This window comes from Pseudomonas farris, assembly GCF_019145235.1.
Taxonomy (GTDB): Bacteria; Pseudomonadota; Gammaproteobacteria; order Pseudomonadales; family Pseudomonadaceae; genus Aquipseudomonas; species Aquipseudomonas farris.
The window spans coordinates 57,672-114,987 of sequence record NZ_JAHSTV010000013.1; the positions used below are offsets into that span (position 1 = coordinate 57,672).

A 57,316-nucleotide genomic window follows, 5' to 3' on the forward strand; every position below is an offset into this window, starting at 1 on the left:
CAGGTGCTCAAGCACCGTCTTGCGGAAATGGCCACGGCGCTGGAGGTGTCACGGGAGTTCACCTATCGCCAGGCGGCGAAAATGGCCGCGGGGCAGAGCGTGATCAAGGAGATTTCCATGGCCAAGAATTTCGCCACCGACACGGCTGATCGCATTACGACCGATGCGGTGCAGATTCTGGGCGGTCTGGGTTACATGCGTGAAAGTCTGGTGGAGCGGCTGTATAGGGATAACCGGATTCTGTCGATCGGCGGCGGGACGCGGGAAGTGATGAACGAGATCATCAGTAAGCAGATGGGGCTTTGAAATAGGCGGTGTTGCGGCTGACGCTTTCGCGAGCAAGCCCGCTCCCACACTGGGCTACTGTCGGACATAAGATTGGTGTACGCAGGAGATCTAATGTGGGAGCGGGCTTGCTCGCGAAGGCGTCGGTGCAGACGCCGCCTTACTTATCGCTTAACGCAAACTGCGTCAGGCAAAACGTCGGAATCCCCATGTCTTCCAGCCGCTGGGAACCACCCAGCTCCGGCAAGTCTATGATCGCCGCCGCTTCATGCACCCGCGCGCCCATGCGCCGAATCAGGTTCGCCGCCGCGATCAGCGTGCCGCCAGTGGCGATCAGGTCATCGAACATCACCACCGCATCACCCTCACACAGGCTATCGGCATGGACTTCGAGAAAGGCTTCGCCGTACTCGGTCTGATAACCCTCGGCCAGCACGTCGGCCGGCAGTTTGCCCTGCTTGCGGAACAGCACCAGCGGTTTGTTCAGCTGATAGGCCAGGATCGAACCGATCAGAAAGCCACGGGCATCCATGGCGCCGATGTGGGTGAAGTCGGCTTCGACGTAACGATGGGCAAAGCTGTCCATCACTAGGCGCAGGGCCGTGGGTGACTGGAACAACGGAGTGATGTCGCGAAAGATCACGCCCGGCTTGGGGAAGTCGATCACGGGGCGGATCAGGGATTTGATGTCGAAGGAGTCGAAGACCATCGTCGAGGTGTCCTGGCGGGCTGCAAACGTCGCAGTATAACGGCGGCTGAACCGTTTCGCTCAGCCGCCGTCGCCACGATCAGCCGTCGAGCGAGCCGCCGGCCAGGGCGCAGAGCTGGATCGGGTCGAGGATGTGGATTTCCTTGCCTTCCGCGGCGATCAGTTCGTTTTGCTGGAAACGGGTGAACACCCGGGACACGGTTTCCACCGCCAGGCCCAGATAATTGCCGATTTCGTTGCGCGACATGCTCAACCGGAACTGGTTGGCCGAGAAGCCCCTGGCGCGGAAACGGGCCGACAGGTTGACCAGGAAAGTGGCGATGCGCTCGTCGGCGGTTTTCTTCGACAGCAGCAACATCATCTGCTGATCGTCGCGAATCTCGCGGCTCATCACCCGCATCAACTGACGGCGCAGTTGTGGCAGTTGCAGGGCCAGTTCGTCGAGGCGATCGAAAGGAATTTCGCACACCGAGGTGGTTTCCAGGGCTTGCGCCGAGACCGGGTGCTTTTCAGTGTCCATGCCCGACAGGCCGACCAGTTCACTCGGCAAATGGAAACCGGTGAGCTGCTCTTCGCCGCCATCGCTCAGGCTGAAAGTCTTCAGGGCGCCGGAGCGTACTGCATAAACGGAATCGAACGTGTCGCCCTGGCGAAACAGGAACTCGCCTTTCTTCAGCGGGCGACCACGTTTGACGATATCGTCCAGCGCATCCATGTCTTCCAGATTCAGAGAAAGTGGCAGGCAGAGGGGGGCCAGGCTGCAATCCTTGCAATGGGCCTGGCTATGAGCGCGCAGCTTTACTGGCTCGGACATTTCTTTAATCCTTGTGGGAAAACACACATAAGCTGTAAGGGTAACCCACGGGAGGACATTCAGGCACGCGGCGATTTTGTCGCAGGGTCGTAAAATCAGCGTTTCGCAGACCGGCCATGAACTAATGGCTAGATAACCCGTGAAAAACGCTGGCGATTTTGCTGTTCCAGGTACGCGTCGAACACCATGCACACCGAACGCACCAGCAATCGTCCGGCGGGCAGTACGGTAATCCGTTCGTTATCAAGTTCGATCAGTCCGTCGTCGGCCATTTCCTGCAACTGTGGCCAGAGTTCACCGAAGTAGCCCTGAAAGTCGATGTTGAAGGCTTGTTCGATCTGGGCGAATTCCAGGCCGAAAGTGCAGATCAGTTGTTGGATGACCGCACGTCGCAGTCGGTCATCGGCGTTGCACAGCAGACCACGGCTGGTGGCCAGTTGTGCGCTGGCCAACGCATTCTGGTACTGGTTCAGATCACTGCTGTTCTGGCAGTACAAATCGCCGATCTGGCTGATCGCCGATACCCCCAGACCGATCAAATCGCAATGACCGTGGGTGGTATAGCCCTGGAAGTTACGTTGCAGGGTCGATTCTTCCTGAGCAATCGCCAGTTCATCGTCGGGCAGCGCAAAGTGGTCCATGCCGATATATCGATAACCGGCCTTGGTCAGCTGCTCGATGGTTCCTTGGAGCATTTCAAGTTTTTGCGCCGGGGTCGGCAGTTCGTCGCTGTTGATCCGTCGTTGCGGCATGAAGCGTTCTGGCAGATGGGCGTAGTTGAACACCGAGAGCCGATCCGGTTGCAGGCTGATGACTTCGTCGACGGTGCGGGCGAAGTTCTCGGGCGTCTGCTTCGGCAGGCCGTAGATCAGATCGATGTTGATCGAGCGAAATTGCAGGGTTCGGGCGGCATCGATCACCGCGCGGGTTTCTTCCAGGCTTTGCAGGCGATTGACCGCCCGTTGTACCGCCGGATCGAGGTCTTGCAGGCCGATACTGACCCGGTTGAAGCCCAGTTCCCGGAGCAGGCCCATGGTCGACCAATCAGCCTCGCGTGGGTCGATCTCGATGCCGTAGTCGCCGGAATCGTCGTCCAGCAAATTGAAATGCTTGCGCAGTTGAGCCATCAACTGGCGCAGTTCGTCATGGCTGAGAAAGGTCGGCGTGCCGCCGCCGAAATGCAGTTGCTCGACTTTCTGCGAGGGGTCGAGATGACAGGCAATTAACTGGATTTCCTGTTCCAGGCGCTGCAAATAGGGCAGGGCCCGGCCACGGTCCTTGGTGATGACTTTGTTGCAGGCGCAGTAGTAGCAAATGTTCGCGCAGAAGGGCACGTGCACATACAGCGACAGCGGCCGCAGAGCTTTACGGCTGTCGCGCAGGGCATGAAACAGGTCGAAGGTGCCGACCTGGCTGTCGAATTGCACGGCGGTCGGGTACGAGGTGTAGCGCGGTCCCGCCAGGTCATAACGGCGGATCAGATCTGTGTCCCAACGAATGGCGTCGAGCATGCGGGCATTCCCCCGGATAGGCTGGCAGTGTCGGCGAGTCTAGGGAGAAGTGCGCAAAGGCATCTTGATTTGCATCAAGGGTCGGGATTTGTGGTGTCAGTGAGGGCCTCTTCGCGGGCAAGCCTCGCTCCTACAAGGGATCGCTTGTCTGCGATGGGGCCACTGCCGATCTAATGCCCCATGAGCCAATGTTGATGCGGCCCCGGCAAGGTCCAGATGCCGAACACCATCACCAGCAAGCCACCGGTCATGCGGACGCTGCGTTTGCGCAACAACGCTGTGACGCGCTCGGCCGCCAGCCCTGTGGCGAGCAGCACCGGCCAGGTGCCCAGCCCGAATGCCAGCATCAGCAACGCACTGTCCAGCGCATTGCCCTGGCTCGCCGACCACAGCAATGTGCTGTAAACCAACCCGCACGGCAGCCAGCCCCAGAGTGCGCCCAGCAGCAGGGCGCGGGGCAGGTTCGACACGGGCAATAGTGTGTTGGCCACCGGCTGGATATGCCGCCACAGGCCGCGGCCGAGGCTTTCGATGCGGGTCAGGCCGCTCCACCAGCCAGCCAGGTACAGGCCCATGGCGATCAGCAGCAATCCGGCGAGGATGCGCATGAACATCGCCGCCGGGCTATTGGCCACAGCCCAGCCGGCCAGGCCGATCAGCAGGCCGGCCGCGGCGTAGCTGAGAATTCGCCCCAGGTTGTAGGCCAGCAATAGTCGAAAGCGTCGGCTGCGTTGTTCCTTGGGGATCGCCAGGGTCAACGCGCCCATCAATCCGCCGCACATGCCCAGACAATGCCCGCCACCGAGCAGGCCGAGGATCAGCGCAGACACCAGCAGTGGCACCAACTCAAGCATGGGGCGGCGCCTTGTCGTCCGGTTTGGCCGGATGGCCGCTGGCCTCGTCGACCGCTGCCTTGTGGTTCGGGTCCTGATCGTCGAACAGGATGCTGTGGGCCGGGCCATCGAGGTCGTCGTACTGACCGCTGTCGACTGCCCAGAAGAAGATATAGATAGCGATGGCCACGATCAGCAGCGCGGCCGGGATCATCACGTAGAGAGCTGGCATCTGGACTCCATGCCCGCGCGGTTCAGGCCGGCAGCGGGCGGGTTTCTGGCGTGGTGCTGACGGCCGGCGCGCTCGGCAAGCGAGTCAGGCGCAGGGCATTCAACACCACGGTCAACGAACTGATCGACATGCCGACCGCAGCCCATACCGGAGTGATCCAGCCGAGGGCGGCGAACGGCAACATAAGGCCATTGTACAGCGCCGCCCACAGCAAGTTCTCGATGATGACCCGACGGGTGCGACGGGCCAGGCTGAAGGCTTGCACCAGCGCGTCGAGACGGTTCGACAGCAGCACCGCGTCGGCACTGGTTTTCGCCAGATCGGTGGCCGAACCCATCGCCACGCTGATGTCGGCGGCGGCCAGCACCGGTACATCGTTGACCCCGTCACCGAGCATCAACACCTTGCGACCTTCCTTGTGCAGCTGTTGCAGCACCTGCAGTTTATCATCCGGACGCAAACCGCCACGGGCCTCGTCGATGCCCAGTTCGGCAGCGACGCTGGCGACCATCGGCGAGCTGTCGCCGGACAGCAGCAGCGTGCGCCAGCCACGAGCCTTGCACGCTGCGAGCAGGGCGGGCGCGTCGGCGCGCAAACGGTCATCGAGTACGAACCACGCCAGCGGCCCTTGACTGTCGCCGAGCAACAGCCATTGGCCGGGCTCATCGGGCATTACTGGCGTTTGAGCGCCGCTGAGGTCACAGACAAACCTTGGCTGGCCAATGCGCAGGCGTTGTGCGCCGACCAACCCCTCAAGGCCCAGGCCCGGCGTGCTGTGAACTTCTTCGGCGGCCAGCGGTGCACGGCCAAAAGCCCGGGCAATCGGGTGCTCGGAGCGGTTTTCCAACGCGGCGGCGAGGCTCAGGCATTGATCGCTGGTCAGCGCCCCAAGCGGCCGGATCGAACGCAAGGCCAGGCGGCCTTCGGTGAGAGTGCCGGTCTTGTCGAAAATCACCGTGTCGATCTGGTTCAGGCCTTCCAGTACATGGCCGCGTGTCAACAAAAGACCGAGCTGGTGCAACGTGCCGGTGGCGGCGGTGAGGGCGGTTGGCGTGGCCAGCGACAAGGCGCACGGGCACGTCGCAACCAGCATCGCCAGGACAATCCAGAAGGCTCGCGAAGAATCCAGCTCCCACCACAGCAGGCCGATGGCGGCCACCGCGATAAGTGACAACAGCAAAAACCATTGGGCGGCGCGGTCGGCGATTTCCGCCAGTCGTGGCTTTTCGGCCTGGGCGCGATCCAGCAGGCGGACGATGGCCGACAGTCGGGTGTCCTGACCCAGCGCCAGGACTTCTACGGTCAGCGCACCTTCAACGTTCAAGGTGCCGGCGGTGACGGCATCGCCTGGGGTCCGTGGCTGTGGCAGGTATTCGCCGGTCAGCAGGGATTCGTCGATGCTCGACTGACCGTCGAGGATTTTTCCATCGGCCGGCAGAATTGCTCCGGGATGCACCAGCACCTGATCGCCCACGCGCAACTCACTGAGCAGAATCCGTTCGCTCTGACCGTCAGCGCTCAGCCGCAGGCAGGAGGCAGGCAACAGATTGACCAGCTGTGCGGTCGCGGCGGCGGTGCGTTCCCGGGCGCGGCGTTCCAGATAACGTCCGGCCAGCAGGAATAGCGCGAACATTCCCACCGCATCGAAATACAGCTCGCCCACCCCGGTGATCGAGGTCCAGATCCCGGCAATATAGGCGCTGCCGATCGCCAGCGACACTGAAACGTCCATGGTCAGGTGACGGGTGCGCAGATCGCGCATCGCGCCCTTGAAGAACGGCGCGCAGCTGTAGAACACGATCGGTGTGGTCAGAAACAGCGCGACCCAGCGCAGGATAGTGTGCAGTTCGGGGCTGAGGTCGATGTTGAATTCCGGCCAGGTGGCCATGGTCGCCATCATCGCCTGGAACCACAGCAGCCCGGCGACACCGAGTTGACGTAGGGCCAGGCGGTTTTCGCTGGCCAGTTGTTCGCTGGCGCGGTCGGCCTGATAAGGGTGGGCGGCGTAGCCGATGTGGCGCAATTCGCTGAGCACTTGGCTTAATGGCAATTGCGCGTCGGCCCAGCGTACATGCAGGCGATGGTTGGACAGATTCAGGCGTGCTTCGGCCACTGCTGGCAATGCGCGCAGGTGTTTCTCGATCAGCCAGCCGCAGGCGGCGCAACTGATGCCTTCCATCAACAGCGTGGTTTCGGCGAGTTCGCCGTCGTGGCGGACAAAGGGTTGCTGCACGTCGGCGCGATCGTAGAGCTCCAGCTCATCCACCAACTGTACCGGCAAGGCTTCGGGGTTGGCCGAGGCTTCGCTGCGATGCTGGTAATAGCTTTCCAGCCCACCGGCCACAATGGCCTCGGCCACTGCCTGGCAACCCGGGCAGCAGAACTCGCGAGTATCCCCGAGGACGGCGGCCGTGAAGCGGCTGCCGGCCGGGACGGGCAGGGCGCAGTGGTAGCAGGGGGTTGGAGTACTCATGAGCTGGAATCTATATCGTCCGGGAGGGCCTTATCGCGAGCAGGCTCGCTCCCACATTTGATCGATGTCATGTACAAAATTCATGTACACCGCAGATCCACTGTGGGAGCGAGCCAGCTCGCGATGCGCGAAGCGCGACTTTATTTTTTCAGGTCTTCCGCACCCTGCAGCGGCTCATCGCCCAGCAGCAGGTCCTTGGCATGGCTGACCTGTTCTTCTTCGAACATGCGCCAGATCTTGTCATCCTGCACGCCCAGCAATTCGACGAAGCGACGACCTTCAATCTTGTCGCTCAACTGGCCGATGTAGCGGCCCTGTTCGGTTTCGCTGCGGGCCAGGGTGATCTTGCGATCTTTCTCCGGCTGGGTTGGCGAAATCAGGTTCAGCTCAAGGGTTTTCGGCTGGCTGTTGCCGCTCAGGCGCAGATCGACTTCGCCGGTCACGTCATCCAGATGCACGCTGGCACGCAGTTGCAGGGTCTGGGCCAGCAGTTCGCGGTCCAACGAACGGTTAATGCCCTTGCCGGCCTCGTAATAGTTGTCGTTGACCAGGTTGTCCGGGTTGTTCACCGCGATGGTCACCATCGACAGGGTCAAGGTCACTGAGCAGGCCAGGATGGCGATGATGATCCACGGCCAAAGGTGCTTGTACCAGGGACTTGCGGCAGTTGCTGCGGACATGATCACTTCTCTCAACGAATTTGTGGGCCGATGAATCGGCTCTTGGCTTCAACGTGGATGTTGGCATCATCGGCATCCTTGAGGATGAATTTCACCTCGTTGGTGCTCGACGGCAGTTGTTCCGGTGCGCTGGACAGTTCAACCGGCTGACTGAAAATCTCCCCGGCGGCGACTTTGATCTCGCGCTTGCCTTGCAGCTTGAGATCCGGCAGGCCGGTGGCTTCCAGCACGTACGTGTGGTCGCGCTGGTCCTTGTTCATGATCTTCAGGCTGTAGACGTTTTCGATCCGGCCTTCGGCGTTCTCGCGGTACAACACGCGGTCTTTGCTGACGTCGAAACCGACCAGCGAACGCATGAAGAACGCGGTCATCAGCAGCGCGATCATCGCCAGCAGCACCGTGGCATAGCCGATCAGGCGCGGACGCAGTTTATTGGTTTTTTGCCCCGACAGGTTGTGCTCGGTGGTGTAGCTGATCAGGCCGCGCGGGTAATCCATCTTGTCCATGATGCTATCGCAGGCGTCGATACACGCCGCGCAGCCGATGCATTCAACTTGAAGGCCGTCGCGAATGTCGATGCCGGTGGGGCAGACCTGGACGCACATGGTGCAATCGATGCAATCGCCCAGGCCCTGAGCCTTGTAGTCGATGCCTTTCTTGCGCGGACCACGGCTTTCGCCACGGCGCGGGTCGTAAGAGACGATCAGCGTGTCCTTGTCGAACATCACGCTCTGGAAGCGGGCGTACGGGCACATGTAAATGCACACCTGCTCGCGTAACCAACCAGCGTTGCCGTAGGTGGCGAGGGTGAAGAAGCCGACCCAGAAATACGACCAGCCATCGGCCTGGCCGGTGAAAAAATCGATCACCAGTTCGCGAATCGGCGAGAAGTAACCGACGAAGGTCATGCCGGTCACGAAACCGATCAACAGCCACATCGTGTGCTTGCTGAGTTTACGCAAGAACTTGTTGGCGCCCATCGGCGCCTTGTCGAGCTTGATGCGCTGGTTACGGTCGCCTTCGGTGACTTTTTCGCACCACATGAAGATCCAGGTCCAGACGCTTTGCGGGCAGGTGTAGCCGCACCAGACACGACCGGCATACACGGTGATGAAGAACAGGCCGAAGGCACTGACGATCAAAATACCCGAGAGCAGGATGAAGTCCTGAGGCCAGAAGGTCGCGCCAAAAATGAAGAATTTACGCTCCGGCAGGTTCCACCAGACGGCCTGATGGCCGCCCCAGCTCAGCCACACCGTGCCGAAATACAGTAGAAACAGCCCGGCACCGCCGATCATCCGCAGATTGCGGAACAGGCCGGTGAAGGCGCGGGTGTAGATCTTTTCTCGAGAGGCGTAGAGGTCGACGCTGTTGTTCGCGTTTTTGGCAGGCGGAGTGACGTCGTGTACCGGAATCTGATTGCTCATCATTGCATCCCACGGCAGTGGAAAAATGCCTCGGTCAGTACATGCCGACCGCGGTCAAAAAGAGTTGTTGCAGTGGCGCAATGATACGCCTGTAGCTCTAGTCCAAGGGTGCGACCTTTGGTCGCGTTGGGGGAAATCAAATGATGGTGTAATGACTTGAATCAATTGACTTGTGAATTATGGACGGTTTTGCAGGCGCAGCGAACTCATTCGACCCATGGATTGATCAGTGCCACACCGCTGGATTGAAAATCGCTGATGTTTCGGGTGACCACCGTAAGGCCATGAACCAGTGCAGTTGCTGCGATCAGGGCGTCGCTTTCATTGGCACAATCCGGAACATGCAAGCTGGCACAGCGCAGTGCCACGGCAGCATCGACCGGCAAGATTCTGGCATCGAAGGCCGGTATCACATGGCGCTTCAGCCAGGTGCGCAATACCTTTCCCTGAACGGGGTCACGACGCTCCATTCGAAGAACCCCTGTCTCCAGTTCCTTCAAAGTAATGGCCGAAATAAACAGGCGTGGTGCAATAACACTTTTGGCCCAGGCGACGACATTCGCGTCAGCCTGAGGTTTGCGCAGTTCAGAAATCACGTTGGTGTCGAGTAGAAACATCAGGACAGATCCACGGGTCGATGAGTGATGACGGCACGCTCGGTTTCAAATTCGATGTCTGCCGCTTCTGGCATCACCAACAGGTCGACGATGTTGGCGTTTATGCCGGTCAGTTTTTGGTACTCCTCAATGCTTAGCAGTACGTGAGCAGGCTTGCCACGGTCGGTGATGATAACCGGCCCATGACGGGTGGCTTTTTTGGCACTACTTGTGTCCTGGTTGAATTCACGACTGGAAATGGTGGTGATGGCCATCATGCGTAGGCTCCTGCAAAAGCATCGATGTAGGAACGTTACTACTTGACTGTGGGGCTCGCAACCTTGTTGGGGGACCGTCGGTCGCAGCGGTGCATCTGGCTATCTCCGATAGCGCACTAATGAGCTCGCGGGAAACATCAACTATTGATATTGAAGCGATAGACATTTGTTTTGATTTCTAAGTTGTCATAACTTGCTCGGGCAAGACGGTGTGTCTTGTATCTAACTTCAATAGAGATGGATTTCTATGCTTCTTGATAAGAAAGTCAATGCGCTATTAGGCGCTTTGTTATGTGTCGCTACGTTTGGTGCGCATTCGGCAGATAATAACCTGCCCCGGCATTTAGTGTTTACCTCGGATCCTCAGTATCCATGGACTGAAAGTTCCGACCATGGGTGGGATGAAACAACCTCGGAGAAGGAACAGCGTTCAAAGTGGCTGATTGAGACCCAATATTCCGATGTCGCCAGCTTCAGGCGTAATCATTCTGTTGACCCGGCACACATTCCGGTCATGGTAAACGGCGATATGACCGCTTTCGGGCACGGCTACCAGCGCGACATGACCCGGTCGATACTGGATAAGCAACTGGGGGGTGTTTATGACTATGGCCTGGGGAATCATGATTATGAAAACAACGTCGATGATTGTTTTTTGAATAACTGTGCGGCCGGTAGTATTGTTGATTTCAAGAATCGTTACTTGGGTAAGTTGGCGGCGTTGGATATGCGAGTATCGGATGAAGGTGCTGTCAAAAAAGGTATTTTCGGTAGCCTTGCTTATTCCAAGGACTTTGGTGATGTACATATTGTTCAATTACATAATGAGCCCACCTATACCGCCGGGTTTACCGCCTGGGATTGGGGAGTGCCCACGGGTTACCAAATTTCCGAGTCTCTGGATTGGCTGGAGGAAGATCTGAAACGCGCACGTGAGAGCGCAAAGATCATTCTTCTGAATATGCACAAGCCGGATCGCTGGAAGGGCAGTACCGAACAGATTGCCCGGTTCAAGGCCATAATCGAGCGATACAAGGTAACGGCGGTGTTTGCCGGGCATTTGCATACCGAAGCCGGGAGTTACTACGGATGGAACAAACGGGATTACTTCGGGGATGTGCCGGTATTCTTGAGCGGTGGGGCGTCGAACCAGACCTACCTGATCGCCGATATGTCCGCGGATCGCAAAACGTTGAAGGTGTTTCAGGTCAACCAGAATAACTGGCCAAGCCGCAAAGAAATCCAGACGGTTGAGGTTCGATAATCTGCGATTATCCAGTTGAAACGAAAACGGCCCCGTCATCTGACGGGGCCGTTTTTTGTTGCGTCAAGCGCTTGCCTTACTGGGCGTCTGCTTGCGGTGCTTTTTCACCGTGAGAGAGGCTGTAGACGTAAGCGGCCAGCAGGTGAACCTTGTCGTTGCCTTGCAGCTGTTCTTGCGCAGGCATCTGACCCTGACGACCGTAACGGATGGTCTGCTGCAGTTGAGCGAAGCTCGAACCGTAGATGAAGCCGGTCGGGTGGGTCAGGTCAGGGGCGCCCATTGCTGGCGTGCCTTTACCTTGCGGGCCATGGCACGCCACGCAGTTGGCGGCGAACAGTTTCTGGCCGGCAACCGGATCGGCCTTGGTGCCTTCCGGCAGCTTGCGGCCATCGAGGTTGGTCAGCACGAACGCGGCAACGTCTGCAACGCCTTGCTCGCCGATCACTTCAGCCCAAGCCGGCATCACAGCGTGACGACCGCCCATGATGGTGGTCTTGATGGTTTCTGCTTCACCGCCCCAGCGCCAGTCGGCGTCGGTCAGGTTAGGGAAGCCATAGGCACCTTTGGCGTCGGAACCGTGGCAGACCGAGCAGTTGGAGGCGAACAGGCGGCCACCCATCTTCAGGGCTTGCGGGTCTTTGGCGACTTCTTCGATCGGCATGGAAGCGAATTTTGCGAAGATCGGGCCGAACTTGGCGTCCGACCTGAGCATTTCCTTTTCCCATTCGTGAACGCCGGTCCAGCCGGTCTGGCCGTTGGCGAACGCGGTCTTATTCTCGTTATCGAGGTAGTTGTAACCCGGCAACAGGCCTTTCCAGTTACCCAGGCCCGGGTACAGCACCAGGTAGCCGAGGGCGAAGATGATGGTGCCCACGAACAGCATGAACCACCATTTCGGCAGCGGGTTGTCATACTCCTCGATCCCGTCGAAGGAGTGGCCGACCGTTTCATCGGTGGATTCGCTGCGCTGGCCCTTGCGGGTGGACAGCAGCAGCCAGGTCAGGGCGAAGATGGTGCCGAGACTGAGGACTGTGACGTACAGACTCCAGAACGTAGTCATTCTTTGTTACTCCTAGAAGCTTGCTCGACGTGCTTGATGGCTTCGGGATCATCCGCGAAAGGCAGCAAGGTCGCGTCTTCAAACTCCGACTTGCGCTTGGGGCTGAACACCCACAGCGCCAGACCGATGAAGGCCACCATCACAACAACGGTGCCCAGGCCACGAATCATCCCGATATCCATCTAAATCACCGTTTGCTTTTGATGATGGTGCCCAGGCCTTGCAGATAGGCCACCAGCGCGTCCATTTCGGTTTTGCCCTTCACAGCATCCTTGGCACCGGCGATGTCTTCGTCGGTGTAAGGGACGCCGAGCGTGCGCAAGACTTCCATTTTCTTGGCGGTGTCTTTGCCGTCGAGCTTGTTTTCCACGAGGAACGGGTAAGCCGGCATTTTCGACTCAGGCACTACGTTGCGCGGGTTGTACAAGTGCGCACGCTGCCAGTCATCGGAGTAACGACCGCCGACACGGGCCAGGTCCGGACCGGTACGCTTGGAACCCCACAGGAACGGGTGGTCCCAAACGCTTTCACCGGCGACCGAGTAGTGGCCGTAACGTTCGGTTTCAGCACGGAACGGGCGGATCATCTGCGAGTGGCAGCCGACACAACCGTTGGCGATGTACACGTCGCGGCCTTCCAGCTCAAGGGCGGTGCGAGGCTTCATGCCCTCGACCGGCTTGTTGGTGACGTCCTGGAAAAACAGCGGAACGATTTGAGTCAGGCCGCCGATGCTGACGGCGATAACCATGAAGAAGGCCAGCAGGCCAATGTTCTTCTCGACTGCTTCATGCTTCATCAGTGAGCTCCAACTACAGCAATCTGTTCAGCAGCTTTGGCTTCAGCCGGGTTCGAGGCACGTACGGTACGCCATACGTTGTAGGCCATGAACAGCATGCCGCTGGCAAAGAACGCACCGCCCAAGGCGCGAACAATGAAACCTGGATGGCTGGCTTGCAGCGCTTCAACGAACGAGTAGGTGAGGGTGCCGTCGTCGTTGATTGCACGCCACATCAGACCCTGGGTGATGCCGTTGACCCACATCGAAGCGATGTACAGAACGGTACCGATGGTCGCGAGCCAGAAGTGCGTGTTGATCAGGCCGATGCTGTGCATCTGCGTACGACCGAACAGTTTCGGGATCATGTGGTAGATCGCGCCGATCGAAATCATCGCTACCCAGCCCAAAGCGCCGGCGTGTACGTGGCCGATGGTCCAGTCGGTGTAGTGCGACAGCGAGTTGACGGTCTTGATGGCCATCATCGGGCCTTCGAAGGTCGACATGCCGTAGAACGCCAGCGATACCACGAGGAAACGCAGGATCGGGTCGGTGCGCAGCTTATGCCAGGCGCCCGACAGGGTCATCATGCCGTTGATCATGCCGCCCCAGCTTGGGGCCAGGAGGATGATCGACATCGCCATGCCCAGGGACTGAGCCCAGTCCGGCAATGCGGTGTAGTGCAGGTGGTGCGGACCGGCCCAGATGTACAGGGTGATCAACGCCCAGAAGTGCACGATCGACAGACGATAGGAGTAGATCGGACGCTCGGCCTGCTTCGGAACGAAGTAGTACATCATCCCCAGGAAGCCGGTGGTCAGGAAGAAACCTACCGCGTTGTGGCCGTACCACCACTGGATCATCGCATCAGTCGCACCCGAATAAGCCGAGTAGGACTTGAAGAAGCTGACCGGCAGGGACGCGTGGTTGACGATGTGCAGCATCGCGGTCACGACGATGAAGGCACCGTAGAACCAGTTACCGACATAGATGTGCTTGGTCTTGCGCTTGACGATGGTGCCGAAGAACACCAGACCGTAGGTGACCCAGACAATGGCCAGCAGAATAGCCAGAGGCCATTCCAGTTCCGCGTATTCCTTGGTGGTAGTGAAACCCATCGGCAAGGTAACGATCGCGCCGACGATCACCGCTTGCCAACCCCAGAAGGTGAAGGCCGCGAGGCTGTCGGAAATCAGTCGCGTTTGGCAGGTTCGCTGCACGACGTAATAGGAAGTGGCAAACAGCGCACAACCACCGAAGGCGAAAATCACCAGGTTGGTGTGCAGCGGGCGCAGGCGTCCAAAGCTCGTCCATGCCAGACCGAAGTTCAACTCCGGCCAGACCAGTTGCGAGGCGATGAAGACACCGAGCCCCATGCCAAGGATCCCCCAGACCACCGTCATGATGGCGAACTGGCGGACTACCTTATAGTTATAAGCAGTCGGACTGATTGCTGTGCTCATTCTAAGGTTCCACGGTTTGGGTGTTTTATTAGGAGTAAAAATCGGCCGCAAGTATGTAGAAAGCGGGGGGTCATTGCAACGCGCCATGACGTGGGTCAATGCTTTCAAAAGCTGATTCTGCGGCCTTTCCATGCGCTGCGTAAGGACAAAATTGCCCTCGGACAAAATGTCGCAACGGATGAAAGAGGCGAGGGGTTCAGGTCAGTTGTAACGGGGTATGTTCAAACACGACGATCGGGTAACAGAGGGCAACGGGGACGATAGCCGGTGTCTACCAGCCTTTGCGGCCTGTCATCGAGCAAATTCGTCGAACACATCGGGTTGAATCGACCTGGAACCGGCGCTGGCCAGTCCGCATCGCTGGGAAGCTTAGACCTGAATCCGGCGAACCGAAAGGAAGACCAAGGGAGGGTGCGACAATGCGTCGCAAAGGGGCAGGGAACTGCCGCATCCGGGTGAATGCGGCGTTGCGCGGACGAGATTTATTCGCTTTTGCCTTCAGCCTGTAAACGCTCGGTGCTCAGGCCTTGAGACAGGCTGTACACGTAAGCGGCCAGCAATTGCACCTTGTCGTTGCCGAGCAGTTCGTTCTGCGCCGGCATATGGCCCTGGCGGCCATGACGAATGGTTTGTTGCAGTTGCGCCAGGCTTGTACCGTAGATAAATCCGGCCGGTTGCGTCAGCTTCGGCGCTCCCATGGCTTCAGTGCCCTGGCCGTTTGCCCCATGACAGGCTACGCAGGTGGTGCTGAACGCTTGCTGTCCAGCGCGCAGATCGGCTGTGCTGCCTTCCGGCAAGGGTAGGCCGGCCAGTTCATGACGCACGTAAGCGGCGACGTTCCTCACGCCGGCGTCGCCGAGGATTTCTCCCCAGGCCGGCATCGAGGCCATGCGACCGCCCATGATTGTCGTTTTGATCATTTCGGCATCGCCGCCCCAGCGCCAGTTGCTGTCGGCCAGGTTAGGGAAGCCGAACGCGCCCTTGGCATCCGAGCCGTGGCACACCGAGCAATTGGACGCAAACAGGCGACCGCCCATTTTCAGTGCTAGCGGGTCCTTGGCTACTTCTTCGATGGGCATGGCAGCAAATTTGGCGAAGATCGGCCCGAACTTCGCGTCAGCCTTGTTCATCTCCTTTTCCCATTCGTGGACACCGGTCCAGCCGTCCTCATAACCGGGCAATATGCCTTTCCAGTTGCCCAGGCCCGGGTAAAGCACCAGATAACCGACGGCAAACACCAACGTGCCGGCGAACAGCATGAACCACCACTGCGGCAGCGGGTTGTCGTACTCCTCGATGCCGTCGAAGCTGTGGCCCATGGTCTGGTCGGTGCTGCCCTTGGTTTCCCCTCGGCGCGTACCGATCAGCAGCCAGGTCAGGCCGATCAGGCTGCCGATGGTCAGTACGCAGATCCACGTACTCCAGAAGGTGGTCATGGCCGGATACTCCTAGTGGCGGATTCTTGTTGGGTGCTGTTTTCGGGTTGCGGTTCGTCGGCGAACGGCAGCAGGCGCGTTTCGGCGAATTCCGGATTGCGCTTGCTGTTGAACACCCACAGCGTCAGGCCAACGAAGGCCACGAACACCACGACCGTGCCCAGGCCGCGGATCATTCCACTGCTCATCTCGCTGATTATTTCAAAGGGCATGGCCATGGCTCACCTCTTGCTCTTGATGGCAGTGCCGAGCACTTGCAGGTAGGCGACCAGCGCGTCCATTTCGGTTTTGCCCTGGAGCGAGGCAACGCTGCCGGCGATGTCGTCGTCGGTGTACGGCACGCCGAGGGTGCGCATGGCGCGGATCTTGGTTTCGGTGTGGCTGCTATCGACCTTGTTGTCGACCAGCCACGGGTAGGCCGGCATTTTCGACTCAGGCACTACGTTGCGCGGGTTGTACAAGTGCGCGCGGTGCCAGTCTTCGGAGTAGCGACCGCCGACGCGCGCCAGGTCCGGTCCGGTCCGTTTCGAACCCCAGAGGAACGGATGATCCCAGACACTTTCCCCTGCCACCGAGTAGTGGCCATAGCGCTCGGTTTCGGCGCGGAACGGGCGGATCATCTGCGAATGGCAACCGACGCAGCCTTCGCGGATGTAGATGTCGCGACCTTCCAGTTGCAGCGCGGTGTAGGGCTTCATGCCTTCCACCGGTTTATTGGTCACGTCCTGAAAGAACAGCGGGACGATCTGGGTCAGGCCGCCAATGCTCACGGCAAGCACCATCAGCAACATCAGCAGGCCGACGTTTTTCTCGATTGTTTCGTGTTTCATGGCGGACTCCTCAGGCTATCTGCGCGGCAGCGGCGGCTTCGGCAGGCTGCGAGGCCCGCACGGTGCGCCAGGTGTTGTAAGCCATCAGGAACATGCCACTGAGGAAGATCGCGCCGCCTACCAGTCGCACGACGAAGCCTGGGTGGCTGGCCACCAGGGTTTCGACGAAGGAATAGGTCAGCGTGCCGTCCTCGTTGACGGCGCGCCACATCAGGCCCTGGGCGATGCCGTTGACCCACATCGACGCGATGTACAGCACGGTGCCGATGGTCGCGAGCCAGAAGTGCGCGTTGATCAGGCCGATGCTGTGCATCTGCGTGCGGCCGAAGATTTTCGGAATCATGTGGTACAGCGCACCAATGGAAATCATCGCCACCCAGCCGAGCGCGCCGGCGTGAACGTGGCCAATGGTCCAGTCGGTGTAGTGAGAGAGGGCGTTGACCGTCTTGATCGCCATCATCGGCCCTTCGAAGGTCGACATGCCGTAGAACGCCAGCGACACCACGAGGAAGCGCAGGATGGGGTCGCTGCGCAACTTATGCCAGGCGCCCGAGAGCGTCATCATCCCGTTGATCATCCCGCCCCAGCTTGGCGCCAGCAGGATCAGCGACATCACCATGCCCAACGACTGCGCCCAGTCCGGCAGCGCGGTGTAGTGCAAGTGGTGCGGGCCGGCCCAGATGTACAGGGTGATCAGCGCCCAGAAGTGCACGATGGACAGGCGATAGGAATACACCGGGCGCTCGGCCTGTTTCGGCACGAAGTAGTACATCATCCCGAGGAAGCCGGCGGTGAGGAAAAAGCCTACGGCGTTGTGTCCATACCACCACTGCACCATGGCATCGGTCGCACCGGCGTACACCGAGTAGGACTTGGTGAAACTCACCGGCAGCTCAAGGTTGTTGACGATGTGCAGGATCGCCACGGTGATGATGAATGCACCGAAGAACCAGTTGCCAACATAGATGTGTTTGGTCTTGCGTTGCATGATCGTGCCGAAGAACACGACGGCATAGGCCACCCAGACGATGGTGATCAGAATGTCGATCGGCCATTCCAGCTCGGCGTATTCCTTGGAGCTGGTGTAACCCAGTGGCAGGCTGATGGCCGCCAGCAGGATCACAAGCTGCCAGCCCCAGAAGCAGAACGCCGCAATTGCGGGAGCAAACAAACGGGTCTGGCAAGTACGTTGCACCGAATAGAAAGAACTGGCGAACAAGGCACAACCGCCGAAGGCAAAGATCACCGCGTTAGTGTGCAGCGGGCGCAGACGGCCGAAGCTGGTCCACGGCAGGTTGAAGTTGAGTTCAGGCCAGACCAATTGGGCGGCGAGAAAAACCCCGAGCCCCATGCCGACGATGCCCCACACCACCGTCATAATGGCGAATTGGCGGACCACCTTGTAGTTGTAGGCGGTACTGATAGAAGTGTTCATGGTTCCCCATCCACGGTTCAGCCGAAGTGAGGGCCTGTCTTTGCGAGTAAGCCGCATGGCAGACGCTCCCTTCGCCTGGAGTTATAGGCAGACTAAAAGCGAGGCAAGCATGGACAAAGAGCACAAGGCCAGTATTGACGGGGATCAATGGGCGCAGTGTGTGCGGGATCATGGATGGTTGTGGAATGCCGCCACAGCGCCGGCCTCGGCAACGCTGATTCTCGCCCACGGTGCCGGTGCGCCGATGGACAGTGGCTGGATGAGCGACATGGCTGCGCGCCTTGCTGCGCATGGGGTCAACGTGCTGCGTTTCGAGTTTCCTTACATGGCGCAACGGCGTATCGATGGCGGTAAACGTCCCCCGAACCCAGCACCCAAATTGCAGGAATGCTGGCGTGAGGTGTATGCCGTGGTGCGACGCCATGTCGCTGGGCGCCTGGCCATCGGTGGCAAGTCCATGGGCGGGCGGATGGCGAGTTTGTTGGCCGATGAGTTGGGCGCGGATGCGCTGGTGTGCCTGGGATATCCGTTTTATGCGGTGGGCAAACCGGAGAAGCCGCGGGTCGAGCATTTGGCGGCGCTGAAGACCCGGACGTTGATCGTGCAGGGTGAACGGGATGCGTTGGGTAGTCGGGCGGCCGTCGAGGCTTACACGTTGGCGCCGAGTATCGAGGTGTTCTGGCTGGAGGCGGCGGACCATGACTTGAAGCCATTGAAGGCTTCGGGGTTTACGCATGAACAGCATTTGGCGGCTGCGGCGGGGAAGGTGTCCGAGTTTCTCCAGTGAGATTTGCAGTGGTCGTCAGGGCCTCTTCGCGAGCAAGCCCGCTCCCACATTTGATCGTAGGCGTACGCAAATGCCGTGAACGACTGAGATCCACTGTGGGAGCGGGCTTGCTCGCGAAAGCGGTCTACCGGACAACATCACTTTCTACTTGGCAATAAAAAAAACCGGAGGTTTTCCCGTCCGGGTTTTTGTCTTTCCAATCAATCAGCGATTAAACCGCTCCACCAACGAATACTGGGTATTCGCGGTCTTGGTCAGTTCTTCGCTCAACAGCGCCGAGTGCTGTGCCTGTTCCGAGGTCTGGTCAGCCAGTTGTGAGATGTTGCTGATGTTGCGGCTGATTTCTTCGGCCACTGCGCTTTGCTCTTCGGTGGCGGCAGCGATCTGGGTGGTCATGTCGGTGATGTTGGCCACCGCTTCGCTGATGCCCACCAGCGCCTGATCCGCTTCCAGTACCCGCGCCACACCTTCTTCGGCCTGGCGATGCCCGGCTTCCATGGTTTGCACTGCGGTGCTGGCGGTTTGCTGCAGCTTGGCGATCAGGGCGTGAATCTGCCCGGTGGATTCGCTGGTACGTTGCGCCAGTTGGCGAACTTCGTCGGCTACTACCGCAAACCCGCGACCCATCTCACCAGCACGGGCCGCTTCGATAGCCGCGTTCAACGCCAGCAGGTTGGTCTGGTCGGCAATGCCCTTGATCACATCGACCACGCCGCCGATTTCGTCGCTGTCCTTGGCCAGTTGCGTCACGGTCAGGCCGGTTTCACCGACTACAACCGACAGGCGCTGAATGGCTTCGCGGGTTTCCCCGGCGATGTCGCGACCACGACCGGTCAGGCGATTGGCTTCCTGAGTGGCATCGGCGGTGCGCTGCACGTGGCTGGCGACTTCCTGAGTGGTGGCCGCCATCTGATTCACAGCGGTCGCCACTTGCTCGGTTTCGACGCGTTGACGTTCCAGGCCAGTGGAGCTGTTGTGGGCCAGGGTGTCGGACTGTTTCGCTTGTTCGGTCAGATGTTCGGCAGTGTCCTGCAAACGGGTCAGGCAGGTTTTCAGGCGTGCTTCCTAGCTGAGGATCGACATCTCCAGGCGTGCCTGGGCGCCACGACTGTCGGTGTACATCTGCGCGATCAGCGGGTCGGACGTGGTCTGTTCGGCCAGGCGCAGCAAACGCTTGATACCGCGCTGTTGCCAGCTCAAGCCCATCAAGCCCAACGGCACCGAAAGGCCCGCGGCTAGGGCGAAGCCCCATTGGGACGTCAGGGTGGCGCCGATCATGAAGCTCAACTGGCTGACCAGAATGAATGGCAGCCAGTCCTGAAGCACCGGCAGCCATTTATCTGTAGAGGGAATTGCAGACTTGCCCTGGTTGATGCGTTGGTAGAGCGCTTCGGCACGGCGGATTTGTTCGGCGGTGGGTTTGACCCGCACTGACTCGTAACCGATCACCTGATTGCCGTCGAACACCGGTGTGACATAGGCGTTAACCCAGTAGTGGTCACCGGTCTTACAGCGATTCTTGACAATGCCCATCCATGGCAAGCCTTGTTTCAATGTGCCCCACATATGCGCGAACACCGCAGCCGGGACGTCGGGGTGACGGACCAGGTTATGCGGCGCACGGAGCAGTTCCTCACGAGAAAACCCGCTGATTTCGACGAAAGCATCGTTGCAGTAGGTGATCACGCCTTTGGCATCGGTGGTGGAAATCAACCGTTGCTGAGCCGGGAAGGTCCGTTCGCGTTGTGTAATAGGCTGGTTGTTACGCATGGCTTTTTCAATCCGCAAGGCTTTGAGAGGTTGTCGGCAATGTCAGGCATTTATTGAAATGTTTTTTTCAATAATCAGTGACGTGTCGCAAAACGACCGTTGCGTCAGCCAGCGAGCATCGGATAAGTGAACAGCCCGAAATGCAGCAGATTCAAACCAAAGTGGGTGGCGATGGCCGCGCCCAATCCGCCGAAACGGTAGGCCAGGCCATAACCGACCCCCGCGAGGCCCGCCAACAACACCCATTGCCAGCCAGCGCCCAGATGAACGAGGCCGAACAGCATTGAGGCGAGCAACAACGCGAGATTTTCGCCATAAGGCAGGTGTTTGAACTGCCGGCTCAGGCCACCCTGGATGTAACCGCGAAACAATGCTTCTTCCACCAGCGTCACCAGCAACAAATTGTTCAGCACCCACAACCAGGCTTGATCCGGCCACTTCGGTGCCCAACTGATCACGCCCAGCAACAGTGCGCCACCCAAGGCCAGCACGGCGCTTACGGTCAGGGCGAGGGCGGTGGCATAAACGGACAGCTTCAACGAACGCCGGCCGACAATCCATGGACAAACCAGCAACAGCCAGAAACCGATTAGCGGTTTGTCCTGATTCAGGTACATGGCGAACGGCACAGCATCATCGGTGAAACGCTGGGGGGCGATGACGCGACCGTTGTAGAAGCCGGGAAGCCAGTGCATTGCCAGCGCCACCGCCAGGAAGATGAACAAACCGTGGCCGAGGTAGCGGCCAATGAGAATCTGTTGTTGGCGAACGGCGAAACCGGCAAACAGCAGCAGCGCGAAGGAGATAGCGGCGAGCCAGCCGAGATGACCGTAGATCAAAGCCAGGCCGTAGCCAATGGAGAGAAGTGCCAGATAGGTCCATGGCAGAGCGATCATGTTGAGTCCTTGTTTCAGAGATTCTGCAATGTGCCTCGGTCCCCCTGTGGGAGCGGGCTTGCTCGCGAAGAGGCCATCACATCCAACATCAATGTTGACTGCTACACCGCTTTCGCGAGCAAGCCCGCTCCCACAAGGGATCTCGGCCGGACACAAAAAGGGTGAACGACGGGGCGATTATAGAGACGCACACCGCGTAAACAAAAACACCGCCCGAAGGCGGTGTCGTTGTCAGCAGGCTGTTACGAGGCAATCAATTGCCGCAACACGTAATGCAAAATCCCTCCGGCCTTGAAGTACTCCACTTCATTGAGGGTATCGATCCGGCACAACACCTCGATCTTTTCCTTGCTGCCGTCTTCGCGGGTGATGACCAGTGTCAGGTTCATGCGCGGAGTCAGTTCGACGCCCGTCAAGCCAAGAATGTCCACGGTTTCCTTGCCGGTGAGGTTCAGGCTTTTGCGGTTCTGATCCAGCTTGAACTGCAACGGCAATACGCCCATGCCCACCAGATTGGAACGGTGGATCCGCTCGAAGCTCTCGGCGATGACTGCTTTTACCCCCAGCAGATTGGTGCCCTTGGCCGCCCAGTCGCGGCTCGAGCCAGTGCCGTATTCTTGCCCGGCGATTACCACCAGCGGCGTGCCTGATGCTTGGTAACGCATGGCCGCGTCGTAGATCGGCAGCTTCTCCCCGGTCGGAATATAAATCGTGTTGCCGCCTTCTTCGCCGCCGAGCATCTCGTTGCGAATCCGGATGTTGGCGAAGGTGCCCCGCATCATCACTTGATGGTTGCCGCGACGGGAGCCATAGGAGTTAAAGTCTCGCGGCTCCACACCTTGCTCGCGCAGGTAACGACCGGCAGGGCTGTCAGCCTTGATGTTGCCGGCCGGGGAGATGTGGTCGGTGGTCACCGAGTCACCGAGCAGCGCGAGGACTTTCGCCCCTTCGACATCTTTGACCACCGGTGCAGGGCCGCCAATGTCATCGAAGAATGGCGGATGCTGGATATACGTCGAATCGTTGTTCCAGACATAAGTCGCCGCCTGCGGCACTTCGATCGCCTGCCACTGCTCGTCGCCGGCAAATACTTCGGCGTACTCCTTGTGGAACATCGCGGTGTTTACCTGAGTCACCGCATCGGCGATCTCTTTAGTGCTCGGCCAAATGTCTCGCAGATAAACCGGCTGGCCGTCCTTGTCGTTACCCAATGACTCGCTGCTGATGTCGATGCGCACCGTGCCGGCCAATGCATAGGCCACGACCAATGGCGGGGAGGCCAGCCAGTTGGTTTTCACCAGCGGATGCACGCGACCTTCAAAGTTGCGGTTGCCCGAGAGCACCGAGGCAACCGTCAGGTCGGCTTTCTGAATGGCTTTTTCGATCGGCTCCGGCAACGGCCCGGAGTTGCCAATGCAGGTGGTGCAGCCATAACCGACCAGCGCAAAACCGAGTTCATCAAGATATTGGGTCAGGCCCGCTGCCTTGTAGTAGTCGGTGACCACTTTCGAACCGGGGGCCAGTGAACTCTTGACCCAGGGTTTGCGCTTGAGGCCTTTCTCTATGGCTTTCTTCGCCACCAGACCCGCGGCCATCATCACGCTGGGGTTGGAGGTGTTGGTGCAAGAGGTGATCGCGGCGATCACCACCGCGCCGTTTTTCAGCCGATACGTGCGGCCTTCGTGGTCGTAGTCCGTTTCGCCGACCAGATCGGCGTTGCCCACCGCGACGCCACCGCCACCCTCACTTTCGAGGCGACCTTCTTCCTTGCTGGAGGGTTTGAATTGCAGGCCGAGAAAGTCAGTGAACGCTTGCGCGACATTCGGCAACGAGACGCGGTCCTGCGGGCGTTTCGGCCCGGCGAGGCTGGCCTCGACGCTGCCCATGTCCAAGGCCAGGCTGTCGGTGAACACCGGCTCTTTGCCGGGCAGGCGCCACAGACCCTGGATCTTGCTGTAGGCCTCCACCAGTTTCACGGTTTCCGGTGTACGGCCGGACAGGCGCAAGTACTCCAGTGTCACCTCGTCCACCGGGAAGAAACCGCATGTGGCGCCATATTCCGGGGCCATGTTGGCGATGGTCGCGCGATCGGCCAACGGCAGGTCGGCGAGGCCGTCGCCGTAGAACTCGACGAATTTGCCGACTACACCTTTCTTGCGCAGCATCTGGGTCACCGTCAGCACCAGGTCGGTGGCGGTGATGCCTTCCTTGAGCTTGCCGGTGAGTTTGAAACCGATCACTTCCGGGATCAGCATCGACACCGGTTGGCCGAGCATCGCTGCTTCCGCTTCGATCCCGCCCACACCCCAGCCGAGCACGCCGAGGCCGTTGATCATGGTGGTGTGGGAGTCAGTGCCAACCAAGGTGTCCGGGAAGGCATAGGTGCGCCCGTCCTCGTCCTTGGTCCAGACCGTGCGGCCCAGGTACTCAAGGTTGACCTGGTGGCAGATGCCGGTGCCCGGTGGCACCACGCTGAAGTTATCGAAGGCGCTCTGGCCCCAGCGCAGGAAGGCGTAACGCTCGTGGTTGCGCTGCATTTCGATGTCGACGTTCTGTTCGAAGGCGCTTGAACTGGCGTACTTGTCGACCATTACCGAGTGGTCGATCACCAGATCCACCGGCGACAGCGGATTGATTCGCTGCGGGTCGCCACCGGCCTTGGCCATGGCGGCGCGCATGGCGGCCAGGTCGACCACGGCGGGGACGCCGGTAAAGTCCTGCATTAATACCCGCGCGGGCCGGTACTGGATTTCGCGATCGGAGCGACGCTCCTTGAGCCAGGCGGCAATCGCCTTGAGGTCGGCGCCGGTAACGGTTTTCTCGTCCTCCCAGCGCAGCAGGTTTTCCAGCAGCACTTTCAACGACATCGGCAGCTTGTCGAGATCGCCCAGGCTTTTGGCGGCTTCGGGCAGGCTGAAATAGTGGTAGGTCTTGTCGTCGACTTGTAAGGTTTTAAGGGTTTTCAGGCTATCGAGGGACGGCATTGAAATATCTCCTTTGGGTCCGCACGGCTACGGACTGGCGGGACAGACAGAGCTCTTAACCTAGCCCTGTTTAGACGTTAAGGCTAATAACTGGACCCTATGGGCAAGTCCAAGGTTCCGATCTCGGCTATCATGCGCCGGTTTTCGTGACAGGCTTTGCTTCAACGCAAGTCTGGGCATCGCGCAGTGGCTGAATTCTTCGCCAACTGCCCAGGAGTAAGAATGAACACCCTCTTTATGCATTGCCGGCCGGGCTTCGAAAGCGAAGTCTGTTCCGAGATTTCCGAACATGCCGCGCGGCTGAACGTGGCCGGTTATGCCAAGGCCAAGACCGCCAGCGCCTGCGCCGAATTTATCTGTACCGAAGAAGACGGCGCCGAGCGCTTGATGCGTGGTCAGCGTTTCGCCGATCTGATCTTTCCGCGCCAGTGGGCTCGCGGGATCTTCATCGATCTGCCGGAAACCGACCGCATCAGCGTGATCCTCGCGCACATGGCGGACTTCCCGCTGTGCGGCAGCCTGTGGCTGGAAATGGTCGACACCAACGATGGCAAAGAGCTGTCGAACTTTTGCAAGAAGTTCGAAGGCCACCTGCGCAAAGCGCTGATGGCGGCCGGCAAACTGGTGGAAGACGCCCACAAACCACGGCTGCTGCTGACCTTCAAGAGCGGTCGCGAAGTGTTCATGGGCCTGGCGGAGCCGAACAATTCGGCGATGTGGCCGATGGGCATTCCACGCCTGAAATTCCCGCGTGAAGCGCCGAGCCGTTCGACCCTCAAACTGGAGGAGGCCTGGCACCATTTCATCCCCCGGGACCAGTGGGACGAGCGGCTGCACAGCGACATGACGGGTGTCGACCTGGGCGCTGCACCCGGTGGCTGGACCTGGCAACTGGTCAACCGCGGCATGTTGGTGACCGCCATCGACAACGGCCCGATGGCCGAAAGCCTGATGGACACCGGTTTGGTGCAGCATTTGATGGCTGACGGTTTCACCTTCAAGCCCAAGCAACCGGTGGACTGGATGGTCTGCGACATCGTCGAGAAACCGGCGCGCAATGCGGCGATGCTGGAAGAATGGATTGGCGAGGGGCATTGCCGGGAAGCGGTGGTCAACCTCAAGCTGCCGATGAAACAGCGTTATGCCGAAGTGAAACGCTTGCTGGAACGTATTGCCGACGGGTTCAAGGCACGTGGCATTCGAGTAGAGATCGGCTGCAAGCAGCTGTATCACGATCGTGAGGAAGTGACCTGCCATCTGCGTCGATTGGACGTGAAGAAACCCAAGTCCCGCTGATTCACACGGACCCATGTGGGAGCGGGCTTGCTCGCGAAAGCGGTGGCTCAGTCGACATCAATGTTGAATGTCAGTCCGCATTCGCGAGCAAGCCCGCTCCCACAGGTGACCGAACACCCGGCAATGCGCGACAATGCCGGTAAGTTTCAGGAGTAAATCATGAGTGAAATGATCGATACGCCGGTAGACGGCACCCTCGACGCCACCGGCCTCAATTGCCCGGAACCGGTGATGATGCTGCACCAGCACATCCGTGACCTGGTGCCCGGCGGCCTGCTGAAGGTGATCGCCACCGACCCGTCGACCCGTCGCGACATCCCCAAGTTTTGCGTGTTTCTCGACCACGAACTGGTCGCGCAGCACGAAGAGGCAGGCACCTACCTCTACTGGATCCGCAAGAAACTCGCTTAACCCGCCGAACGACTGATGCGGATCCGCTTGCGTGCACTGCGCGTCAGGCGGATCGACAGCATCAGCGCCGCGCAACTCAAGCCCACGATCAAACCCTGCCACAGCCCGCTCGGGCCGCTCGGCGCACCGAGCCAGTCGGTCAGGCCCAGGGCGTAACCCACCGGTAAACCAATCCCCCAATAAGCGAACAGTGTCAGGATCATCGTCACCCGAGTGTCCTGATAACCCCGTAGTGCGCCGGCCGCCGTCACCTGGATCGCATCGGAAAACTGGAACAGCGCCGAATACACGATCAGCATCGCGGCCACCTGAATCACCGTCGGGTCGGCGGTGTAAATCGCAGCGATGGGTTCACGCAGCAACAACATCATGCTCGCCGACAGACACGCATACGCCAGGGCGGTGCCCATGCCGACACCGGCGGCGAAGCGGGCTTCGCGCGGTTCCTCACGACCGAGCGCCTGGCCGACTCGCACGGTCACGGCCATACCGAGGGAGTAGGGGATCATGAACACCAGCGAGCTGAAGTTCAGCGCGATCTGGTGCCCGGCGACCACGGTGGCGCCGAGGCTGCCGATCAGCAGGGCGATCACGGCGAAGATACTCGACTCGGCGAATACCGCGATGCCGATCGGCAGGCCGATGCCCAGCAAACGCTTGATCACTGACCACTGCGGCCAGTCGAAACGGCTGAACAATTCACTCGACTGATAGGCCGGCGCCCAGCGTTCCCAGCCGGCCATGCCCAACGCCATCACCCACATCACGATTGCCGTGGCCCAGCCGCAGCCGACCCCACCCATGGCCGGCACACCAAAGTGGCCATAGATGAAGATGTAATTGAGCGGAATATTCAGTGCCAACCCGCACAGGCCAAGGACCATGGCCGGGCGGGTGCGACCCAGGCCGTCACTGAAGCAGCGCAGCACGTGATAGAACGCGACGGCAGGCAGGCCGCTGGCGATACCGTGCAGATACTGCATGCATGGGCCGATCAATTCGGGGTCGACCTTCATGATGTGCAGGATCGGTTCGGCGCTGAACAGGATGCTGGTCGCCATCAAACCCACCACTAGCGCCAGCCACAACGCCTGACGCACGATCGGGCCAATCTCGCTGTGCGTGCCGGCGCCGAAGCGCTGGGCGACTTTCGGCGTGGTGGCCAGCAGTGTGCCGGTCATCAGCAGAAACACCGGCACCCAGATCGAGTTGCCCAGCGCGACGGCCGCCAGATCTCGAGGCCCGACACGACCCGCCATCACCGCATCGACGAAGCCCATGGCAGTGGTCGCCAGTTGCGCGATCATGATCGGCAACGCCAGGCCGAGCAGGTTTTTCAGCTCCAGGCGAACCCGGGCCGGGCGGTTGAGGGAAATAGCAGCGGGGCGGTCAGTCACGGTATTCAAGGCGAAACGTCCAAAAGGGTTTTGATGCGCAGGCGGCGCATTCTACGCCTTGACGCAGTGGTCAGGAAAAGTCCTGTGTTGCGGATTTGTAAATGGTTTTCGGACGTTGCGATATTCCCTGTGGGAGCGGGCTTGCTCGCGAAGGGGGAGTGTCAGCTGACATTAATGTTGCCTGACACACCGCTTTCGCGAGCAAGCCCGCTCCCACAGGATGAGTGGTCCCTTCACATTTAAGGTGAACAATGCCTGCTGGCCCATCACGGTCATCTCCGCCTACACTGCCGATCCGCCAAAGGAGCCTGCCATGCTGATTGTTGCCGACGAAAATATCCCGCTGCTCGATGCCTTCTTCGCAGGTTTCGGTGAAATCCGCCGGGTGCCTGGACGTGCCATCGACCGCGCCACTGTCGAGCAGGCCGATGTGCTATTGGTGCGCTCGGTGACCAACGTCAACCGCGAATTGCTCGAAGGCAGCAAGGTGCGCTTTGTCGGCACCTGCACCATCGGCACCGATCACCTGGATCTGGATTACTTTCAACAGACCGGCATCACCTGGTCCAGCGCGCCAGGCTGCAATGCCCGGGGTGTGGTCGATTACGTGCTGGGCAGCCTGCTGACCCTGGCTGAAATCGAAGGCGCTGACCTGACTCAGCGCACCTACGGTGTGGTCGGTGCCGGCGAAGTGGGCGGGCGGCTGGTCAAGGTTCTGCAAGGTCTGGGGTGGAACGTGCTGGTCTGCGATCCCCCACGGCAAGCCGCTGAAGGGGGCGATTACGTCAGCCTCGAGCAGATCATCGAGCAATGCGACGTCATCAGTCTGCACACCCCGCTGGACAAGCAAGGCCCTCAGGCGACCTGGCATCTGTTCGATAAAAACCGCTTGAACCAGCTCAAGCCTGGCGCCTGGCTGATCAACGCCAGTCGTGGCCCGGTCATCGACAACGCCGCCCTGCGCCAGGTGTTGCTGGAGCGTGAAGACCTGCAAGCGGTGCTGGATGTCTGGGAGGCTGAGCCTGAGGTCGATGTGGCACTGGCCGAGTTGTGTGTGCTGGCGACGCCGCACATTGCCGGTTATAGCCTGGACGGCAAACAGCGCGGGACGGCGCAGATTTACCAGGCGTTTTGCCAATTCCTCGACCAGCCGGAGCAGGTCCACCTGAGCGACTTGCTGCCAGCCCCTTGGCTGTCGGCAGTGACGCTGAACGCCGACAGCGATCCGGCCTGGGTGCTAGCGATGTTGTGCCGTGGCGTGTACGACCCGCGCCGTGACGACGCGGATTTCCGTCGCAGCCTTGTAGGTAATGTGAGCGAGCAGCGTGCGGCGTTCGATGCGCTACGCAAGCATTACCCGCTGCGGCGTGAGATCGATGGGTTGAAGGTGCGGATCGAGGGGGATTCGCCGGCGTTGCAGCGGATCGTGGCGGCACTTGGTGCTGCGGTCCTTTAAGAGACGGAGTTGGCCCTTTCGCGAGCAAGCCCGCTCCCACATTGATCTTCGGTGAACACAGGTGTTGTGTACGACAGAGATCAAATGTGGGAGCGGGCTTGCTCGCGAATGGCGACACCGCAATTCTTCGATAAGCACCCATAAAAAACCCGGCTAAAAGAGCCGGGTCAAGAAGACGGTGGCTATATCACTCTTGTTCGGCAGGCTTGACCAATCGCTTTTCCAGTTCGCGGCAAGCGTCCTGGATCATGTTTTCAGTGATCGGTACTTCGTGCCCATCCTTATCAATAATCGAGCAACCCAGAGACTGGTCTGGCTGCGTGCGGATCACTGGAATCTTGTCATCGCTGCTGTTTTGCAAGGACATGGCCTGTCTCCTCATCAGGTTGTGTGCTTACTGTAGAACCGCCAGGTGACCGGGCTGTGACAACTCCCTGCGATCTTCAGGTCGGCATCCTCAGTCCATCAGAAATACCCTGACGTTTCCACCCGGACTTTAGACCAATAATCTCTAGCCACTAGTCTTGGCGGTCATAATTAACCTGACTCATTATGATTTACAGCGTTCAATCCCATTGACCGGTGTAGGCTTGGCCGGGTCTAAGCCATTGGTTGCGCCATCGGATGATCTTCATGCTCTCTTCCCGTCACCGCCGAGCCATTCGTCTGGCCAGCCGTTTCCTCGCGCCTTATCGCTGGCCGGCCTTAGGCGCTTTGTTGGCGTTGATCGTCACTGCCGGCATCACTTTGTCCATGGGGCAGGGTATTCGCCTGTTGGTGGACGAGGGTTTCATGACCCAGTCGCCGCATTTGCTCAACCGATCCATCGGCGTGTTCATGCTGTTGGTGGTTGGTCTGGCGATTGGCACCTTTGCACGGTTTTACCTGGTGTCGTGGATCGGCGAGCGCGTTGTCGCCGACATCCGTCGTCGAGTGTTCAACCATCTGGTTTACCTGCATCCGGGCTTCTATGAAGACAACCGCAGCTCCGAGATCCAATCGCGATTGACGGCCGACACCACGCTGCTGCAATCGGTAATCGGCTCTTCGCTGTCGCTGTTCTTGCGTAACGGGCTGATGGTGATCGGCGGGATTGTCTTGCTGTTTATCACCAACCCCAAACTCACCAGCATCGTGGTGGTCGCGTTGCCGCTGGTGGTCGCGCCGATCCTGATTTTTGGTCGCCGGGTGCGCACCCTGTCGCGTCTGAGCCAGGACCGGATTGCCGATATTGGCAGCTATGTCTCCGAAACCCTGAGCCAGATCAAAACCGTGCAGGCCTATAACCATCAGGTTCAGGACGAGCAGCGTTTTGCCACGACTGTGGAAGAGGCTTTCAACACTGCCCGCAAGCGCATTTTCCAGCGGGCCTGGTTGATTACTCTGGTGATCCTGCTGGTGTTGGGCGCGGTCGGGGTGATGCTCTGGGTCGGCGGCATGGACGTCATCGCCGGGCGGATTTCCGCGGGTGAGCTGGCAGCGTTCGTCTTTTACAGCCTGATCGTCGGTGGTGCCTTCGGCACGTTGAGTGAAGTTATAGGCGAACTGCAGCGAGCAGCGGGGGCGGCGGAGCGGATTGCCGAGTTATTGCGTTCGGAAAACATCATCCAGCCACCGACCCAGGGCCTGGTGACGTTGCCTGAACGGGTGAAGGGCGATCTGGTACTGCAAGATGTGCGTTTTTCCTACCCGTCGCGTCCGCAAAGCTATGCCGTCGATGGTCTGAATCTGACCATCAACGCCGGCGAAACCCTTGCATTGGTCGGGCCCTCGGGTGCCGGCAAGTCAACGGTGTATGACCTGCTGTTGCGCTTTTACGACCCCGCCGAAGGACGCATCCTGCTCGATGGTGTGCCGCTGACTCAACTCGATCCTCTGGACCTGCGTCGCTGCTTCGCCCTCGTCTCGCAATCCCCGGCGCTGTTCTTCGGCAGCATCGAAGAGAACATTCGCTACGGTCGCCCGACGGCGACTTTGGCTCAGGTCCAGGAAGCCGCGAAAATCGCCTATGCCCACGACTTCATCGAGCAAATGCCCAACGGCTACCAGACACACCTCGGCGACGCTGGTCTCGGTTTATCCGGCGGGCAACGTCAGCGCCTGGCCATCGCCCGGGCGTTGCTGGTGGACGCGCCGATCCTGCTGCTGGACGAAGCCACCAGCGCCCTCGACGCCCAAAGCGAGCACCTGATTCAGCAAGCCCTGCCCAGCCTGATGAAAAATCGCACCACACTGGTCATCGCCCACCGATTGGCCACAGTGAAAAACGCCGACAGGATCGCAGTGATGGACCAAGGGAAACTGGTGGCGGTGGGGACGCATCAGGAGTTGATTGCGAGTAATGCGCTGTATGCACGGCTGGCGGCGTTGCAGTTCAATGACGGCAAAGCCGAAACCGATCTGCGAGTTTAGGCGCTATTGGTGTAGACGATCTTTTCAGTTCCCATCAAAGAGGAGCGACCAAGTAACCGACCAAGTAGCGAAATTGCGTCGGGCTTTCGAAGGGACCGGTCCGGTGAAAATCAGTGAGTGCTTTGAGCTGCAAACAAAAATGCCCGCCTCGAAAGAGGCGGGCATTTTTTACAGTTGCGGAAAAGATCGCAGCCTGCGGCAGCGCCTACAGATCATTGATCGTCGAAATACCGCTCATGCCAATCCACCAACGGTTGTGGTGAGTTGAGCTTCTGGCCGTAGATTACCGAGTACGACAGCACGTTTTGCACGTACTGGCGGGTTTCGTCGAACGGGATGCTTTCCACCCACACATCGAAGCTCAGGTGATCGGCGCCACGCAGCCATTGACGTACGCGGCCGGGGCCGGCGTTGTAAGCGGCGGAGGCGAGGACGCGGTTGCCGTTGAACTGGCTGTGGACCTGGCTCAGGTAAGCGGCACCGAGCTGGATGTTCTTGTCCGGATCGAACACTTGCTGCGGCGAAGCGAGCGGGATGCTGAACTTGCGCGCGGTTTCCTTGGCAGTGCCGGGCATCAGTTGCATCAGGCCGCTGGCACCGACGCCGGAGCGCGCGTCGGCCATGAACGCGCTTTCCTGGCGGGTGATGGCGAATACCCAGCTCGAGTGCAGGCCACGGACCTTGGCTTCACGGACCAGGGTTTCTCGGTGGGCCATCGGGAAGCGGATATCCAGGTCGTCCCAGTACTTCGCCTGACTGATGGTGCGGATCGCCGGGAAATACCATTTCAGGTCGTAAGCCAGTTTCGCCTGGGCAACCATTTCGTCACGGCTGAAGTGCCGGCTGACGTGGTACCACTCGCGACGACCGTCGACGATCTGCCCGCGTGCATGGAATTCCAGGGCGCGTCGTATGCCGGGGGTGTTGCGCACCTTGTTGATCAGCGCCTGACTGAGCACCAGCGGTTTGTTGTTCAGCGAATAGGGGGATTGCGAGCGATCGGCCGCCAGGAAACCGTAGAAATCGCGCTCACGAGCCAAGCCCTTGTAAAGCGTCTGTGCTTCCGGATTCTGTGGCTGTGCCAGTTCCAGGCTGCGAGCCTGCCAGTAACGCCAGCGGTTGGTGGTAGCCAGATCCTGAGGCAGGCGGCGGGTCAACTGATAGGCATCGTCCCAGCGGGCCAGACGCAATAGCAGGCGCAAGCGCCATTCGGAAACGGTGTTGTCCCGCAGCTCCGGGTCGTATTTGGTCATCACGTCCAGCGCGCGGCTGTCGAAACGTCGTGCGAGGGTCAGCCCGATTTCCCGGGCAATCGCGACTTTCTCGTCACGGGAGAAGTGCATGCTGTTGGCGTAACCGTCGAGCAGGGCCATGGCCCTGTCCGGATCCTGACGGGCCAGACGGCGCAGGCCAAGGCTGACGATGTCGGACATGGGTTCGTCGGCGGGGATGAAGCGCGACGGCTGATTGAGCAGCTCGGGTTTCTGCGCCACATCCACCAGCAGGCGACCGCGGGGGGCGAGTGTCGTCAGGCCATTGATCAGGCTGTTGGCCAGCGGATAGTTGCGCGCCTGGGCGGCGAGCTTGGTGCGTTCCCAGCGTTTCTGTTCAGTCAGTTGGCCCTCGGCGGCCCACATGCCGAACACGCCATCGCAAGCATCGGGTTGGGTTTTGCCGGTCAGCCAGAGTTTATCGGCGTTGGCGTAGCCTTCGGCCTTGCGGTTATGGCTGATCTGATACTGCGCGTTCAGGCAGTCCAGTTCGGTGAAATTGAGTTTGGGGTCATAATATTTGACGAAGGTTGCCCAATCGCCGCGTTCGGCCAGCCAGCGCAGCCAGCGCAACTTCATCCAGTTGGCTTGCGGCAGGTCACCGTGTTCGGCGAGGAATTTCTCGATTTCGGCGTTGCTCGCGGTTTTCAGACGCGCGGTCAATTCGTCATAAGCCAGATAGGGCTCCAGCGGGTAATCGCTCAGAGCCTGGCTGTAACGGAAATAAGGGCCGGAATCGCCTTTGGCCAAGGCACGCTTGGCTTCATCGTAATACTGGCGTTGGGTGGACAGGTCCACCGCCTGGGCGGATTGAACGGCAGCGGCTGTAAGAAGCAAACACGAAAAAAGATTGAAAAGGCGACTGCGCATGAGACGTCCGGGCAGAGAAATCATGACAAGTGCCGGCGAGAGCGGCACTGAATTATCTGTAGCTTAGCCTTTTGCCAGCAGCGGGCGAAAGCTTTGCCGAGCTGTCAGCACAAGTTCGCAACAATTGTTGTGCAGAGTGCTTCGACGTTGAAATTGCCGGCCTTCTGAAGCCTCAAGTCAGGTAGAATGCGCGCCCGGTTTTTGGAGAAGCTCATGACCCTGCTCAAATTCAGCGATGTGTCCCTTGCTTTCGGCGCTATGCCGTTGTTGGACAAGGTGTCCTGGCAGATCGCCCGTGGTGAGCGGGTGTGCATCATCGGCCGCAACGGCACTGGCAAGTCCAGCATGATGAAGCTCGTCAAGGGCGACCAGAAGCCTGATGAGGGCTCTGTTTGGCGCGCACCTGGCCTAAAGATTGGCGAATTGCCGCAAGAATTGCCGGTAGCCGACGAGCGGACCGTGTTCGACGTGGTTGCCGAAGGCCTGGACGGTGTCGGCGAGCTGCTCGCGCAGTACCACCACCTGAGCCAGAACATTGTCACCGACGCCGATCTGGACAAGCTGATGCATGTCCAGCACGACCTCGAAGCCCGCGACGGCTGGCGTTTGCAGCAACTGGTCGACAGCACCTTGAGCCGTCTGCAGTTGCCGGCCGACAAGACCCTCGCCGAATTATCCGGCGGCTGGCGTCGCCGCGTCCTGCTGGCTCAGGCCCTGGTTTCCGAACCGGATCTGCTGCTGCTCGACGAACCGACCAACCACCTGGACATCGGCGCCATTGCCTGGCTTGAAGAAGCGCTGAAGGATTTCCAGGGCGCCGTGCTGTTCATCACGCACGACCGTTCATTCCTGCAGAACCTCGCTACCCGCATTCTGGAACTGGATCGCGGTGGCCTGATCGACTGGAACGGCGATTACGCGAGTTTCCTCGTGCACAAAGAGGCGACGCTGGCGGCTGAAGAAACCGCCAACGCGCTGTTCGACAAGAAACTGGCCCAGGAAGAAGTCTGGATCCGCCAGGGCATCAAGGCGCGTCGCACCCGTAACGAAGGCCGTGTTCGCGCATTGAAAGCATTGCGCGTTGAGCGTAGCGAGCGTCGTGAGCGCACCGGCAAGGCCAATATTCAGCTGGATACCGCCGACAAGTCCGGCAAGCAGGTCATGGTCCTCGAGAACGTGAGCTTCGCTCACCCGGGTGGCCCGTTCCTGATCAAGGATTTCTCAATGGTCCTGACGCGCGGCGACCGTATCGGTTTGCTTGGCGCCAACGGTACCGGCAAGACCACGCTGCTGAAACTGATGCTCAGCGGTCTGCAACCGACCAGCGGCAAAGTGGAAGAGGGGACGCGCATCGACGTGGCCTACTTCGACCAGTTGCGCCATCAGTTGGACCTGGAAAAGACCGTGATCGACAACGTGGCCGAAGGTCGCGACTTTATCGATATCGATGGTCAGAGCCGCCATGTGCTGAGCTACCTCGGCGACTTCCTGTTCAGCCCGCAGCGTGCCCGCACGCCGGTCAAGGCGCTGTCCGGTGGTGAGCGTGCCCGTCTGTTGCTGGCCAAACTGTTCAGCAAACCGGCGAACCTGCTGGTACTCGACGAACCGACCAACGATCTGGACGTGGAAACCCTCGAACTGCTGGAAGAGGTCTTGCTGACCTTCAACGGCACCGTGCTGATGGTCAGTCACGACCGGGCATTCCTCGACAACGTGGTCACCAGCACCCTGGTTTTCGAAGGCGAAGGCAAGGTTCGCGAATACGTCGGTGGTTATCAGGACTGGCTGCGTCAGGGCGGCTCGCCGCGCCTGTTGGGCGTGACCGAAAGCAAGTCCGGCAAGGCCGACCTGAACTCGGCTGTCGTCACTGCTGAACCAGTGCCAGTCGCTGCGGCAGTAGAGGCGCCGGTGGCAAAGAAAAAGCTCAGCTACAAGTTGCAGCGTGAGCTGGAAATGTTGCCGAGTCAGATCGAAGCCATGGAACAGCAGATCGTGGTGGTTGAAGCGCAGATGGCGGATGTCGGCTTCTACCAGCGTCCTGCTGCCGAAACGGCTGCGGTGATCGCTCAGCTGGAGCAGTTGCAGGCTGAACTCGACGTGATGGTCGAGCGCTGGGCCGAGCTGGATGCCTGATTGATCCGGCGATAAAAAAGCCCGGCGTTCAGTGATGAGCGCCGGGCTTTTCGTATGGTATGCGATCTACTGGCCGACATGGCTTCACTGTGGGAGCGGCGGTGCGACGATTCGACTTGCTCGCGAAGAGGGACTTACATTCAACATCAATGCTGACTGAATGTCCGCTCTTCGCGAGCAAGCCCGCTCCCACATTGTTCCGTGTTATCAGCTTTTGATCAGGCGCACCGCCAGCACATCGCAAGGCGCGCCGTGCAGTACGTCATTGGCAGTGGAGCCGAGCAACAGGGCCAGACCGTGTCGGCCATGACTACCCACCACGATCAGGTCGCACGTTTGTTCCTTGGCGAGGTGGTGAATCTCCTGGCGCGGCTGGCCGTAGGTCAAGTGACTGTATTCCTTGGAGAGTTCCGGGTATTTCACGATCAGCCGATCAAGACGCTCTTTGGCCTGATCGAACTGTTGCTGTTGCAACTGGGAGAGGTCCATCGGCACGTCGCCGCCAAAGGCCATGGCCATCGGTTCGACGATATGCACCAGGGACAGCTTCGCGCCATTGCTCACCGAGAGTTCGCGAGCTCGGTGGATTACAGGATCGCACTCTTCGGTTAGATCTACAGCGACCAGAATATGGTGGTAGGGCATGAGGTGCTCCTCCTGAGGATTGCAATATTGGTAAGTATGGCTGGTTTCAAGCGCATTGGTTTCAAAGTGACTCAATGGGCTCATCAAGAATCGGGAGTACACATATGACGGTCTGGATAGTGGTGTCAATCCTGCTGGTGGTCTTGAGCCCGCTGGCCTGGTTGCGACCCTCTCGTGCCCAGAGCGGGCGCATAGCCCTGCGCATGGAGGCGCGGCGCATTGGCCTTGCCATGCAGCTGGCGCCCCAGGAATGGCCACATTGGCTGAGCCAGGAGCCGCCTAGCCCTTGCGCCCAGTACCATCGGCCGCGCCGTGGCACGCGACCGGCGTGCTGGAGTTACTGGCAGAAGGCGCCGGGCGTGTGGGTCAATCAGTGGCAGGAGGTCTGTGAGGATGGAATGCTGCTGAATCATTTCGAAAAATTGCCTGCCAACGTCTACAAGGTCGAGGCAGACAAGCAAATGATTGCCCTGTATTGGGGCGAGAAGGGCGAGCCCGAGGTTCTGCAACAGATCGATGCCACACTCAAAGCACTCGCCTGAAACCCGATCTGTAGCAGGTGGAGCCTGCTACAGAAGGCATTAAAAAGCCCGACATCATCATCGGGCTGAGGTTGGCCAGGCAGGCCGGTAATTCTTTGTGCGCTGATCTTACGCTGGGCATTCGTCAAAGCGTTCAAATTTTTTCTTCAGGGTCCCGCCAGCGTAGCTTGTTAAACACAGGCTGCCGCTAATTAGGGCGACTTTTCTAACTATTGATTCTATGAATGGCCTCACATGCATCAGCGTGTTGCAGGGCTTCGTGGTACGGAAGTGACCGGAAAGTCGCGTTTCAACCAGTATTTTGGGCGATTGACAATTGCCGGAAATTCCGTGAAGGTGACATACCCAAATCAAACGGGCGTATGAATTGAGCGTTTGTATTACAGAACGCTCCTACAGAATCCCGACTATCGCGTTGGCGGGTGTGCCGGGTGAATTGGCGTAGCATCGACGATAAACGTCCTTGCCGAGCCAGTCGCCTGCGTCCGACGTGTACTGTTCAGCTTCCATATCGTGGAGATCAGTTGATGATTTACGAAGGTAAAGCCATCACGGTTAAGGCTCTTGAAAGTGGCATCGTCGAATTGAAATTCGACCTCAAGGGTGAGTCCGTCAACAAGTTCAACCGTCTTACCCTGAACGAACTGCGTCAGGCTGTAGACACCATCAAGGCAGATGCTTCGATCAAGGGTGTGATCGTCAGCAGTGGCAAGGACGTGTTCATCGTCGGCGCCGACATCACCGAATTCGTCGACAACTTCAAGCTGCCGGATGCAGAGCTTGTTGCTGGTAACCTCGAAGCCAACAAGATTTTCAGCGATTTCGAAGACCTCAACGTCCCGACTGTCGCCGCGATCAATGGCATCGCACTGGGTGGCGGTCTGGAAATGTGCCTGGCGGCAGATTTCCGCGTCATGGCCAATACCGCCAAAATCGGTCTGCCGGAAGTCAAGCTGGGCATCTACCCGGGCTTCGGCGGTACTGTGCGTCTGCCGCGCATCATCGGTGCCGACAACGCCATCGAGTGGATTGCCGCCGGTAAGGAAAACCGCGCTGAAGACGCGCTGAAAGTCGGTGCCGTCGACGCCGTGGTCGCACCAGAGAAATTGCAGGAAGCGGCTCTGAACCTGGTCAAGGACGCCATCTCCGGTGAGTTTGACTACAAGGCCAAGCGTCAGCCGAAGCTCGAGAAGCTCAAGCTCAACGCCATCGAACAAATGATGTCGTTCGAAACCGCCAAAGGTTTCGTGGCCGGTCAAGCGGGCCCGAACTACCCGGCACCGGTTGAAGCGATCAAGACTATCCAGAAAGCTGCGAACTTCGGTCGCGACAAGGCGCTGGAAGTCGAAGCCACCGGTTTCGTCAAACTGGCCAAGACCTCTGCCGCGCAGAGCTTGATCGGTCTGTTCCTGAACGATCAGGAACTGAAGAAAAAGGCCAAGGCCTACGACGAAATCGCCAAAGACGTGAAGCAGGCCGCCGTATTGGGCGCTGGCATCATGGGTGGTGGTATTGCTTATCAGTCGGCCTCCAAAGGTACGCCGATCCTGATGAAGGACATCAACGAGCACGGCATCGAGCAAGGTCTGGCCGAAGCCGCCAAGCTGCTGGTGGGCCGCGTTGATAAAGGTCGCATGACCCCGGCGAAAATGGCCGAAGTGCTCAACGGCATTCGTCCGACCCTGTCCTACGGTGATTTCGGTCACGTCGACCTGGTCGTCGAAGCCGTTGTCGAGAACCCGAAGGTCAAGCAAGCCGTTCTGGCCGAAGTTGAAGACAAGGTCAAAGAGGACACCATCCTCGCGTCCAACACTTCGACCATTTCCATCACCTTGCTGGCCAAAGCCCTCAAGCGTCCGGAAAACTTCGTCGGCATGCACTTTTTCAACCCGGTGCACATGATGCCGCTGGTTGAAGTGATCCGTGGCGAGAAGTCCAGCGAAGTGGCCGTTGCCACCACCGTTGCCTACGCCAAGAAAATGGGCAAGAACCCGATCGTCGTCAACGACTGCCCGGGCTTCCTGGTCAACCGGGTGCTATTCCCGTACTTCGGCGGTTTCGCCAAACTGGTCAGCGCCGGCGTGGACTTCGTCCGCATCGACAAGGTCATGGAAAAGTTTGGCTGGCCAATGGGCCCCGCATACCTGATGGATGTGGTCGGCATCGACACCGGTCACCACGGTCGCGATGTAATGGCTGAAGGCTTCCCGGATCGCATGAAGGACGATCGCCGTTCAGCCGTCGACGTGCTCTACGAAGCCAAGCGCCTGGGCCAGAAGAATGGCAAAGGCTTCTACGCCTACGAGACCGACAAGCGCGGCAAGCAGAAGAAAGTCGCCGATCCTTCGGTACTGGAAGTGCTCAAGCCAATCGTGTTCGAACAGCGCGAAGTCACTGACGAAGACATCATCAACTGGATGATGATCCCGTTGTGCCTGGAAACCGTGCGTTGCCTGGAAGACGGCATCGTCGAAACCGCCGCCGAAGCCGACATGGGTCTGGTCTACGGTATTGGTTTCCCTCCATTCCGTGGCGGTGCGCTGCGCTACATCGACTCGATCGGTGTTGCAGAGTTCGTTGCCCTGGCTGACCAGTACGCTGATTTGGGCGCGCTGTACCACCCGACCGCGAAGCTGCGTGAAATGGCCAAAAACGGTCAGAGCTTCTTCGGTTAAGCGCCCACACTAGAGCGAGAGTGAAAGTATATGAGCTTGAATCCTAGAGACGTCGTGATTGTCGACTTCGGTCGTACGCCGATGGGCCGCTCCAAGGGCGGCATGCACCGCAACACCCGCGCCGAAGACATGTCGGCGCACCTGATCAGCAAATTGCTGGAACGCAACGTCAAGGTCGACCCGAGCGAAGTTGAAGACGTGATCTGGGGCTGTGTGAACCAGACCCTGGAGCAGGGCTGGAACATCGCCCGCATGGCATCCCTGATGACGCAGATCCCGCACACCGCGGCCGGCCAGACCGTCAGTCGTCTGTGTGGCTCGTCGATGAGTGCTCTGCACACCGCTGCGCAAGCGATCATGACCGGTAACGGTGACGTGTTCGTGGTTGGCGGCGTCGAGCATATGGGTCACGTGAGCATGATGCACGGTGTCGATCCGAACCCGCACATGTCCCTGTACGCGGCGAAAGCCTCGGGCATGATGGGCCTGACCGCGGAAATGCTCGGCAAAATGCACGGCATTACTCGCGAACAACAGGACGCTTTTGGCGTGCGCTCCCACCAGCTCGCCCACAAGGCGACTCTGGAAGGCAAGTTCAAAGACGAAATCATCCCGATGCAGGGCTACGACGAGAACGGTTTCCTGAAACTGTTCGACTACGACGAAACCATTCGTCCGGAAACCACCCTGGAAAGCCTGGCGGCCCTGAAGCCAGCGTTTAACCCGAAGGGCGGCACCGTGACAGCCGGTACTTCGTCGCAGATCACCGACGGTGCTTCGTGCATGATCGTGATGTCGGCGCAGCGTGCCCAGGATCTGGGCATCCAGCCGATGGCGGTGATTCGTTCGATGGCAGTGGCAGGTGTGGATCCGGCGATCATGGGCTATGGTCCAGTACCGGCAACACAAAAAGCATTGAAGCGCGCGGGCCTTGGCATCAACGATATTGACTTCTTCGAGCTCAACGAAGCTTTCGCCGCACAGGCGCTGCCAGTGCTGAAAGATTTGAAAGTGCTCGACAAGATGAACGAGAAGGTTAACCTGCACGGCGGCGCGATCGCCCTGGGTCACCCGTTCGGTTGTTCCGGTGCCCGTATCTCCGGCACTTTGCTGAACGTGATGAAGCAGAATGGCGGCACCTTCGGGGTGGCTACCATGTGCATTGGTCTCGGCCAAGGCATCTCCACCGTCTTCGAACGCGTTTAAGCGTTTCGTTGATGGAAGCCGGGGCCAAGTGCCCCGGTTTTTGTTTTTCCGGATTTATTTTGTTTTTATTTTGAAAAAATTTCAGTGAGGGCCAAAGCATGCCGATACAACCTGGGCTCTACGAACATTACAAAGGTCCGCAGTACCGCGTATTCGCTGTTGCGCGGCATTCGGAAACCGAAGAGGAAGTAGTCTTTTACCAAGCCCTGTATGGCGATTACGGCTTTTGGGTGCGCCCCTTGAGCATGTTCCTGGAGTCGGTCGAGGTTGACGGTGAACAGGTGCCACGCTTTGCTTTGGTGCAAGCCGAACCGAGCGTTTTTCCGCAGTCATAAGGGGAGTGCGCGCAGAACCCTGCGCTTGACCTCACCTTGTAGCCACTATATATAGCGGTGCCGCGTCAGGCGCCAACCGCCTTTCACTTCTAGAATTCAGGAATTTTCTGATCCATGGGCAAATCGCTGGTCATTGTGGAATCCCCGGCTAAGGCCAAGACCATCAACAAGTATCTGGGTAACCAATACGTGGTGAAGTCGAGTATCGGCCATATCCGAGACCTGCCCACCAGCGGTTCGGCTAGCGCCAGCAAAGAGCCTGCCGCCAAGCGCGGCAAGGCCGCCGCAGGTGAAGGTCCGGTGCTCACGCCGAAAGAGAAAGCGCGCAAGCAGCTGGTCTCGCGCATGGGTGTCGATCCCGATCATGGCTGGAAAGCCAAGTACGAGATCCTCCCGGGCAAGGAAAAAGTCATCGAAGAGCTGCGCCGGCTCGCCAAAGATGCTGACACCATCTATCTCGCAACCGACTTGGATCGCGAGGGGGAAGCCATTGCCTGGCACCTGCGCGAAGCCATCGGTGGTGACGACAGCCGCTACAAGCGCGTGGTGTTCAACGAAATCACCAAGAAAGCGATCCAGGAAGCCTTCTCCAAACCGGGCGAGCTGGACATCGATCGAGTAAACGCCCAGCAGGCGCGTCGCTTCCTCGACCGCGTGGTGGGTTACATGGTTTCGCCGCTGCTGTGGGCCAAGGTCGCCCGTGGCCTGTCCGCCGGTCGCGTGCAATCGGTTGCCGTGAAGCTGGTGGTCGAGCGTGAGCGTGAAATTCGCGCGTTCAACCCGGAAGAGTACTGGGAAGTTCATGCCGACCTCGGCACCGCCAAGGGCGCGACCGTGCGTTTCGACGTAGCCCGCGAGAAAGGCGAAGCCTTCAAGCCGCTGAACGAAGCCCAGGCCATGGCCGCGCTGGAAAAGCTCAAGGCTTCCAGCTACAGCATCGTCAAGCGCGAAGACAAACCGACCAGCAGTAAGCCGTCGGCACCGTTCATCACCTCCACCCTGCAACAGGCCGCGAGTAACCGCCTGGGCTTCGGTGTGAAGAAAACCATGATGATGGCCCAGCGTTTGTACGAAGCCGGCTACATCACGTATATGCGTACTGACTCCACCAACCTCTCGGTCGATGCCGTGGCGATGGCGCGTACCTATATTGAAGGTGAGTTCGGCAAGAAGTACCTGCCGGAAAACCCGAACGTCTACAGCAGCAAGGAAGGCGCACAAGAGGCTCACGAAGCGATTCGTCCGTCCGACGCTAATACCGAGCCAAGCAAGCTGTCGGGCATGGAGCGTGATGCCGAGCGGCTTTACGAGCTGATCTGGCGCCAGTTCCTGGCCTGCCAGATGCTGCCGGCGCAATACCTGTCGACCACAGTCACCGTCGGTGCCGGCGACTTCGAGCTGCGTGCCAAGGGCCGCATCCTGAAGTTCGACGGTTACACCCGCGTCATGCCGCAAATTGCCAAGCCTGGCGATGACGACGTGCTGCCGGACATGGCCCAGGGCGACGCGATGAAGCTGATCAAGCTTGATCCGACCCAGCACTTTACCAAGCCGCCGGCGCGTTACTCGGAAGCCAGCCTGGTTAAAGAAATGGAAAAACGCGGCATCGGTCGTCCTTCGACCTACGCGGCGATCATTTCGACCATCCAGGACCGCGGCTACGTGGCGCTGCACAACCGTCGTTTCTACTCGGAAAAGATGGGCGACATCGTCACCGAGCGTCTGGCCGAGAGCTTCTCCAATCTCATGGACTACGGCTTCACCGCCGGCATGGAAGAGAACCTCGATGACGTCGCTCAGGGCGAACGCGACTGGAAAAACGTGCTCGACGAGTTCTACGGCGACTTCAAGAAGAAACTCGAAGTGGCTGAAAGCGCCGAAGGCGGCATGCGCGCCAACCAGCCGGTAATGACTGACATTCCGTGCGTGTTGTGCGGTCGTCCAATGCAGATTCGTACGGCCTCGACGGGCGTGTTCCTCGGTTGCTCGGGCTATAGCCTGCCGCCGAAAGAGCGCTGCAAAGCCACCGTCAACCTGGTGCCGGGCGATGAAATCGCCGCGGACGACGAAGGTGAGTCCGAGTCGCTGGTCCTGCGTGGCAAGCATCGCTGCCCGATCTGCAGCACGGCGATGGACGCTTACCTGCTCGACGAGAAGCGCAAGCTGCACATCTGCGGTAACAACCCGGATTGCTCTGGTTACGAAATCGAAGAGGGCACCTACCGCATCAAGGGTTATGAAGGCCCGAGCCTGGAGTGCGACAAGTGCGGCAGCGAGATGCAGCTCAAGACCGGCCGTTTCGGCAAGTTCTTCGGTTGCACCAACGTCACCTGCAAGAACACCCGCAAGCTGCTGAAAAGCGGTGACGCGGCGCCGCCGAAGATGGATCCGGTGAAGATGCCTGAGCTCAAATGCGAAAAGGTCAACGACACCTACATCCTGCGCGACGGTGCTTCCGGCTTGTTCCTGGCGGCCAGCCAGTTCCCGAAAAATCGCGAGACCCGTGCTCCGTTGGTCATGGAGATCGTGCCGCACAAGGATGAGATCGACCCGAAGTATCACTTCCTCTGCGAAGCGCCGAAGAAAGATCCGGACGGTCTCCCAGCAGTGATCCGTTACAGCCGCAAGACCAAAGAGCAGTACGTGCAGACAGAGGTCGACGGTAAGCCGACTGGCTGGAAAGCGTATTACGACGGCGGCAAGTGGACGGTTGAAGACAAGCGTCCATCAGCCAAGGCTTAAAAGGCTGTACACAAAAGGCCGCATGACAACTCTCGGGTTTTCATGCGGCCTTTTGTTTTGGGCTTGCGGGAAGCTCAGGTGATCCACGACACTGTCTGACCTGCGTGAAGCAATTATTTCGTTGTGGAGGCTGCCGTCATGGCCCACGAACTCTATACCCGTACCAACCAGAAGATTTATTTCGCCGGCCTGTCGCTGGAAGCGCTGGCCAAAGCCGAAGAGGGGCGGGCGATGAACTCCCTGGCGCTGATTCAGGCCGGACGCGAATCGGCGTTGTTTCACCTGTACGGTGCGCTGTTGGGGCTGTGCCATGAAATCGCTGGTTTCTATCGTTTGCCTCAGGCCAATGCACCGCGGGCAGAGATGCTGCTTACCCGCGAAGTGCTCGAAACCATCGCTATTCCGGAAATGGCCGAGATGGTTGAACTGGCGCAAAACCCTGAAACCTGGCTAGCCAAGCTGCTGTCGGCACATGCAGCACTGTTTCAGCCGCCTCGCGCTCCGCACAAGCCCAAGGGCGATGTGACGCAACCGCTTATTCTGGCCGTTAATCTGGATGAAGAAGAGGCGCCGGAAGAGCTGAGTCGGGAAGAGCTGGAGAGCTGGCGTCAGAACCTTAAAAGCCTGGCGATTCGGTTTCGCGAAGGGTTGAACGAGTGCTGAAAGATTGAGTGTTTAGGGATGGGTCCGCTCAAGGAAGAGTGATGTCAGAAATTTCTCTTCGTGATGGCATTTGGTCAAGATCCCGAGCGAAGCTTGGCTGATGCCTATATAATCCCCGCCTTTCGTGGAGAACAGACCTTTATGCCAACGTCCTTTCTAGAAATTGTCGAGTTACCAGACGGCCGAATCGAGCTGCGCAGGGCCGAGGACGAGGGTTCTCTGGTTACTTTGGATTTCTCCGAGGATGCCAAGGTTTTCCTGCAAGGCCAGCATGTGGAAGTCGCCAAGGCGATGTTGAGCGTCGGTGTTCAGATGGCAGGACGCCTGGTTGAAGGCGAATTTGATAAGGAAGAGGGGCCGCGGGTTCTTCATTGATCCCGCCCGTCGGATTCTTCGGATACCTCTACAGATTGGCTTCTCTATCCCTGGAGAAGCCCCGCGCTGTTCAGCGCGCACAGTGTTTGTCAGTTAACCCAGTCGAATATTCAGACTTTGCGCATCCCCGATACGGGCGGCGCTGATCAGCTGTTGCCGCGACGTTGTGCTCAGCGGGTTAAGCCAGCTGACGACCGTATGGCTGCGGCCAAGTCGCAAGGCTTCGCAGGTTAACTGCTGAGCGCTCTGCGTGCCGCGCGGTTGCAGGAGCAGAATGCGCTCACGATTCAGACCAGCGTCGCGTAACCAGGCTTGTGTCAGGCTGGCGGGCGGGGCGATCAGTGTCAGCCAGCGTGCATCCTGATCCTGACTCAGTTCCCTGAGAATCGGTGCCAGAAGGTTCAGGCAGTTCCCGGCCGCGCCGCGCAGTGATAGCTCGCTGAAGACTTCAGGCTCGGCGCTCCAGGGCGATTCGACCACATCTTTCAGGATCGGCGCCAATGGCTGTGCCATGAACGCCTCAAACAACGGCAGTTGGGCTTGCTGTGAGGTATGTGGGAACTGCATAAAGCCTCCTTTAGCGGCGAATCACGCCGACACTCAAGCCTTCGATAACCAGTTCCTGATCTTTCAGGTTGACTTCGATAGGGGCGAATTCAGGGTTTTCGGCAATCAACCAAACCTTGCTGCCGTCGCGCTTGAAGCGCTTGACGGTCACTTCGTCGCCGATCCGCGCCACCACGATCTGGCCGTTGCGGGCTTCACGGGTGGTGTGGACGGCCAGCAGGTCGCCGTCGAAAATGCCGACATCCTTCATGCTCATGCCATGGACCCGCAGCAGATAGTCGGCGCGAGGATGGAAGAAGGAAGGGTTGATGTTGCAGGATTCTTCGATGTGCTGCTGAGCGAGGATCGGCGCACCGGCGGCCACCCGGCCAATGATCGGCAAGCTGGACTCGTCGGCCTTGGCTTCGAAGCCAGGAATGCGGATGCCGCGGGAAGCGCCCGGAGTCATCTCGATCGCCCCCTTGCGGGCCAGCGCCTTGAGGTGTTCTTCCGCCGCGTTGGGCGACTTGAAACCCAGTTCCTGAGCGATTTCCGCGCGGGTCGGCGGGTAGCCGTTGTCTTCGAGGCAACGTTTGATGAAGGCCAGAATCTCTGCTTGGCGTGGCGTCAGCTTTAGCATATTGATCGCTCTGTCTTTTTATACAGTGACTGGGATTATATACAGTGAACGGGTCTTGGCAATGCCCCTTTTTTTGTCGACCGCTGGACGGTCATTTTGCTCGCTGATGGAAGCGGCACTGTTGTATGGTTAAATACCTGACCGACCATTCCCAAAACGAACCGCCAGACTTGACAAGGCCAGGGCTGAAACGTATGTTTCAAACAAGTGTTTGTCAGGCGGAGTAGCCATGGCCCAGTCGGAAACCGTTGAACGCATTCTCGATGCTGCCGAGCAGTTGTTCGCGGAAAAAGGTTTTGCTGAAACCTCATTGCGTCTGATCACCAGCAAGGCCGGTGTCAATCTGGCGGCGGTGAATTATCACTTCGGGTCGAAGAAGGCGCTGATTCAGGCGGTCTTCTCGCGTTTTCTCGGGCCATTCTGCCTCAGTCTCGATAAAGAGCTGGAGCGCCGTCAGGCCAAGCCCGAGAACAAGCCTACCCTTGAAGAGCTGCTGGAGATCCTCGTCGAGCAAGCTCTGGTCGTGCAGCCACGCAGCGGCAATGACCTGTCCATTTTCATGCGTTTGCTGGGGCTGGCGTTCAGTCAGAGCCAGGGGCACTTGCGTCGTTATCTGGAAGATATGTACGGCAAGGTGTTCCGCCGCTACATGATGCTGGTCAACGAGGCCGCGCCGCGCATTCCCCCGATCGAACTGTTCTGGCGTGTGCACTTCATGCTGGGTGCCGCGGCGTTCAGCATGTCGGGGATCAAGGCCTTGCGTGCGATTGCCGAGACCGATTTCGGCGTCAACACCTCCATCGAGCAAGTAATGCGTCTGATGGTGCCGTTCCTGGCCGCGGGCATGCGGGCCGAAAGCGGCGTCACCGACACTGCCATGGCCACCGCGCAGTTGCGTCCGCGCAGCAAATCGGCCCCGGTCGCCGCCAAGGTTTAACCGCACACGGGTGGGCGCGGCAGCTGACATCCGCTAAGCTAGCCGCCCATGCCGACTCTCGTTCTGAACCCGCTCCTCATTGATATCGCCGACCTGCCGGGCTCAGCCCATGGCGGCGAATTCGCGCGAGCCGGGTTTATCGTAATCAAGGAATCTCTATGACTGCTGGCCTGCAAGGCTCGTTGATGGTGGACGTCGCCGGTACCTGGCTGACGGCTGAAGATCGCCAATTGTTGCGCCAGCCCGAAGTGGGCGGCCTGATCATTTTTGCCCGTAACATCGAACATCCGCGTCAAGTGCGCGAATTGAGCGCTTCGATCCGCGCCATTCGTCCCGATCTGCTGTTGGCGGTGGATCAAGAGGGCGGTCGCGTTCAGCGGCTGCGTCAAGGCTTCGTGCGGCTGCCAGCCATGCGTGCCATCGCCGATAACCCGAATGCCGAAGACCTGGCCGAGCAGTGTGGCTGGATCATGGCGACCGAAGTGCTCGCGGTCGGTCTCGACCTGAGCTTCGCCCCCGTGCTGGACCTGGATTACCAGCGCAGCGCAGTGGTCGGCACCCGTTCGTTCGAAGGCGATCCTGAGCGCGCCGCCTTGCTCGCCGGTGCATTCATCCGCGGCATGAACAGTGCCGGAATGGCTGCCACCGGCAAGCATTTCCCGGGTCATGGCTGGGCCGAGGCCGATTCCCACGTCGCGATTCCCAACGACGAGCGCAGCCTCGATGAAATCCGCGCCAACGACCTGGTGCCGTTTGCGCGATTGAGCAAGCAACTGGCCGCTGTCATGCCGGCTCACGTGATTTATCCACAGGTCGATTCCCAGCCTGCAGGTTTCTCCCGTCGCTGGTTGCAGGACATCCTGCGTGGCGAGCTGCAGTTCGATGGTGTGATCTTCAGCGATGACCTGTCGATGGCCGGTGCCCACGTGGTTGGCGATGCCGCCAGTCGTATCGAAGCGGCATTGACTGCCGGTTGCGACATGGGCCTGGTGTGCAATGATCGCGCAGCTGCCGAGCTAGCCTTGAGCGCCGCCCAGCGGTTGAAGGTCAAACCTTCGGCGCGTATTGCGCGGATGCGCGGGCAGGCGTACGCCAGCACCGAATACCGTCAAGATCCACGCTGGCTGGCGGCCATCGGCGCGCTCAGAGAAGCTCAATTGATCGATTAAGGACTCTTCGTGATGACGGTTTACGCGATTATCGGTGGCACCGGCCTGACACAACTCGAAGGTCTGAACATTCGTCAGTCATTGGCGGTGGACACGCCTTACGGCACGCCTTCGGCCGAAGTGCAAATCGGTGAGTATGCAGGCAAGGAAGTGCTGTTTCTCGCGCGTCATGGGCACCCACACCGTTTCCCGCCGCATCAGGTGAACTACCGCGCCAACCTGTGGGCCTTGAAGCAGGCCGGTGCCGAAGCGATTCTTGCGGTCAACGCCGTGGGCGGGATTCACACTGCGATGGGCACCGGGCATTTCTGCGTGCCGCATCAATTGATCGACTACACCAGCGGCCGCGAACACACCTATTTCGCCGATGACCTGGAACAGGTCACACACATCGACTTCAGCTATCCCTACAGCGAACCCCTGCGTCAGCAATTGATCGCGGCGTTGGCGGCTGAAGGCGTTGGCTACAGCAGCCATGGCGTGTACGCCTGCACCCAGGGCCCACGTCTGGAAACCGTCGCTGAAATTGCGCGGCTGGAACGTGATGGTTGTGACATCGTCGGCATGACCGGCATGCCTGAAGCGGCATTGGCGCGTGAGCTGGAACTGGACTACGCCTGTCTGGCGCTGGTGGTGAACCCGGCGGCGGGCAAGTCGGCAGCGGTGATTACCATGGCCGAGATCGAACAGGCATTGCGTGACGGGATGGGCAAGGTGAAGTCGACGTTGGCGCGGGTGCTTAAGGGTTAATCAGTCGTTATACCGAGTCGACCCCATCGCGAGCAGGCTCGCTCCCAGATTAATTTTGTGTTGTCTCCATTATGGTGGGCAAACACAGATCCAAATGTGGGAGCGAGCCTGCTCGCGATGGCGATTCAATAATCGCGGCTACCTATCAATTTTTTCCGGCAACGGCGCAAACAACGCCTCGATATCATCGCTCTGCAATTTCCAGTCCCCGGTCTTGCGCCCATCCAGCACGCCTGCGGCAAGATCGGATTTTTCCTTCTGCAGATGCTGAATCTTCTCTTCCACCGTGCCCCTGGCAATCATCTTGTAGACGAACACCGGCTTCTCCTGACCAATGCGATACGCGCGATCAGTCGCCTGGTTTTCCGTCGCCGGGTTCCACCAAGGGTCATAGTGAATCACCGTATCCGCTTCGGTCAGGTTCAGTCCTACGCCACCAGCCTTCAGGCTGATCAGAAAGATCTGACGCTTGCCGCTCTGGAACTCCTTCACTGGCGTGCGTCGGTCGCGGGTTTGTCCGGTCAGGATCGCATACGCCACGCCACGTTTTTTCAGCTCGTCTTCGATCAACGACAGCATTGAGGTGAACTGCGAAAACAGCAGAATTCGCCGACCTTCCTCAAACAACTCTTCCAGCATTTCCATCAGGCTATCGAGCTTGCCGGAAGTGCTGCCCCGCGCGGGTAGGGCGGCATCGTTGACCAAGCGCAAATCACAGCACACCTGACGCAGCTTCAGCAGGGCCTCAAGAATGATGATCTGGCTGCGCGCCACGCCCTTGCGGGTGATTTCGTCGCGGACTTTCTTGTCCATGGCCAGACGCATGGTTTCGTACACGTCACGCTGTGCTTCGTTGAGTTCGACCCAATGGATGATCTCGGTTTTCGGCGGCAGTTCGGTGGCTACCTGTTCCTTGGTTCTGCGCAGCAGGAACGGTTTGATCCGACCGTTGAGGTGTTGAAGTCTTACTTCGCTGGCGCGCTTTTCAATCGGTACGCGGTAATCACGGTTGAAGCTTTTTACGTCACCGAGCCAGCCGGGCAGCAGGAAGTGGAACAGCGACCACAACTCGCCCAGATGGTTTTCCAGCGGCGTGCCGCTCAGGCACAGGCGCTGGCGAGCATTCAGCTCACGGGCTGCGTGGGCGGCCTTGCTGGTGGGGTTCTTGATGTACTGCGCTTCATCCAGCACCAGTACATGAAACGGTTGCGCGGCCAGGCGTTCGACGTCCTTGGGCAGCAGCGCATAGGTGGTCAGAATCAGGTCGTAATCGGCCAGAGTCTCAAAGTGCTTTTTGCGACTGGCACCGTACAACGCCAGCACTTTGAGCTGCGGCGTGAAATGCGCCGCTTCGTCGAGCCAGTTGGGGATCAGGCTGGTGGGCATGACCACCATGCACGGCCGATCGAGGCGCCCGGCATTCTTCTCGCTGAGAATATGCGCCAGGGTCTGTAGGGTTTTGCCCAGGCCCATGTCATCCGCGAGAATCCCGCCGACTTCCAGTTGCCGCAACGACTGCATCCAGCTCAGGCCCTCCAGCTGATACGGGCGCAAGGTGGCATTCAGCCCTTCGGGTGCCACCGCGGTGTGGTCTTTGATGTCGCGCAGGCGCTGGGCAAAGGTGCGGATCTGCTCGCCACCTTCCCAGAGCAACGGCAGGCCTTCCAGCGGATTCAATCGCGTGGCGTCGGCCTTGCTCAGGCGCAGCGTGGTTTCGCCGGGCTCTTGCAGATAAAACTCGCCGAGGGTGGCCAGCACCGGTTTCAAACGGCCGAAGGGCAGGGCGACCTGCAACGGGCCTTGATCGGTGCTGCGGCGCTGCGGGATATTCACCAGAATCAGTTCGTCGTCGCGACGTCGGGCGAGCCGTTCCGGGTTGAGGATCTCGGTGTGAGAGCGCATCAGGTTCAACAGGATCGGCAGCAGGCTCAGCCGTTCGCCGTTGACGATGATCCCCAATTCCAGGTCGAACCAGTCGCGCTCGGGTGCTTGCTCGACAGTGGCGTACCAGTCATCAACGGCGGTCAGGTCGAAGCCGAAGTCCTCGTCGATCTGCAACTCCCACCCCTGGGTGCGCAGCTTCGGCAGTTCGTTGAGGGTGAAGGTCAGCCAGGCGCTGTCGTTGACCATCTCGTAGAGTTCGCCGGCACTTTCCGGCAAAGCCTTGCTTTGTCGGGTTGCGATCTTGAAACCGAGGATTCGCAGCTGTTCCCTGTAGGCTTGTTCGACTTCCGGGTGACGTTTTATCCGCAGTGTCTGCGTCTCCTGGCGGATCAAGATGTCAGTGTTTTTCTGCCCACTGACGTATTCATCCAGGTAGCTGAAGGACAGCGCCGCGCGATGCTGGATGTACCGCTGCATTTTGCCGTTGCGCGGTTCGAAGGCGCTGAACTCGATGCTCGCCAGCCACAGGCGCGGCACCGGTTGCACGTTGTCCACCAACACTTGCGGCGGCGCTTTCGGGCTACGGTTCTCCAGTACGGCCTGAAGTTTTTCCAGCAGTTCAGCGTCTTTGGCAGCCGCCGGGTAAGCGAGGGTTTCCTGCACTTGCAGCAACACCGCCGCGCAATGTTTGCAGTTGCTATGAACCGGACAGGTACACGTGGCGTCGATCATCAGCAAGGTGCCTTTGGCCGACTCACGCAGGCGAATGGTCTGACGGTAAACGTTACCGCCAGAGCCTTCGCAACTGGCGGTGATGGTGGCATCGCCGACTTCGACGATCCTGACGCGGTTCTCCAGGGCGTAGCGGCGGCCACGCTCCAGGCTCTGTTCCTTGAATCGGCTGACCCAGGATGTTGCCAGGGGTTTGCTCAGGGTCGGGGGCATAAAGAATCAATCAGTCCGGAATTACATCGGGGACTGGCCGAGGCGCAGGGGCGGTCAGCGAGGTGATCTTTATCAGCAGGCCCAGGTGGCCGTTGTCGAGGAAGTTCAGTTGACCGTTCTTGGTGTGGCTTTCCTGCTTCAGGCGTTCGCTGGCGGTGACCAAGCCGTTGGCATCAATCTTATTGACCCAGAAGTCTGCATCGACGTCGGTGAAGCGCCCCAGTTTCAGGCTCAGCGTGCCCTCGATCGGGAACTGGCCGAACTGCTCGGTGCCTTCGCTGATCGCGACTTTGCTGGCTTCTTCGCCGAGCTTTTGTTGCCAGGCCTTGTGCATCAACACTGTGTATTCATTGCTGGCGGTGAGCTTTTCCACTTCGGGATTAAGGCTCGGCGTGCGAAAACTGTCGGGGCTGACGCGTTGAGCGCCGGCATCCCAGTCTTCCGGCGCGGCGCGGCTGACGATCGCGGGCACAGTGTTTTGCCGCACTAGAATCATTTCAACCTGATACAGATCGTCCGCAAACGCCGTGGGGGCGAGCAGCGTCGTGATTAACATCGTCAACAAGGTCAGTGAGCGAAACAGGCGCATGCGGCGTCCTTAAGCAGTGGTCGGAATGAGGCGCTCGAACAGCGCCTCTACAGTATTAAAACGCTCTTGCGGGCTTTCCATCGGCACCTGGAATTTGAACATCGTGGCGCCTTCGAATTTGTAGCGTTTGGGCTGGCTCTGGATCAGTTTGATCAGTGTCAGCGGGTCGACCGGTGTCTGCGCCGCGAACTCGATACGACCCCCTTGCGGGCCACCGTCGACTTTCTTGATGCCCAGTTGTTCGGCCTGCAATTTCAGCGCCGTGATCCGCACCAGGTTCTTGGTCGGCTCCGGTAGCAAACCGAAACGGTCGATCATCTCCACTTGCAGGTCCTTGAGGCCTTCCTCATCAGTGGCCGAGGCAATGCGTTTGTAGAGAATCAATCGAGCATGCACATCTGGCAGATAGTCCTCGGGAATCAACGCCGGTACACGCAGATTGACTTCGGGACCACCGCCCAGTGGCTGGTCGAGGTTCGGTTGTTCGCCTTTGCGGATCGACTTCACCGCGCGCTCGAGCATTTCCATGTACAGCGTGAAACCGACGGCCTGGATCTGCCCGCTCTGACCGTCGCCCAGCAGTTCGCCGGCACCACGGATTTCCAGGTCGTTGGTGGCGAGTACGAAGCCCGCGCCGAGGTCCTGGGTATTGGCGATCGCTTCCAGACGCTTTTCTGCGTCGGGAGTGATTTGTTGGCGCGGCGGTGTCAGCAGGTAAGCATACGCCTGGTGGTGACTGCGACCGACGCGGCCACGCAATTGGTGCAACTGCGCCAGGCCGAACTTGTCGGCACGCTCGATGATGATGGTGTTGGCGCTCGGCACGTCGATGCCGGTCTCGATGATGGTCGAGGCGATCAGCACGTTGAAGCGCTTGTGATAGAAGTCGCTCATCACTTGTTCGAGATCGCGTTCACGCATCTGCCCGTGGCCGATGCCGATCCGTGCTTCCGGCACCAGTTCGGCGAGGTCGGCGGCGCATTTCTCGATGCTCTTCACATCATTGTGCAGGTAGTAGACTTGACCGCCACGCAGCAGTTCACGGAGCAGGGCTTCTTTGACCGTGCTCTTGTTCTGCTCCATGACGAACGTGCGCACCGACAGGCGACGGGCCGGTGGCGTGGCGATGATCGACAGGTCGCGCATGCCCGATACCGCCATGTTCAGCGTGCGCGGAATCGGCGTAGCGGTCAGCGTCAGGATGTCGACTTCACTGCGCAGTGCTTTGAGCTGTTCTTTCTGACGGACACCGAAACGGTGCTCTTCGTCGATGATCACCAGCCCGAGGTTTTTGATTTTGACGTCGTCTTGCAGCAGCTTGTGCGTGCCGATGACGATGTCGATCTTGCCTTCGGCCAGGTCCGCGACCGCAGCGTTCACTTCTTTGGTCGACTTGAAGCGGCTCATCACTTCCACGCTCACCGGCCAGTCGGCGAAGCGGTCGCGGAAGCTGTTGTAGTGTTGCTGGGCGAGCAGGGTGGTCGGCACCAGAATCGCCACCTGACGACCGCCATGCACCGCAATGAACGCCGCGCGCATCGCCACTTCGGTCTTGCCGAAACCGACGTCGCCGCAGACCAGGCGGTCCATCGGTTTCGGCGCGAGCATGTCGGCGCGCACCGCTTCGATGGTGGTCTGCTGGTCCGGGGTTTCTTCGAACGGGAAACCGGCGCTGAAGGTCGCGTAATCGGCTTTCGGGTCGGCGAAGGCATAACCCTCGCGAGCGGCGCGGCGGGCATAGATGTCAAGCAACTCGGCGGCCACGTCGCGCACCTGTTCGGCGGCTTTGCGCTTGGCTTTCTGCCAGGTCTCGGAGCCGAGGCGGTGCAGCGGCGCCAGGGCATCGTCGCTGCCGGTGTAACGAGCGATCAAGTGCAGGTTGGCTACCGGGACGTACAGCTTGGCGTTCTCGGCATACTCAAGGGTCAGGAACTCGGCGGCTTGATTGTCGATTTCCAGAATCGTCAGCCCCAGATAGCGGCCGACACCATGATCGATGTGCACCACCGGCGCGTTTTCGCGCAGCTCGGTGAGGTTTTTGATCACTGCATCGTTGTTGGCGTCAGCGCGTTTCTCGCGACGACGGCGCTGCATTACGCGCTGACCGAATAACGGGCTTTCAGCGACCAGGGCCAGCGCAGGATCGTCCAGCAAGAGACCTTCGTCGAGCGGCGCGATGGTGATTGCCAAGCGCTCCTTGCTCGCAACAAAGTCTGGCCAGCTTTCGACGGTTTTCGGTCGCAGCTTGAGGCGCTCCAGCAATTCCAGCAGCACTTCACGACGGCCCGCGGACTCGGCGGTAAACAGCACGCGGCCAGGGAACTCGTCGAGGAAACCGGCCAGCGCCGCCAACGGCTGAGTGGCCTTGGCTTCGATGGCCAGGTTCGGCAGCGGCTGAGCCGGGAAGCGCTCGCGACCGACACCGGTTTCCACATCCTGTTGACTGGCAACCACACGGGGCCAGCTCTTCAGGCGGGCAAAGCAGTCCTCCACAGGCAAGAACAGCTCGGCCGGTGGTAATAAAGGACGGGATGGATCGACGCGACGCTCTTCGTAACGATTGCGCACATCGTTCCAGAAATTCTCTGCCGCCTGTTCGATACCCGGCAAAGAGAACACTTGCGTGTCCTGGGGCAGGTAGTCGAACAGCGTGGAGGTTTCGTCGAAGAACAGTGGCAAGTAGTACTCGATACCCGCCGGTGTAATCCCGCTGCTCAAATCCTGAAAGATCGGGCAGCGACGGAAATCGACGTCGAAGCGCTCGCGAAAGCGTGCCTTGAAGCGAGTGACGGCGTCCTTTTGCAGCGGGAATTCCCGCGCCGGCAGCAGGCGAACGGTGTCCACCTTGTCGATGGAACGCTGGTTTTCCGGATCGAAGGTACGCAGGGTTTCGATTTCGTCGTCGAACAGGTCGATACGGAAGGGCAGCTTGCTGCCCATCGGGAACAGATCGATCAACGAGCCGCGTACGGTGAATTCGCCGTGCTCATAGACTGTATCGACGTAACGATAGCCGCTGGCCTCAAGCCGGCTGCGCATTTGCTCGACATCAAGCTTCTGGCCGACATCCAGCACCAGGCTGCTGCCCAGCAGGAATTTGGTCGGCGCCAGGCGGTGCAGGGCCGTGGTGATCGGCACGACCAGCACGCCATGCTCCAGCTCCGGCAACCGATACAGGCTGGAGATGCGCTGAGAGATGATGTCCTGGTGTGGCGAGAACAGGTCGTAGGGCAGGGTTTCCCAGTCGGGGAAATGCAGAACAGGCAAATCCGGGGCGAAGAAACTCAGCTCCTGTTCCAGCCGTTCGGCACTCTGGCTGTCGGCGGTCAGTAGCAGGGTAAAGCGCTTGGCAGCGCTGGCGGCCTCGGCGATGGCCAGGCTCAGGGCGGCACCGGGCAGGTTGCCCCAGTGCTGTTTACCTGCCGCGGCAGGGAGAAGCGGTAGACGCAGAACGGGCACGGAAGGTTGAGCTCCAAGCGTTGCGACAAAGTCGACAATTGTAACGGCCTCAGGTGCCGGCTGTCAGTTGCAGACTGTGTCTATATGCACAGGTTGGGTGAAATGTAGTGGTAATGACAAAAACTGGCGGTTTGATACTGAAAATGTAGTGCCAAAACCGCTCAGTGTTACGGAGGGTTACGGACACGGCATGGCTATCGTCGAAAAATTGACTATGCTGAAAGCCTAGGTTTTACTGGGCTGGAGCGGGGCGTAATTTTTTTGAACAGGATTTTGTTACCGCCTGTGCGACAGGCGCGCATTGCTACGGAAGGCACTCGGCGGCATAATGTAGCCCCTTTTTTCTGCCCCTACATGTGGAAGGTTACCGTGACTCAGAAGCCCGACCAGTGTCTTGGTGAATGGATCGACCGTGAAGCACTCGCAGAAGCGATGATTCCGCTTATCGGTCAGCTCTACCGCAATAACAACGTGGTGAGCTCGATCTATGGCCGCAGTCTGATCAACCAGTCTGTCATCGCGATTCTCAAAGCTCACCGCTTTGCTCGCCATCGCCAGTCCGATGACAGCGAATTGTCCGTCCACGAAACATTCCCGCTGCTCAAGGCAATGAGCGAGCTCAAGCTCGGCGCTGCTTCGGTAGATCTGGGCAAGCTGGCTGTCAAATTCAAAGCCGAAGGTAATGGCCGTACCGCCGAAGCGTTCGTCCGTGACGAGCTGGCCGATGTGGTCGGCAAGCAGAATGGTTCCGGCCGTACCGGCACCGACGTTGTCCTGTATGGCTTCGGTCGTATCGGTCGTCTGCTGGCGCGCATCCTGATCGAGAAAACCGGTGGTGGCGACGGCCTGCGTCTGCGCGCCATCGTTGTCCGCAAGGGCGCCGAGAACGATCTGGTCAAACGTGCCAGCCTGCTGCGTCGCGACTCGGTGCACGGTTCGTTCAATGGCACCATCACCATTGATGAAGCCAACAACACCATCACCGCCAACGGCAACCTGATCCAGGTTATCTACGCGAAGAATCCGACTGAAGTGGACTACACCCAGTACGGCATCAAAAACGCGCTGCTGGTGGACAACACCGGTGTATGGCGTGACGCCGACGGCCTGGGCCAGCATCTGGCATGCCCGGGTATCGACCGCGTTGTTCTGACCGCGCCTGGCAAAGGCAAGCTGAAGAACATCGTTCACGGCATCAACCACGGTGAAATCACAGCTGAGGACAAGATCGTGTCCGCCGCTTCCTGCACCACCAACGCCATCGTGCCGGTGCTGAAAGCTGTGAATGACAAGTTCGGCATCATCAACGGTCACGTCGAAACTGTTCACTCGTACACCAACGACCAGAACCTGATCGACAACTTCCACAAGGGTGATCGCCGTGGTCGTAGCGCCGCGCTGAACATGGTCATCACCGAGACTGGTGCTGC

50 protein-coding genes (2 of these 50 only partly in view) are annotated in these 57,316 nt (G+C 59.3%); 19 read left to right on the plus strand and 31 right to left on the minus strand.

The features are described from left to right. Nucleotides 1-306, plus strand: partial view of an acyl-CoA dehydrogenase family protein gene (locus KVG95_RS24640; RefSeq protein ID WP_217858251.1) — the 3' end only. 843 nt of this gene lie to the left of the window's left edge; 306 of the gene's 1,149 nt are visible here — the last part of the coding sequence; the start codon falls outside the window, past its left edge; the stop codon is at nt 304-306. Nucleotides 307-445: 139 nt separating this feature from the next. On the opposite strand, the gene KVG95_RS24645 is transcribed toward KVG95_RS24640, so the two are convergent. The 10 genes from KVG95_RS24645 to KVG95_RS24690 form a co-directional block, all read right to left on the minus strand. Further along, on the minus strand, nt 446-994 hold the full coding sequence (locus tag KVG95_RS24645; RefSeq protein ID WP_008007029.1) for an adenine phosphoribosyltransferase: 549 nt from the start codon (nt 992-994) through the stop codon (nt 446-448). A gap of 79 nt (nt 995-1,073) precedes the next feature. Continuing rightward, complete coding sequence (gene fnr / locus KVG95_RS24650; protein WP_052965436.1) at nt 1,074-1,808, minus strand: fumarate/nitrate reduction transcriptional regulator Fnr; 735 nt, start codon at nt 1,806-1,808, stop codon at nt 1,074-1,076. A 128-nt stretch (nt 1,809-1,936) separates the two neighbouring features. Next, the gene (gene hemN, locus KVG95_RS24655) at nt 1,937-3,319 is read right to left on the minus strand and encodes an oxygen-independent coproporphyrinogen III oxidase (protein ID WP_217858252.1); all 1,383 of its coding nucleotides are present in this window, start codon (nt 3,317-3,319) and stop codon (nt 1,937-1,939) included. 170 nt (nt 3,320-3,489) lie between these two features. After that, nucleotides 3,490-4,173 carry a sulfite exporter TauE/SafE family protein gene (locus tag KVG95_RS24660; RefSeq protein ID WP_217858253.1) on the minus strand — a complete coding sequence of 228 codons (684 nt, stop codon included), beginning with the start codon at nt 4,171-4,173 and terminating at the stop codon, nt 3,490-3,492. Beyond that, complete coding sequence (gene ccoS, locus KVG95_RS24665) at nt 4,166-4,384, minus strand: cbb3-type cytochrome oxidase assembly protein CcoS (RefSeq protein ID WP_007905420.1); 219 nt, start codon at nt 4,382-4,384, stop codon at nt 4,166-4,168. Before ccoS ends, KVG95_RS24660 begins: the two co-directional genes overlap by 8 nt. A gap of 22 nt (nt 4,385-4,406) precedes the next feature. Then, nucleotides 4,407-6,857, minus strand: a complete 2,451-nt coding sequence (locus KVG95_RS24670) for a heavy metal translocating P-type ATPase (RefSeq protein ID WP_217858254.1) — start codon at nt 6,855-6,857, stop codon at nt 4,407-4,409. A gap of 140 nt (nt 6,858-6,997) precedes the next feature. Next, a complete protein-coding gene (locus KVG95_RS24675; RefSeq protein ID WP_052965439.1) occupies nt 6,998-7,537 on the minus strand; it encodes a FixH family protein in 540 nt (179 codons plus the stop codon). Between the two features lie 11 nt (nt 7,538-7,548). Then, nucleotides 7,549-8,964, minus strand: coding sequence for a cytochrome c oxidase accessory protein CcoG (gene ccoG / locus KVG95_RS24680; protein WP_217858255.1), 1,416 nt, complete (start codon nt 8,962-8,964; stop codon nt 7,549-7,551). A 206-nt stretch (nt 8,965-9,170) separates the two neighbouring features. Then, nucleotides 9,171-9,581, minus strand: a complete 411-nt coding sequence (locus KVG95_RS24685) for a type II toxin-antitoxin system VapC family toxin (RefSeq protein WP_217858256.1) — start codon at nt 9,579-9,581, stop codon at nt 9,171-9,173. After that, nucleotides 9,581-9,835, minus strand: a complete 255-nt coding sequence (locus tag KVG95_RS24690; RefSeq protein ID WP_038980251.1) for a type II toxin-antitoxin system Phd/YefM family antitoxin — start codon at nt 9,833-9,835, stop codon at nt 9,581-9,583. The genes KVG95_RS24685 and KVG95_RS24690 overlap by 1 nt, the downstream gene beginning before the upstream one ends. Nucleotides 9,836-10,085: 250 nt before the next feature. On the opposite strand from KVG95_RS24690, the gene KVG95_RS24695 reads away from it, so the two are divergent. After that, nucleotides 10,086-11,102 (plus strand): metallophosphoesterase family protein, encoded by a 1,017-nt coding sequence (locus KVG95_RS24695; RefSeq protein ID WP_217858257.1) that lies wholly within the window; start codon nt 10,086-10,088, stop codon nt 11,100-11,102. Nucleotides 11,103-11,178: 76 nt separating this feature from the next. On the opposite strand, the gene ccoP (KVG95_RS24700) is transcribed toward KVG95_RS24695, so the two are convergent. The 8 genes from ccoP (KVG95_RS24700) to ccoN (KVG95_RS24735) all read right to left on the minus strand — a co-directional run bounded on the left by ccoP (KVG95_RS24700) (nt 11,179) and on the right by ccoN (KVG95_RS24735) (nt 18,101). After that, the gene (ccoP, locus tag KVG95_RS24700) at nt 11,179-12,162 is read right to left on the minus strand and encodes a cytochrome-c oxidase, cbb3-type subunit III (protein ID WP_217858258.1); all 984 of its coding nucleotides are present in this window, start codon (nt 12,160-12,162) and stop codon (nt 11,179-11,181) included. Then, nucleotides 12,159-12,344, minus strand: a complete 186-nt coding sequence (locus KVG95_RS24705; RefSeq protein ID WP_003175465.1) for a CcoQ/FixQ family Cbb3-type cytochrome c oxidase assembly chaperone — start codon at nt 12,342-12,344, stop codon at nt 12,159-12,161. The genes ccoP (KVG95_RS24700) and KVG95_RS24705 overlap by 4 nt, the downstream gene beginning before the upstream one ends. 5 nt (nt 12,345-12,349) lie before the next feature. Next, the gene (ccoO, locus tag KVG95_RS24710; protein ID WP_009042961.1) at nt 12,350-12,958 is read right to left on the minus strand and encodes a cytochrome-c oxidase, cbb3-type subunit II; all 609 of its coding nucleotides are present in this window, start codon (nt 12,956-12,958) and stop codon (nt 12,350-12,352) included. Beyond that, a complete protein-coding gene (ccoN, locus tag KVG95_RS24715) occupies nt 12,958-14,400 on the minus strand; it encodes a cytochrome-c oxidase, cbb3-type subunit I (protein ID WP_007905436.1) in 1,443 nt (480 codons plus the stop codon). Before ccoN (KVG95_RS24715) ends, ccoO (KVG95_RS24710) begins: the two co-directional genes overlap by 1 nt. Before the next feature lie 482 nt (nt 14,401-14,882). Beyond that, nucleotides 14,883-15,836 carry a cytochrome-c oxidase, cbb3-type subunit III gene (ccoP, locus tag KVG95_RS24720; protein WP_217858259.1) on the minus strand — a complete coding sequence of 318 codons (954 nt, stop codon included), beginning with the start codon at nt 15,834-15,836 and terminating at the stop codon, nt 14,883-14,885. Beyond that, complete coding sequence (locus KVG95_RS24725; RefSeq protein ID WP_217858349.1) at nt 15,833-16,036, minus strand: cbb3-type cytochrome oxidase subunit 3; 204 nt, start codon at nt 16,034-16,036, stop codon at nt 15,833-15,835. Before KVG95_RS24725 ends, ccoP (KVG95_RS24720) begins: the two co-directional genes overlap by 4 nt. A 21-nt stretch (nt 16,037-16,057) precedes the next feature. Further along, on the minus strand, nt 16,058-16,666 hold the full coding sequence (ccoO, locus tag KVG95_RS24730; protein ID WP_052965446.1) for a cytochrome-c oxidase, cbb3-type subunit II: 609 nt from the start codon (nt 16,664-16,666) through the stop codon (nt 16,058-16,060). Nucleotides 16,667-16,676: 10 nt separating this feature from the next. Beyond that, on the minus strand, nt 16,677-18,101 hold the full coding sequence (gene ccoN / locus KVG95_RS24735; protein ID WP_217858260.1) for a cytochrome-c oxidase, cbb3-type subunit I: 1,425 nt from the start codon (nt 18,099-18,101) through the stop codon (nt 16,677-16,679). Nucleotides 18,102-18,210: 109 nt separating this feature from the next. Between ccoN (KVG95_RS24735) and KVG95_RS24740 the strand changes: the two genes are divergently transcribed. Further along, nucleotides 18,211-18,888 carry an alpha/beta family hydrolase gene (locus KVG95_RS24740; RefSeq protein WP_217858261.1) on the plus strand — a complete coding sequence of 226 codons (678 nt, stop codon included), beginning with the start codon at nt 18,211-18,213 and terminating at the stop codon, nt 18,886-18,888. Nucleotides 18,889-19,092: 204 nt separating this feature from the next. On the opposite strand, the gene KVG95_RS30455 is transcribed toward KVG95_RS24740, so the two are convergent. From KVG95_RS30455 to acnA, 4 genes are all read right to left on the minus strand, one after another. After that, nucleotides 19,093-19,797 (minus strand): methyl-accepting chemotaxis protein, encoded by a 705-nt coding sequence (locus KVG95_RS30455; RefSeq protein WP_437180806.1) that lies wholly within the window; start codon nt 19,795-19,797, stop codon nt 19,093-19,095. Nucleotides 19,798-19,953: 156 nt separating this feature from the next. Next, nucleotides 19,954-20,658 (minus strand): PAS domain-containing protein, encoded by a 705-nt coding sequence (locus tag KVG95_RS30460; protein ID WP_437180804.1) that lies wholly within the window; start codon nt 20,656-20,658, stop codon nt 19,954-19,956. Nucleotides 20,659-20,762: 104 nt separating this feature from the next. After that, the gene (locus KVG95_RS24750; RefSeq protein WP_217858262.1) at nt 20,763-21,554 is read right to left on the minus strand and encodes a CPBP family intramembrane glutamic endopeptidase; all 792 of its coding nucleotides are present in this window, start codon (nt 21,552-21,554) and stop codon (nt 20,763-20,765) included. 242 nt (nt 21,555-21,796) lie between these two features. Further along, a complete protein-coding gene (gene acnA, locus KVG95_RS24755; RefSeq protein ID WP_217858263.1) occupies nt 21,797-24,538 on the minus strand; it encodes an aconitate hydratase AcnA in 2,742 nt (913 codons plus the stop codon). Between the two features lie 222 nt (nt 24,539-24,760). Here acnA and rlmM point away from each other — a divergent pair, with 222 nt between their 5' ends. Together rlmM and tusA are read left to right on the plus strand one after the other, a co-directional pair. Then, on the plus strand, nt 24,761-25,834 hold the full coding sequence (gene rlmM / locus KVG95_RS24760; protein ID WP_217858264.1) for a 23S rRNA (cytidine(2498)-2'-O)-methyltransferase RlmM: 1,074 nt from the start codon (nt 24,761-24,763) through the stop codon (nt 25,832-25,834). Between the two features lie 159 nt (nt 25,835-25,993). Further along, nucleotides 25,994-26,245 carry a sulfurtransferase TusA gene (gene tusA, locus KVG95_RS24765; protein ID WP_007907805.1) on the plus strand — a complete coding sequence of 84 codons (252 nt, stop codon included), beginning with the start codon at nt 25,994-25,996 and terminating at the stop codon, nt 26,243-26,245. On the opposite strand, the gene KVG95_RS24770 is transcribed toward tusA, so the two are convergent. Further along, a complete protein-coding gene (locus tag KVG95_RS24770) occupies nt 26,242-27,651 on the minus strand; it encodes an MATE family efflux transporter (protein ID WP_217858265.1) in 1,410 nt (469 codons plus the stop codon). The two genes, tusA and KVG95_RS24770, sit on opposite strands and share 4 nt — an antisense overlap. A 304-nt stretch (nt 27,652-27,955) precedes the next feature. Here KVG95_RS24770 and pdxB point away from each other — a divergent pair, with 304 nt between their 5' ends. Next, nucleotides 27,956-29,098, plus strand: coding sequence for a 4-phosphoerythronate dehydrogenase PdxB (gene pdxB, locus KVG95_RS24775; RefSeq protein WP_217858266.1), 1,143 nt, complete (start codon nt 27,956-27,958; stop codon nt 29,096-29,098). Nucleotides 29,099-29,285: 187 nt separating this feature from the next. On the opposite strand, the gene KVG95_RS24780 is transcribed toward pdxB, so the two are convergent. Beyond that, nucleotides 29,286-29,465: a PA1571 family protein gene (locus KVG95_RS24780; protein ID WP_007907798.1), complete on the minus strand. Its 180-nt coding sequence runs from the start codon at nt 29,463-29,465 to the stop codon at nt 29,286-29,288. Between the two features lie 266 nt (nt 29,466-29,731). Here KVG95_RS24780 and KVG95_RS24785 point away from each other — a divergent pair, with 266 nt between their 5' ends. Further along, entirely contained in the window at nt 29,732-31,510 is a 1,779-nt protein-coding gene (locus tag KVG95_RS24785) for an ABC transporter transmembrane domain-containing protein (RefSeq protein ID WP_437180805.1), read from the plus strand. Nucleotides 31,511-31,722: 212 nt separating this feature from the next. Here KVG95_RS24785 and KVG95_RS24790 read toward each other — a convergent pair whose 3' ends face one another. Next, complete coding sequence (locus tag KVG95_RS24790) at nt 31,723-33,651, minus strand: transglycosylase SLT domain-containing protein (protein WP_217858268.1); 1,929 nt, start codon at nt 33,649-33,651, stop codon at nt 31,723-31,725. A gap of 213 nt (nt 33,652-33,864) precedes the next feature. Here KVG95_RS24790 and KVG95_RS24795 point away from each other — a divergent pair, with 213 nt between their 5' ends. Then, the gene (locus tag KVG95_RS24795) at nt 33,865-35,784 is read left to right on the plus strand and encodes an ATP-binding cassette domain-containing protein (RefSeq protein WP_217858269.1); all 1,920 of its coding nucleotides are present in this window, start codon (nt 33,865-33,867) and stop codon (nt 35,782-35,784) included. A gap of 207 nt (nt 35,785-35,991) precedes the next feature. Here the strand turns inward: KVG95_RS24795 and KVG95_RS24800 are convergent, their stop codons facing one another. Continuing rightward, the gene (locus KVG95_RS24800) at nt 35,992-36,429 is read right to left on the minus strand and encodes a universal stress protein (RefSeq protein WP_010456367.1); all 438 of its coding nucleotides are present in this window, start codon (nt 36,427-36,429) and stop codon (nt 35,992-35,994) included. A 104-nt stretch (nt 36,430-36,533) separates the two neighbouring features. On the opposite strand from KVG95_RS24800, the gene KVG95_RS24805 reads away from it, so the two are divergent. The 7 genes from KVG95_RS24805 (at nt 36,534) to KVG95_RS24835 (ending at nt 44,967) form a co-directional block, all read left to right on the plus strand. Beyond that, complete coding sequence (locus KVG95_RS24805; RefSeq protein WP_217858270.1) at nt 36,534-36,971, plus strand: hypothetical protein; 438 nt, start codon at nt 36,534-36,536, stop codon at nt 36,969-36,971. Nucleotides 36,972-37,498: 527 nt separating this feature from the next. Then, the gene (gene fadB / locus KVG95_RS24810) at nt 37,499-39,646 is read left to right on the plus strand and encodes a fatty acid oxidation complex subunit alpha FadB (RefSeq protein ID WP_217858271.1); all 2,148 of its coding nucleotides are present in this window, start codon (nt 37,499-37,501) and stop codon (nt 39,644-39,646) included. Nucleotides 39,647-39,676: 30 nt separating this feature from the next. Further along, a complete protein-coding gene (gene fadA, locus KVG95_RS24815; RefSeq protein WP_008007076.1) occupies nt 39,677-40,852 on the plus strand; it encodes an acetyl-CoA C-acyltransferase FadA in 1,176 nt (391 codons plus the stop codon). Between the two features lie 98 nt (nt 40,853-40,950). Continuing rightward, nucleotides 40,951-41,187, plus strand: coding sequence for a DUF1653 domain-containing protein (locus KVG95_RS24820; protein WP_008007078.1), 237 nt, complete (start codon nt 40,951-40,953; stop codon nt 41,185-41,187). A 114-nt stretch (nt 41,188-41,301) separates the two neighbouring features. Then, nucleotides 41,302-43,929, plus strand: a complete 2,628-nt coding sequence (gene topA / locus KVG95_RS24825) for a type I DNA topoisomerase (RefSeq protein ID WP_217858272.1) — start codon at nt 41,302-41,304, stop codon at nt 43,927-43,929. A gap of 138 nt (nt 43,930-44,067) precedes the next feature. Beyond that, the gene (locus tag KVG95_RS24830; RefSeq protein WP_217858273.1) at nt 44,068-44,592 is read left to right on the plus strand and encodes a DUF6586 family protein; all 525 of its coding nucleotides are present in this window, start codon (nt 44,068-44,070) and stop codon (nt 44,590-44,592) included. A 141-nt stretch (nt 44,593-44,733) separates the two neighbouring features. Next, nucleotides 44,734-44,967 (plus strand): hypothetical protein, encoded by a 234-nt coding sequence (locus tag KVG95_RS24835; protein ID WP_007907774.1) that lies wholly within the window; start codon nt 44,734-44,736, stop codon nt 44,965-44,967. Between the two features lie 93 nt (nt 44,968-45,060). Here the strand turns inward: KVG95_RS24835 and sulA are convergent, their stop codons facing one another. Both sulA and lexA read right to left on the minus strand, forming a co-directional pair. Next, entirely contained in the window at nt 45,061-45,534 is a 474-nt protein-coding gene (gene sulA, locus KVG95_RS24840; protein WP_008073066.1) for an SOS-induced cell division inhibitor SulA, read from the minus strand. Nucleotides 45,535-45,544: 10 nt separating this feature from the next. After that, complete coding sequence (lexA, locus tag KVG95_RS24845) at nt 45,545-46,153, minus strand: transcriptional repressor LexA (RefSeq protein WP_007907770.1); 609 nt, start codon at nt 46,151-46,153, stop codon at nt 45,545-45,547. A gap of 229 nt (nt 46,154-46,382) precedes the next feature. Here lexA and KVG95_RS24850 point away from each other — a divergent pair, with 229 nt between their 5' ends. The 3 genes from KVG95_RS24850 to KVG95_RS24860 all read left to right on the plus strand — a co-directional run bounded on the left by KVG95_RS24850 (nt 46,383) and on the right by KVG95_RS24860 (nt 49,009). After that, nucleotides 46,383-47,090: a TetR/AcrR family transcriptional regulator gene (locus KVG95_RS24850; protein ID WP_217858274.1), complete on the plus strand. Its 708-nt coding sequence runs from the start codon at nt 46,383-46,385 to the stop codon at nt 47,088-47,090. Between the two features lie 170 nt (nt 47,091-47,260). Then, nucleotides 47,261-48,259 (plus strand): beta-N-acetylhexosaminidase, encoded by a 999-nt coding sequence (gene nagZ, locus KVG95_RS24855; RefSeq protein WP_177319494.1) that lies wholly within the window; start codon nt 47,261-47,263, stop codon nt 48,257-48,259. 12 nt (nt 48,260-48,271) lie between these two features. Beyond that, entirely contained in the window at nt 48,272-49,009 is a 738-nt protein-coding gene (locus KVG95_RS24860) for an S-methyl-5'-thioinosine phosphorylase (protein ID WP_217858275.1), read from the plus strand. A gap of 138 nt (nt 49,010-49,147) precedes the next feature. Here KVG95_RS24860 and KVG95_RS24865 read toward each other — a convergent pair whose 3' ends face one another. The 3 genes from KVG95_RS24865 to mfd are packed head-to-tail and all read right to left on the minus strand — an operon-like array spanning nt 49,148 to nt 55,886. Continuing rightward, nucleotides 49,148-51,838 carry a DEAD/DEAH box helicase gene (locus tag KVG95_RS24865; protein WP_217858276.1) on the minus strand — a complete coding sequence of 897 codons (2,691 nt, stop codon included), beginning with the start codon at nt 51,836-51,838 and terminating at the stop codon, nt 49,148-49,150. Nucleotides 51,839-51,848: 10 nt separating this feature from the next. Continuing rightward, complete coding sequence (locus KVG95_RS24870) at nt 51,849-52,427, minus strand: CsiV family protein (RefSeq protein ID WP_123720881.1); 579 nt, start codon at nt 52,425-52,427, stop codon at nt 51,849-51,851. A 9-nt stretch (nt 52,428-52,436) separates the two neighbouring features. Beyond that, on the minus strand, nt 52,437-55,886 hold the full coding sequence (mfd, locus tag KVG95_RS24875; RefSeq protein WP_217858277.1) for a transcription-repair coupling factor: 3,450 nt from the start codon (nt 55,884-55,886) through the stop codon (nt 52,437-52,439). A 354-nt stretch (nt 55,887-56,240) separates the two neighbouring features. On the opposite strand from mfd, the gene KVG95_RS24880 reads away from it, so the two are divergent. Beyond that, nucleotides 56,241-57,316, plus strand: partial view of a glyceraldehyde-3-phosphate dehydrogenase gene (locus tag KVG95_RS24880; protein ID WP_052965467.1) — the 5' portion only. It continues 388 nt past the right edge of the window; only the first 1,076 of its 1,464 coding nucleotides appear in the window; its start codon is at nt 56,241-56,243; its stop codon lies off the right edge, out of view.

Bases quoted from the DNA above. Each gene is read 5' to 3' on its own strand.
- rlmM (WP_217858264.1), top strand. From the start codon at position 24,761: ATGAACACCCTCTTTATGCATTGCCGGCCGGGCTTCGAAAGCGAAGTC.
- hemN (WP_217858252.1), bottom strand. From the start codon at position 3,319: ATGCTCGACGCCATTCGTTGGGACACAGATCTGATCCGCCGTTATGAC.
- KVG95_RS24835 (WP_007907774.1), top strand. From the start codon at position 44,734: ATGCCAACGTCCTTTCTAGAAATTGTCGAGTTACCAGACGGCCGAATC.
- KVG95_RS24660 (WP_217858253.1), bottom strand. From the start codon at position 4,173: ATGCTTGAGTTGGTGCCACTGCTGGTGTCTGCGCTGATCCTCGGCCTG.
- ccoS (WP_007905420.1), bottom strand. From the start codon at position 4,384: ATGCCAGCTCTCTACGTGATGATCCCGGCCGCGCTGCTGATCGTGGCC.
- fadB (WP_217858271.1), top strand. From the start codon at position 37,499: ATGATTTACGAAGGTAAAGCCATCACGGTTAAGGCTCTTGAAAGTGGC.
- KVG95_RS24870 (WP_123720881.1), bottom strand. From the start codon at position 52,427: ATGCGCCTGTTTCGCTCACTGACCTTGTTGACGATGTTAATCACGACG.
- KVG95_RS24805 (WP_217858270.1), top strand. From the start codon at position 36,534: ATGACGGTCTGGATAGTGGTGTCAATCCTGCTGGTGGTCTTGAGCCCG.
- KVG95_RS24795 (WP_217858269.1), top strand. From the start codon at position 33,865: ATGACCCTGCTCAAATTCAGCGATGTGTCCCTTGCTTTCGGCGCTATG.
- KVG95_RS24690 (WP_038980251.1), bottom strand. From the start codon at position 9,835: ATGGCCATCACCACCATTTCCAGTCGTGAATTCAACCAGGACACAAGT.
- KVG95_RS24800 (WP_010456367.1), bottom strand. From the start codon at position 36,429: ATGCCCTACCACCATATTCTGGTCGCTGTAGATCTAACCGAAGAGTGC.
- KVG95_RS24860 (WP_217858275.1), top strand. From the start codon at position 48,272: ATGACGGTTTACGCGATTATCGGTGGCACCGGCCTGACACAACTCGAA.
- ccoP (WP_217858259.1), bottom strand. From the start codon at position 15,836: ATGACCACCTTCTGGAGTACGTGGATCTGCGTACTGACCATCGGCAGC.
- KVG95_RS30460 (WP_437180804.1), bottom strand. From the start codon at position 20,658: ATGCGTAACAACCAGCCTATTACACAACGCGAACGGACCTTCCCGGCT.
- KVG95_RS24785 (WP_437180805.1), top strand. From the start codon at position 29,732: ATGCTCTCTTCCCGTCACCGCCGAGCCATTCGTCTGGCCAGCCGTTTC.
- fadA (WP_008007076.1), top strand. From the start codon at position 39,677: ATGAGCTTGAATCCTAGAGACGTCGTGATTGTCGACTTCGGTCGTACG.
- ccoO (WP_009042961.1), bottom strand. From the start codon at position 12,958: ATGAAGCATGAAGCAGTCGAGAAGAACATTGGCCTGCTGGCCTTCTTC.
- KVG95_RS24705 (WP_003175465.1), bottom strand. From the start codon at position 12,344: ATGGATATCGGGATGATTCGTGGCCTGGGCACCGTTGTTGTGATGGTG.
- lexA (WP_007907770.1), bottom strand. From the start codon at position 46,153: ATGCTAAAGCTGACGCCACGCCAAGCAGAGATTCTGGCCTTCATCAAA.
- ccoO (WP_052965446.1), bottom strand. From the start codon at position 16,666: ATGAAACACGAAACAATCGAGAAAAACGTCGGCCTGCTGATGTTGCTG.
- KVG95_RS30455 (WP_437180806.1), bottom strand. From the start codon at position 19,797: ATGGCGGCCACCACTCAGGAAGTCGCCAGCCACGTGCAGCGCACCGCC.
- KVG95_RS24645 (WP_008007029.1), bottom strand. From the start codon at position 994: ATGGTCTTCGACTCCTTCGACATCAAATCCCTGATCCGCCCCGTGATC.
- fnr (WP_052965436.1), bottom strand. From the start codon at position 1,808: ATGTCCGAGCCAGTAAAGCTGCGCGCTCATAGCCAGGCCCATTGCAAG.
- KVG95_RS24790 (WP_217858268.1), bottom strand. From the start codon at position 33,651: ATGCGCAGTCGCCTTTTCAATCTTTTTTCGTGTTTGCTTCTTACAGCC.
- KVG95_RS24750 (WP_217858262.1), bottom strand. From the start codon at position 21,554: ATGATCGCTCTGCCATGGACCTATCTGGCACTTCTCTCCATTGGCTAC.
- ccoG (WP_217858255.1), bottom strand. From the start codon at position 8,964: ATGAGCAATCAGATTCCGGTACACGACGTCACTCCGCCTGCCAAAAAC.
- topA (WP_217858272.1), top strand. From the start codon at position 41,302: ATGGGCAAATCGCTGGTCATTGTGGAATCCCCGGCTAAGGCCAAGACC.
- KVG95_RS24740 (WP_217858261.1), top strand. From the start codon at position 18,211: ATGGACAAAGAGCACAAGGCCAGTATTGACGGGGATCAATGGGCGCAG.
- KVG95_RS24675 (WP_052965439.1), bottom strand. From the start codon at position 7,537: ATGTCCGCAGCAACTGCCGCAAGTCCCTGGTACAAGCACCTTTGGCCG.
- ccoN (WP_007905436.1), bottom strand. From the start codon at position 14,400: ATGAGCACAGCAATCAGTCCGACTGCTTATAACTATAAGGTAGTCCGC.
- acnA (WP_217858263.1), bottom strand. From the start codon at position 24,538: ATGCCGTCCCTCGATAGCCTGAAAACCCTTAAAACCTTACAAGTCGAC.
- tusA (WP_007907805.1), top strand. From the start codon at position 25,994: ATGAGTGAAATGATCGATACGCCGGTAGACGGCACCCTCGACGCCACC.
- KVG95_RS24820 (WP_008007078.1), top strand. From the start codon at position 40,951: ATGCCGATACAACCTGGGCTCTACGAACATTACAAAGGTCCGCAGTAC.
- KVG95_RS24685 (WP_217858256.1), bottom strand. From the start codon at position 9,581: ATGTTTCTACTCGACACCAACGTGATTTCTGAACTGCGCAAACCTCAG.
- pdxB (WP_217858266.1), top strand. From the start codon at position 27,956: ATGCTGATTGTTGCCGACGAAAATATCCCGCTGCTCGATGCCTTCTTC.
- ccoP (WP_217858258.1), bottom strand. From the start codon at position 12,162: ATGACTACGTTCTGGAGTCTGTACGTCACAGTCCTCAGTCTCGGCACC.
- sulA (WP_008073066.1), bottom strand. From the start codon at position 45,534: ATGCAGTTCCCACATACCTCACAGCAAGCCCAACTGCCGTTGTTTGAG.
- KVG95_RS24850 (WP_217858274.1), top strand. From the start codon at position 46,383: ATGGCCCAGTCGGAAACCGTTGAACGCATTCTCGATGCTGCCGAGCAG.
- KVG95_RS24780 (WP_007907798.1), bottom strand. From the start codon at position 29,465: ATGTCCTTGCAAAACAGCAGCGATGACAAGATTCCAGTGATCCGCACG.
- KVG95_RS24865 (WP_217858276.1), bottom strand. From the start codon at position 51,838: ATGCCCCCGACCCTGAGCAAACCCCTGGCAACATCCTGGGTCAGCCGA.
- KVG95_RS24695 (WP_217858257.1), top strand. From the start codon at position 10,086: ATGCTTCTTGATAAGAAAGTCAATGCGCTATTAGGCGCTTTGTTATGT.
- ccoN (WP_217858260.1), bottom strand. From the start codon at position 18,101: ATGAACACTTCTATCAGTACCGCCTACAACTACAAGGTGGTCCGCCAA.
- KVG95_RS24670 (WP_217858254.1), bottom strand. From the start codon at position 6,857: ATGAGTACTCCAACCCCCTGCTACCACTGCGCCCTGCCCGTCCCGGCC.
- KVG95_RS24830 (WP_217858273.1), top strand. From the start codon at position 44,068: ATGGCCCACGAACTCTATACCCGTACCAACCAGAAGATTTATTTCGCC.